Below are 57,671 nucleotides of genomic sequence, written 5' to 3' on the forward strand. Positions count from 1 at the left end.
CCCCTTTCCCCTTTCCCCTTTCCCCTTTCCCCGAACCGTATTGGCCAGAGACTGTAGAGATGTTTCATCAAAAGTCTCTAAAATATCCCCTATTAGAATCCAAAATCGGATAAATTCTGTAAAATTGAAATCTAAATTACAAAATCAAAAAACTAATATGACTCGTTGGCTAAGCTTGCTCTCGATGTTATTAGGTATTTTGCTGATGGGTTGTTCTGCACCGACAACAGCCATACCTTCTACCCCCACATCCAATTCTCCAACTCAAGCGCCAGAAAACTTAGGTCAAAAACTACCAATTTCCGCTAAAGCTATTGTTCCCAATGGCACAACTATTCAATTAGAAGTAGCAAAGACGCCGCAACAGCAAGCGATGGGCTTGATGTATCGGCCTGCTTTACCAAATGACCGAGGAATGCTATTTCCCTTTGCTTCACCACAACCAGTTAGCTTTTGGATGAAGAATGTACCGGTATCCTTGGATATGGTATTTCTACAAAATGGTGTGGTTAAATATATACAATCATCTGCACCTCCTTGTGCCAGCGAGCCTTGTCCTACCTATGGCCCGAATACACTAATTGACAAAGTAATTGAACTCAGATCTGGACGAGCTACGGAATTAAATTTAAAAGTCGGGGATGTTATCAAAATTGAGTTTTGAACCTCTGGTGCCCTATTTTGACCTCAAGCTATCAAAATCTATGTTGTTTTTGTAAAAAATGTCACTTTATATGGTAAAACAGTCAGTTGTGAGGCTACTATTTAAAAACTGTGGTAATGATGTAAAATCCTACTGTCTTTAAGCTGAAATCGCAGTTTTCAGTTTCGATTGTAAAAATATTCCCTTAGACGTAAGTGTAAATAGTCGTCAATAGGGGAGTATAGGCTATGGAATCTTTGTTACTACATGTGTAATTAACTTAGAGTACACAGTAGACGAGACGAACTCAATTTAACTAAGTAAAAATACTGCTTGAAATTCGAGCAGATAATTTGTCAAAAATTTTTATTTCCAGACTTTCTGTGAGAAGCCTGCTTTTAGGTAGACCAAGAAAATTGGGTCTGGATGTCTGGTCGATAGCGACACAGTGACAGATGAAATATTGGCTACTAGCTAGCAATTAATGATGAACTGATATATGACAATACACTCTGCACAAGGAGGTGAGACACAAATGTCACCATCAAAATATTCTCGACTTATTAATTTTTTGCAGGAAGATTTGGCAATTTCCGCAGCTTCACTAGCGGTGGCACTTCGTCATCGCGAGCAAGACCCAGGCCCTTTGCCAATGATTCTTTGGCAGTATGGATTGATTACTCTAGAGCAGTTAGAGCAAATTTATGATTGGCTGGAGACAGCATAATTAAGCAATTTAAAATCCAAAAGGAGGAAAAGCCATCGTGTTAGTTTGCTTGTTATTAACTGGATGCCAATTGAAGTCAGGGTAGTTTATGAATAGCTTATTCAAAATAATTGAGGCATATCATATCCACTCTAACTTATGCAAAGGTTGACATATGGAGAAATTGTCTCTAGCGGTTTTTACTAATTTGCATACAAATCACAAGAGCGAGCTGATGATTCTACTCGCTCTTTTGATTTGTCATTAGTCATTAGTCATTAGTGAGTTAAAAATAACCAATGCCCCATGCCCTATGCCCTATGCCCCATACCCCACTAATCTGTAAACACCTTAGCGGCTGCTGCTACACCAGATCCTGGGGTGAAGTCTTCATAGCCAAGTTCTCTTAAGGTAACTTCTAAGGATGCTATGCAGCTGAGGATATCGCGATCGCTCACAAAACCCAAATGACCAATACGGAAAATTTTATTGCTCAGATGGTCTTGACCGCCTGCTAAAGCAATATCAAAGCGCTTTTTCATAAATGACCGAATCTTATCCGGTTCAATTCCCTGTGGCGCTACAGCTGTAATCGCTGGACTAGCGTAACTATCTGCTGCAAACAGTGGTAAGTTTAATCCTTTAACGGCGGCGCGGGTGGCATTTTTCAGGCGTTCGTGTCGAGTAAATATTGACTCTAAGCCTTCTTCTTTCATGATTCGCAATGTGGTATGCAGTGCGACAATCATGTTTACAGGAGGAGTAAATGGGGTGGTATTTTTAGCTGCGGCTTTGCGATATTTGCCTAAATCTAGATAATATTTCGGTAATTTTGCGGTTTTGTAAGCTTCCCAGGCTTTGGGGCTAACGGAGACAAAACCCAATCCCGGCGGAATCATATAACCTTTTTGGGAACCAGAGGCGACTACATCCAAACCCCAAGTATCTACAGGTAGATTGAACGCGCCCAAGCTAGTCACAGCATCAACAATAATTAATGCTTCACCGTGTTCTTTAACGTGGCGATTGATAGTTTCTAGATCGTTCAATACACCCGTTGAAGTTTCACTATGGGTGATGATGACAGCCTTGATTTCCTTTTGGGTATCTGCTTGGAGTTTTTGGGCAAAAACTTCTGGATCTAGAGGTTTTCCCCATTCAACCTTCACTTCTTCTACATTTAAACCGTAGGCTTGACTGATTTCTACCCAGCGTTCGCCAAATTTACCGTTAGAACCAACTAAAACGCGATCGCCTGGAGACAGGAAATTAATTATACCGGCTTCCACTGCACCAGTACCGCTGACATTCAACATCAGCACATCACTTTGGGTTTGGTGCAGCCACTTGAGGTTTTCCGTTACCTCTGCCAAGATGTTGCTAAATTCACCTGTCCGGTGTCCAATCGGATGCTTGGCTAATGCCAGTAAGGCCGCTTCTGGCACTGGCGTGGGGCCAGGAATCATCAGCATCAGCTTATCGTTCATGTGTCTATCCTAAAGTCAAATAAAAGTCAAAATTCTGGGAAGTTGGCTAAGCCTGGTAGCAAATTCTAGATATTTCTCTACAAGTTACACTCAGTTAGTCACCAGTCTCGTTGTGTATTTTCCAAGTTTATAGTCAAACTATCACCGCAGTTAATCAAGGGTCAGTTTATTATTTAATACCTCTGTTCCAGGAAATCAATCTTACCACATACTTAGAACGTCGATTCGGTATTCAAAAATTGTTGATATCCCGTACTAGGAACTGGATATTCGCTATTTTCCCATCCTCCCAGTTGCCAATCACCAATCCTCAACTCAGGCGATCGCCAATAAATTATCAATTTTTATAGTATATTCATCAATTCGTTACATCATCAATCAGTATTTTTAGCTACTCTTGACAGTGAGTCGTTTTTAACTAGTGTCAGTTTAAAAACTGTCACTCATCAGAACCTTGGTTCGATCGCAGAAGGGATATTCTTAATTAGTGCAAGGAGTGATACCATTTCACAACATGTTTGTCACAAGTTATCCCTGCAATGCTCCTTACTGAGGGAGTATTGTAGATTACAGATGTTGCATCAAACTAGTGAGTTGGTACAAAGTTATACGGGGAAGCGCTTGGGTGAGCAAAACTCTCAAGTGCTTTTTCGTGTATAAATAAAACACTAGAATTCTCTGTTTCTAACCCTCGTAATCTTACTACCAAAAGCTTTGCTTTTGATTCCGAGCATTCTACCTTTGACGTTAGGAAACTCTAAAAAATCAATTATTGTGGTTGAATTTGTTGACTGTTGACGGTTAACTGTCAACAGTCAACAGCAAACAATATTTTTTACTTGAAAGCCCCTTACTCAACTACTCCTGACTCTGGTTTTCGGACTACTAAATCAGACATTAAATCGGGCAAAAATTGTTGTTGCTCATCTTTTGATGTCTGAATTTTCTCTTCAGCAGCAGGTAACCAGCCGATAAATGGTAGAGGTAAGAGGCGGCTGAGATTAGTAATTAATACCAACAGCCAAAGTAAATCGAAGTTTGTGGCTGTGATTCCCAGCCAATGGGTGATTAATGCCCCAAGTGCGTGGGAAACGCTTCCTCCTAAATTGAAAATTGACATTATCAAGGCAAATAATGTTGCTTCTACCCCATCAGGACAGACCCTTGCTGCTAGCACCATCACTTGCATAAAGGCAATTTTCCCCATCACAGAGAGAATAAGGCTATCACCCAAACTAAACCAGTGGTCATCTATACCCAACAACCGATTAGTGTGAGTGATTAATAAAATCATTGTCATCCCTAAAATTGAGGAAAAAACAGCACTCCAAGCAAAAACTACACGAAAAGGAATGCTTTTGAGAAAACGTTGAAAAATCCAAACACCAGCCAAAGAAGCAAAACTTGTCACCAAATGCACCCGTCCCAAGAATTCTGGTTCAAAGTGTAATTCGTTGGTGGTGAAGTAGAAAAAGGCTGAATCAGCACTTGGGGTAGCTTGCCAAATGAAGATAAATGCTGTTGGTAGCCAAATGTTTTTTTGGCTGATGACTTGGCGTAGCTGTGCCAGTTGATGTTTGATTGGTGGGATGTTAGTGCGATCGCTATCTTTACCTTCTTTGTTAATGGGAGACTCAGCAATCAACCAAGCTGCTGCTGAAACAATCAAAGGAAATAAGGCAACGATCCAAAACAGAGTATGGGTACTAAAGTATTGCAGTAGAAAACCGCTCAAGTATGCTGTTATCAAACTTCCGATGGCAGAACTACCCCAACACAGTGATTGTAGTGAACCTGCTTTGGCTTGTGACTCGCCTCTGGCTCGTTCCACAACCAATGAGTCAACTATGACATCACTCATAGCAACGGAGAGAGAACTAAGACCGATGGCGATGGCAGCTGCCCAGCTAGTATGAACTATGGTTGCCATACTTACCCAGGAAACAGTCCCCAATATCCCCGATAAAATCAAATAAGGACGCCGACGATAACCAAATATCGGCAAGCCATCAGAGATAAAACCAAACACCGGCTTAATCATCCAAGGTAAAAAGGCAGCTCCCAATAAGGCCGACACTTGGACTGGACTTAATAGCAATTCATCTTTGAGGAAAAAGCTCACAGCTAAACGCGATAGCCCTAAAATTCCTTGGACGAAGTAAACTGCGAGGATTGCTATTAACTCAGCATTTGGTTGATTGCCCAAAAAGATTTTTTCTGTGACTGAATCTTTTACCTTGGACAAGCCAGATGATTGAATCAGCATTTGATAAATATTTTTTAAGTTTTATCTACTTTTCCATCATATCGACTTCTCCCCATGAAGCCCTCCGCTTTTCCATAAAAATTAACCAGCAGATGAATAGCAAGTAAAATCTTGAAATCAACATCAAGTCCTGACAAGTTGTTTTACATAAAAATTGCACATTTTTTGGAGATGCTATTAAGGGAACTCCAAAAAACAAATGATTCTGGTTTATGTCGTTGACTGTTGACTGTTGACCGTTGACAGTCAGCAGTCAAGAATCTCCTATGATATTTTTTTACTTGGAAGTCCTCGGTGGACTGAACACTAATAACTCTCATAGCAAGGGACTGGTGGCTGGGTCAAAAGTCTGTTAATGTCCTAACCACCTTGGCTGTTGCTATAACTGTTAAACTACCGTTCGTAATCTAAAATAAAAAATTTGTCAATGCATCCGAATGAAAAAGCTACTATCTCTACTCGTGTTATTGGTTTAATTAGTGGCACATCTGTAGATGGCATAGACGCAGCCTTGGTAGAGATTTCCGGCGAAGAATTAGATCTCAAAATTGAGTTGCTAGCTGGAGAAACGTACCCCTATCCGGCTGAACTGAGAGAAAGAATATTAGCCCTTTGTGCAGGTGCAGCCATATCAATGGCAGAATTAGCTCTCATAGATGATGCCATCGCCTTTACCTTTGCTCAAGCTGCCCAAAACATTCAAAATGGTCACCAGGCGGCTCATTTGATTGGCTCCCACGGTCAGACCGTTTATCATCGACCAGTTGGGAAATGGGAAATGGCAAAACAAAATACTTCCTATTTTCCACTCCCCACTCCCCATTCCCCACTAGGCTACAGCCTCCAACTAGGGCGCGGTGCCTTAATTGCCCATCTCACAGGCATTACAACTGTGAGTAATTTCCGTGCTGCTGATATCGCCATTGGTGGTCATGGTGCGCCTCTGGTTCCTAGAGTGGATGCCTATTTACTCAGCCATCCCGAAGAAGGACGTTGTATTCAAAACATTGGTGGTATTGGTAATGTTGCTTATATTCCGCCTCGGTATGGCGACTGGCTTTCAAAAATTCGTGGTTGGGATACTGGCCCTGGAAATAGCCTGTTGGATTTGGCGGTGCAGCATTTAAGTGCTGGTGCTAAAACTTACGACGAAAATGGCAATTGGGCAGCCAGTGGTACTCCTTGCTATCCATTGGTAGACCAATGGCTCAAACAAGAATATTTTCATCTACCACCGCCTAAATCTACTGGTCGAGAGTTATTCGGTTTGACATATTTAGAACAGTGTTTCAAAGATGCCCAAGCCTATCAACTCAATGCTGCTGACATATTGGCAACTCTCACAGAACTAACAGCTGCTTCAATTGTTCATAGTTACCAGACTTTTTTACCAGAAATGCCACAACGAGTACTGTTATGCGGTGGTGGTAGTCGTAATCTTTATTTGAAGCAAAGATTACAGTTATTATTAGCATCAGTACCAGTCTTAACTACAGATGAAGTCGGCTTAAGTGCAGATTTTAAAGAAGCGATCGCTTTTGCAGTTTTAGCTTACTGGCGAAATTTGGGTATTCCTGGCAACCTGCCTACTGCCACCGGGGCACCTGGTGAAGTTCTTTTAGGGGAAATTCATCAATACTGAGTAGGGAGTAGGGAGTAGGGAGTGTGGGGAAAAGGTGAGATTCAAAGACAAGGTAGACAAGGGAGATGACAGTTATCAGTTGACTGTTCACTGTCCAATGCCCAATGCCCAATGCCCAATGCCCCATTCAACACTTCTATAACTGTAGTCTTGGCGGCACTCCATCGCGACAGGAAATATAAAAGGTGGCTCATACTTTTTTATTGGAATCAGGACGCTGGACAATACAAGGGAATTGGCTAGAACGTAATGGTATGCCAATCAATGTCAAGGGTATGACCTTGGTAGCTTGGAATCGAGATAACTGGTTTACTATGGCCACAAAGCTGATATTCCCAGGCAGCGATCGCTCGGAAATTTCTCTACAATACAAGGGACGCTTGCATGAGGGAGAACGCCAGTATACTTTTTTGCTCCAACATAATATTCTAGGTCAGGTTGAAGGCGAAGGTTGGATTGGTTTGGATACTATTGTGCAGCATTACTGGGTGTTGGGCGATCGTCAGCGTCGTAGCGGCTTTGAAACCCTACACAGGATTTCTGAAGATACATACTACCTAAGTAGCGGCATCTTGACTGGTCATTTTTTAACTAACACAATGGAAGCTAGCCTAGAACGCCAGATACTCTAGTACTCACAACACTATAGTGGCTATAAATGTCCAAAATTCTAGGCTTGACGTGAAAAATTGACAGCTAATTTCATTAGTATATTGAAACGTGCATAGTAAAAAAGAAATAATTTAGTTAACATCTGGAATTTAGTATTTTTAGGTAATGGTGTAGTTAGGAGATCGATATTCGTGAATCCCAAAGTATCTGTCATTATTCCTGCTTACAATACTGAGGCTTATATTGGGGAAGCAATCAAGTCAGCCCTAGAGCAAACACTCCATGACATTGAAGTGATTGTAGTCGATGATGCTTCAAGCGATAAAACTGTAGAAATCGCTAAAAGTTTTATTGATCAACGTCTCAAAGTGATAGTTAATCAACAAAATGTTGGGGCTGCTGCTGCACGTAATCGTGCCCTCAGAGCAGCCCAAGGCGAATGGATTGCTGTATTGGATTCAGATGATTGGTATGCTCCTGAAAGATTAGAAAAGCTTGTATCCTTGGCAGATGAAAAAAATGCAGATATGATTGCAGACGATATTTATTTGATTAATGATGGTGAAACATCTCCTTGGAGTACATTGATTCAAGAAAGTGGAGAAGTTATAGAGAAAATTTTCCAAGTTGATATCGTTTATTTTGTAGAAACTGATATTTTTGGACAACCAGGCTTGCATCTTGGTTTAAGTAAGCCTTTATTTAAGCGAGAATTTCTACTTCAACATGGTATTGAGTACGATGAAGATATCAGGATGGGGCAAGATTATTGGCTTGATATGAAATGCCTAATCAAAGGTGCTCGCTTTTTTCTTGAGCCAAAACCCTATTATTTTTACCGCTCACGTCCCGGCTCCCTTGTACATCAAAGCCGATTACCACGTTTAAATCAAAGCTGCAAAGCCACTAATTCCTTCATGCAACAAGAAGCTGTCAAAAAAAATACGGCTTTAATGAGTGCCTTGTCTCACAGTCTAGCAGTGTATAAAAAAAATTTAGCTTACTTTCAAGTTGTAGAGCCTCTCAAACAAGGAAAATGGTTAACAGCATTGACACAAATGACCAAAAATCCTGAATTTTTTTCTTATTTTATTTCGCGAATTAATAATATCATTGAGCGTCGAGTTCAATACCTGATGACCAGAGATAAATCAGTTTTTCACATGTCTTATAACACACAGAAAAAAAGAAAAACTACCAATTAAGCCTCTAAAATTTATCAATTATTTACAAGGTGGTTAGTACATTAACTAATAATAAAATTTAGACACAAAGCAAAAAGTCGGAGTGGCTGCTTTTGTCGTACACCCTTCGGTAAAACCGTTACCGGAGGGTGGGGGTTGCTGTAGGCATCTGTTAGGGCAGCGTAAAGCCTTTCTATTTCAAAAGAAGGTAACACCAACGATACAGTAACTTTTAGAGACACTACGCGTAGCTTGCTTAAGAGCATGGGTACGTTTACAGCGACTTTGCGTAGCGTTACTTTTTAAGACAAAGACTTTTACCCAGTCCCTAGTCACCAGTATCCAGTCCTTTGCTATAAAAGCAGAGCTGTTATTTATTTAGTCAAAATTGGGCAAACTAAGACTACATCATAATTAAATCAGTATACATTTACCTTTTTTGCTTATTTGGTCTAGCATGTTGCACTAATTGTTAGTAACTGTATTTGTTGCCAACTTCCAGATTGTTTTACAAGACGGAAAAAAGCTAATCCACAAAAAAGCATAACTACTCATGTTGGTTGTTAACTGTTAACTGTTAACTGTCAACAGTCAGGGATGAGTAAACGTGCAAGTTAAATGCAAAACAGCTTACAGGGGTTAGTAACTGAGTCAAGTAGAGAATTTAAGTTTGCCAGCCAGAAATGAAAGCTGCTTGAATCCTGAATTCTCTATTCTAATTACAGTAATTATGATGTATGGTTTAAAACTCAATATCAAGCTAAATACTTACAATTTGCTTTTAGAGTCAAATTTTCTATGTCAGACCCTAACATTGGTCGCTTACTCAGCAAACGCTACCAACTTCAGGAGTTAATAGGTACTGGAGCGATGGGTCGAGTTTACCGCGCTAAGGATATTTTGTTGGGTGGTGTACCTGTTGCTGTAAAGTTCCTCGCTTTATCAATCCAAAATGAAAAGATGCGGTTGCAAGACCGCTTTGAGCGAGAAGCGAAAACTTGTGCTTTACTTGGGCAAAAAAGTATCCATATAGTCAGAGTGATGGACTATGGCGTAGATGACAGTAATATTCCGTTCTACGTCATGGAATACCTACAAGGACAAAGCTTAAACAACATTATTCGCAAGCAACGCCTTCCTTTGCCTAGATTTCTGAGTATGGCGCGTCAACTGAGCTTGGGTTTACAGTGCGCTCATGATGGTATTCCAGTTGACGGTACAATTTGCCCAATTATCCACCGTGATGTCAAGCCAAGTAATATGCTGGTGATTCAAGATCCGAGTTTTGGAGAATTGGTCAAAGTTTTAGATTTTGGTATTGCCAAGTTATTACAGTCAGACAGCGACCATACAAAATTTTATTTAGGAACGTTGGCTTATTCTTCTCCTGAACAGATGGAGGGTAAGGAATTAGACAACCGTTCTGATATTTATAGTTTGGGCGTAATGATGTTTGAGATGCTCACTGGTAAAATGCCGTTGGTAGCACCGACTCATTCTTTTGGAGCATGGTATAAAACACATCATTATCAAAAACCGCGTTCTTTTACTGAGGTTTCGCCGGGGTTAGAACTACCAAAAGAAATAGAAGATTTGGTGATGAGTTGTCTAGCTAAAGTACCACGCGATCGCCCCCAAAGCATCAGCGAAATATTGAAAGTTTTAGCATCCGTAGAACAACCAGACCACACACGCAAAATTAAACAGAATAATTACGCCCTAGTTCCTGCTACACTGACACTTAATGCTGAGGTTGAGCAGAAAACGAAAGTCGATTTGCGGATATCCTCGTCAAATGATGAAATTGCTAAGACCATTTCCTGGCCTCAAAATAAACCCATTGCTGATATTGTCTTTCCCCAACCCGTACATATCAATGGTGAGGTCTTACCAGCATTGTGGGTAATGCTACCCCAAATGGAAATTCAAAAACGCTTAGTTTGTACCCGCTACAATCAATTTCTTTTCATCTCGGTTCCCCATCCAATGCTGTTGTGGATTACCGTCATCTACAACCGCAAACACGGTGCTAAATGGTTACATTACTATTTAGACCTCAAAACCAGTCTTGGTCAAGAAATTGCCCGCTTGCTACACCAAACAGGTTACTACCGCCTGTTATTTTTCGCACGAGAAATGCCCAACCGTTGTACTCATATCTTACTTTCCAGTGTCGCCTCTGCCCAACGTCAACGACTGCAAGAGTGGGTCAAAATCAGTAATACCTTCATGTCTTCTGCTGACCCGCAAATTAGTAAAAACTTACTCAAAAGCGAATATGAAAAGATTAAGCCTCAAATCCTGGCAAAACTTGAAAGTATTGATACAGACTCTCCATACGATCTTTCCAACTAAGAATAATTTGTGAATGTTACATATTTACTATGTAAAAAAGAGTATCCAATCAAAAATTGTAAATTTTTATAAAAAAAATATATATAATGTTCTAACTTCTAGTTATATGTATAAATAGTGAAAGTGCTAGCTGCTAAAGTTAGTCACTCTAATTTTTCTGTAGATATTTTTGTGTACACGGTCTAATTTAGTGCAAATTTACGCAGGTATAATTTAACACAACAGTAAGATACAAAAATCTAAGTCTGACTAAAGTACACATTAGATTTGAAATCAAATCTCAAGTTAGCTTTAGAATTTAGCAGTCTGCCTCAAAAAGCTTGACATCACCCGTTGTTAATTAACTTCCGAAGTTTGACTTTTTTTGAAGCTTTGTAGAGTTTTTCATCGGAGTTGACGCCCCGGCATCCCCAGCTCTTTTCCTCTGTGGGAACCAAGCAAGAGAAGGAGGTCGCCCACTGCGACATCAGAACGACTCTATGCCATAGTGGAACCGGAATCTAAGCCCCACTGGTGCTTGAGAAGTTCTTGATAAGTTGCTTCCCGCACTACCATTTGTTCGTACAGCTTGACTAAAAAGTCTTTAGCCTGTTCGTGGCTCATATGCTGTACTTGAGTTGCAAATGAGCAGATACTGAATTGCTGTTCTAAGGATAATTTCATTGGTTCGTTCATAAGTTACTCCGAAAAAACAACGCGTAAATGGTGATATCGTTCACAGAAGTCCAAATGGGATAATACTTGGACTTGTATCTGTCCCGCATTTGTTCCTCCGTATTAAGAAAGATAACAAGTGTTTGACAGATTGCCCACATCCTAAGTGTGGAATTTTTCTGTTCTGATATCTTGCACCTAATCCCACTGATATACCACCCAAGTCGGCCGAGTCATATTCCAGAAAATATGCTCTAGTTTTTCTTAAGAAGGTGAATTTGCCTTCTTTACTCCCTTTTCCTTGGAAATAGATAGTTTTCCTAGTTGAGAAAAACGTCAGATAGCGTCTTTCTATATATGGAAAGACTTTCCAAGCCGGGGAGTTGGAGGAGGCTGGGGAATAAATGGTAATAAGCGTGAATTATAGTCGCTTTACCTCATTACGTGCAAGATGTCAATTTACTAATTTATAGAAATTTAGCCTCCTAAGGTAACTTTGGAGGCTAAAAGTATTAGTATCAAATTGTCAAAAGCAAAAATGCTCAGGCTGAACAAATTGATGGGTATATTTACCGGATTTGTCATTGATTGTTGAGCGTCGGGCATGGGGAGATGAGGAGGATGTAGCTTTAGCTTCTCTTGGGGAGACGCTAGCGCGAACCCGTAGGGAGAGAAAAGAGGAAGTCAAAAGGTAAAACGCAAAAGTAAAAAAAAAGAATACCAATGCCTTTTTATTTTTCAATGCCCAATGCCCTGTTTGCCCAATCATTGAGAATTATTTTCTTCCAGTGAGACAAGAACAACGGTAATGTTATCGTGCCCTCCTTGCTCCTTAGCAGCCTCAACCAGAGAGATGGCGGCTTTATCTAGCCAAGGGGTTTCTTGGAGACAGCTAGCAATCTTTTGTTCGACAAGTTCTTCTGTGAGACCATCGCTACATAAGAGTAAGCGATCGCCAGTTCTCACATCCAGTGGTTGCACGTCAACCTGATGCAGGTCTTCCCGTCCTAAACAGCGGGATAATACATGACGAAAAGGATGTAATCGAGCTTCGTCTTGGGTGATGTCACCGATTTTGATTGCTCGTGCTACCCAAGTGTGGTCTTCCGTGATTTGTTCTAATTGCGATTGTCGGAAGCGATACAGGCGGGAATCGCCAACATGACCGCACCAAGGCGGTTCTGGAGAGCGAAAAATTACTGCTACAACCGTTGTACCCATATCGGCACGTTCGGGATGATTGTGCTGATCTTGCAAAATGGCTTGATTGGCATCCCACAAAGCTTGCTCTAGCAATTCTTGAGAAGACTTTGGAGATTCCCAATTGGCCAGCAAATACGCTTGAATTTCTTTAGTGGCAATGCGACTTGCTTCTTCTCCTCCCGCATGACCACCCATACCATCAGCTACAACAAAAAATCGTCCTTGTGGGTCGATATAGTAAGCATCTTGATTATTAGAACGAATAAGTCCCGGATCGCTAAGACCCGTGAAATTAATTTTCATAAATTTTTTCAACAATTAATACATACGGTCATAACGGTCGAGGCGCAGAAGCAGTCTGATCAAAACCACTGAAATTCCTGCTGCGATTAAAGTAGGCAGCAGTGCCAGCCATACAAAATTCTTCACTACTAAAATAGTAGCTGAAAGGGTGAAACCACTAATTAACAGAGCATAGCTCATGGAAAGCTGAATATTACTCTGCCGTCGCAGCAAACGTTCAGTTTCTATAGACCGAACGCGCAGGCGCATGTCTCCCCGTTCTAACTTTTCTAGAGTGTCCTCTAATCTACGTGGTAAACCCAACGCAGTACTACTTACTTGAGCTGCTTGACGACTCAATTCGTTAAGAAAGCTATTACCCTCAGAACCATTCATATCGGTCATAAGCTGCATTGCATATGGTTTGGCAACTTCCATAAAGTTAAACTCTGGATCTAAGCCCTTGCCTACCCCCTCTAGGGTGGAAAACGCTCGCATCACAAAAGTGAAAGTTGCTGGAAATCTAAATGGTTGATTATAAGCTATTTCGTAAAGATCATCACTAATTGCGGCCACAGATTGATTTTCAAAGGGCTTATCCATGAAATTGTCCAACATATACTGGACAGAACGCCGCACTGGCCCCATGTCATCTACTGGGGCGATCGCACCTAAATCGATGAGAGATCGGACTACGCGATCGCCATCTTTTTGGGCAATACCAAACAATGTTTCCATCAGTCCTTCACGGATGTTGGACTTGATTTGCCCCATCATCCCAAAGTCGTAGAATATCAAAGAGCCATCGGGACTGATAGCAATATTGCCTGGGTGGGGATCGGCATGAAAAAAGCCATTATTGAGTAACTGTAGCAAATACGCTTGAGCGCCTTGACGAGCGATGGTTTTTCTATCTAAACCTGCTGCTTCCAAAGCTTCGTATTGGCTGATTTTTATTCCCGGAACATATTCCAAGGTCAGCACGCGGGAAGTGGTGTAACGCCAGTAAACTTTTGGCACTTTTACCCAATCGTAGCCACGAAAGTTACGCCGAAAAGTATCAGCATTACGACCTTCATTGAGATAATCAATTTCTTCCCACAGAATGCGACAACATTCTTCATAAATACCCAGCCAATCTCGTCCTTTTCCCCATTTGGGATGGTTTTGAAAGTAGCGGGTAATTCCTTTAAGAATTTGTAAATCTATTTCAAATAACTTTTTTAATCCCGGACGTTGCACTTTCACTACTACTGCTTCGCCACTATGCAACACAGCTTTGTGTACTTGTCCCAAGCTAGCAGCAGCTAAAGGTATAGGTTCAAAATTTTGGAAGAGTTCAGGAATTTTCCTGCCTAATTCTTGCTCAATAATCGATTCTACTTGTTCATAGCTAAATGCTGGTACTTTGTCTTGTAACTTTGCTAGTTCTTCTACATATTCAACAGGGAATATATCAGCACGAGTAGAAAACAATTGCCCAACTTTGATAAACGTTGGGCCTAAGTCCAGCAGAGTATTACGAATCCAAACCGCTTGGGTTTTGCGTCTTGCGGTTTGCTTTATTTCAGTCACACCACCTGGATAACTCCAAGATTTGTTGTACAGCCAAAGTTTGAACAATAAGGTCAAGACGAAAGACCAAATGTCCACAAAACGCCGTCTGCTAGAGTATTTTTCCCGATTCCAACGGTATGCCTTATCTGAATAACCTTGTTCCATATGCTCCATTTACCGTTGGTTTGCAACCAATATTATTTGCAAGAAAAGACACTCTGATTCCTAAACTGTTTTTTATATTTGTTTTGTCATTTGTCCTCTCTTACAAAGTTCCGATCCAAGGAAGCCTTGGCTCAGACTTTGCGCTTTGTCAAACGACTAATGACCAATGACCAATGACCAAATTTATGCAGAAGTTCTGCGATGATGTTGTAGTTCTGTTCGCAATAGGGCAATTTCGGCTCGCAATTCATCAATTTCTGCTTGCACGTCTACTGGCTCGGAACCAGGTTGCCTAGTGCTTGTGCTAGCTTGGCCGGTATTAGCGGCTTCAGCGGCTCGATTTGCTCGCTCTAGAACTTCTTCTGTAAACTGGCGCAACTGCTCTCTAGCTTCAGCATCAAATTTGCCCAGTTCGCTCAAAGCATCGGTCAGGGCGACTTCTAAACGCTCGTTAACGACTTCAGCTACCGCTCTGCCTACAAAAAAGGCTTGTACAAGGGGGTTACTCATAAATTTTTGTTACGTTCATCCGCAAAAGAATTATAACTTGCCTGTATGCTTTGCGGCTTCTGTTGTAGAGCTTGATATTTAAGTTGCAGCTGACAGATAAGTGTCAGTGCAATCCGAAGATAAAAGTTGCAAGCAATACCAAAGCAAGCGGCAATTACTAAATTTCAAAGGTAATGACAGGTATTATAAAAGACTCAAGAACAAAAATATCACTGTTCGTGAAATGTCAGTAACTCCCGATAATACTCCTCAGGTGTACTGGGCAGATGGGTTGTCATTTGTAAAACTTCTTCTTTCAATTTGAAACTTTGACTAATACTAATCCGACTGAGAAAATCTAAATCATGGGAAATTACCCAAATAGCTCCTTGATAATCATTGATACCTACTACCATTTGTTCAACGGTTTCAATATCTAAGTTGTTTGTTGGTTCGTCGAGGATTAGTAGGTCAATTTCAGAGATACTAATCATAGCGATCGCCAATCTTGCCAACTCACCACCACTGAGTACAGACGCGCTTTTATTAACCTCATCATATTTAAATAGAAAATGTCCCAGTTGTTGCCGTAAAAGCTGATAGCCGAGATTGGGATTAGCTGCTTGCATATTTTCCAGAATTGTGTATTCGCGATTTACCAATTCATAGGTTTGATCGAGATACATAGCTTTCATGGTTGGTGCAAGTAAAACTTCGCCTGATTCCAAAACTGCTGTTTGATTTTTGCTTCCCAAAATAGCCTTCACCAAACTCGATTTACCGGAACCATTGGCACCAACAATGGCAAGGCGATCGCCAGAAGCAACATGCAACTGAATGTTGTGTAAAAGTATCCGTTCTGATACCCTTAGATTTGCACCTTGAATATCAATTAAATTTTTGCGCTTTTGGCTTTTTTCTTCTAGCTGGATACTTGTAACTTTTGTTGTTTTCACCTTTGTATCTGCAACTTTTTGATTAGCTTTTGCTACTGCTGCTTCATGTTTCTTTTTCGCATTTCCGGCTGATGTTTCGGCTTTAGTTTTAATCAATCCGGCTGCCATTCTGTCGATGCTACCATTGATCAACTTAGCACGACCATTGCGCTGAGCTTGGGCTGCACGCTGTTGTTCTTGCATCGCCGCAGCCTGGACGCGCTTGAATTCCTTCCTAGCAACTTCGTGCGATCGCAATGCTGCTTCTAGCTCAATTTTTTTCTGTTGTCGATAATCAGAGAAATTACCACCATACACTTTCAAACCAACAGGTGTTAGTTCCCAAGTAATATTTGTCGCTTGCTCTAGAAAAAAAGGCTTGTGGGAGACAATTACATAAGTACCAGTGAAATTTAAAAGAAATACTTTTAAGGTTTCTAAGGCTTGTAAATCCATGTGATTAGTTGGCTCATCTAGCAACAACAAGTTTGGTTTTTGAAGCAACCCAATGGCTAAAAATAGTTTTGTTAATTCTCCACCACTCAAATTTGCAATTGGCTGATAAAGGTCAAGATTTGTATTGAATTTTGTTTGCAAAATTTCCTCAATCTGCCACCATTCATCGGAAAAAGAAATCAAAAAATTCAATACTGTATCTGATTTAATTTCTTCTCTCAGAGTGCTGATTTGAGGCAAATAATAAACAACACCATGACGCCAAACTGAACCCGTGCTGGGTGTAATTTGACCTGCAAGAATCTTGAGGAAAGTTGATTTTCCTACACCATTTTTACCTACTAAAGCGATGCGACTTCCAGCTTCAATACTCACTTGAACTTTTTCAAACAAAGTTTTGTCCAAGCTGAGTTCATAACTTAAATTTTCAGCTAATAATATTGATTTTTTCTGCATTCTTTTCAAACCTCAATTCGCAAACCTCCACCCGCGTGTTCGTAACGATTTTGGGTAGATTAGGCACAAAACAAACTCAGCCGTTACCAAACGGTCTGATAGAGATACGAGTAATGACAATATTGCTAGTACATGACTGTGTGAAGTAACCCTGTCAAACTAATTGCGTTTATTTTTCGTTGACATTTGTTGCTTCGGCGCAACAGCTGGTTGGTGCTACTTCATTTTTGATATCTCGTTTGAGTTGTGATGAGATTTGATATTGACTACAGTTTAGCACAAAGGAATTTCGTAAAGTAAGAGGCGATGAATGTATTGCGATCGCTTTCACAAAAAAATTACGATATATAAACAAATGAGTATAGGTCAATCTATGCCTAGCAAACAAATCACAGAGTATTTCAACTTCCTGTCTTCTGAAGACATTAGACTCAAAGACTCAAGAATTGGGATTGAAACAATTCTTTATGAATACATTGATTGTGGACGTTCTCCAGAAGAAATTGCCCAAATTTATCAAACAATATCTTTAGAGCAAGTATATGCAACAATTCTTTATTATCTGCAAAATAAAGAAACTGTCAGCGCTTACATGAAAAACTGGATAGAACACGGTCATAGAATGAGAGAGCAACAGAGACTTGATCCTCCACCAGTCTCTGAAAAACTGCGGCAACTCCGAATTGAAAGACAAGCTACACAGCAAGGATGACACTGCAATATCTGATTGATGAAAAAAGTATTGGTGAAAATATAGAAGAACTTATAATACTTGCTTTGGCTTCAGAAGACGATGAATATCAAGACAGAATAATTTATTTACCCTTACCCTAAAAATAGGATATTGTTACAGTCGGCAATGTCCTGCACTGTTAGTAACTCCAGAACGCGGGTTAATATTCCATAACCATATTGCCTATTATCTCTTGCCTAACTACACAAATAATTTTACTCTTTTAGTCTCAAAGTTTTATCAACTGTTGACTAAAGTAAAGACGATACAATTCACACATCACACAAGCTTGATTGCCGTTGAGTTGCACTAAACCCATGCTTTCTAGTTTATAGGCAGCGATCGCATCTAATTCTACTTTCTCRTTRCTGGYGATTACYTKTTGCATYGCAGGCATTAATTCTGGTTCCTTTTGCAGTAAGTTCAACAGTTCTCGCAAATGCTGGGTGTAAATTCCCATCGGTGTTGATGCTGTTTCTAATAACATTTCTAAGGTGATTTCTTGYCTTGATAAATGATATAGTGCAAGGCTTACYAAATAAGGATGTCCCCCCACCATTGCTTGTAGASATTCCAGGCGTTTTTCTYCTTCRGGGGACACTGCCCATTCTAGCCCGTAACGCAATGCTAAATCCTGTACTTGTTTGGGGGTAAATGGTGGCAGAGTTATTGTTATTCCTACATTAAAAGGTGATTGATTGAGTTTYAGGGGAACGTAAATTTCTGTGGTGTGAACTACCACCATTCGTAGTTTTTGCCAAATGCAATCTTGCTTTGCTTGTTCGTGCCAAAATCGCAGCATTGGTAAAAAATCTTGGGCGATATTTGGATGTTCAAAAACTCGCTGCACTTCGTTCAAAGCCAAAATCACAGGATTGGATGAAATCTGCTGTAATAGATAAGCTTCAAAATAAATTTTGCAGCTGACTTTGCTGCCCATTTCTATATCCCAAAAATCATCAAGACAGGAAATTAAGTTTAACTGCCTAGTGACATAAATACAAAACCAACGCAAAAATTTATCCAAAGAAGCAAAAACTTCTTCGTCTGCTTCTTGAAAATCCAAGTAGATTACTTGATAATTTTGCTCTTTAGCATAAGCAATCATTCGGTTGAGCAAGGAACTTTTGCCCATTTTTTTGGGTGCTTTAATTCTGATTAAGCAACCAGGATGTAATATCTCTTTACAAATTAGTTCTTCTAATGCCGGACGGTTAATGTATAAAGGAGAATCTAGTGGCACAGGGCCGCTAGGATAATCTATCTCGCTAGCTGAGAACACGTCTGAAAAAACCATTTCTAAGCTATATTGTCTTTTGAAATTTTGTTGAATTTGATTTTCTTGATTAGTCTGACCTAGCGAAAAAAAGCTAGGAGGGATTTCTACGTTGGGGAAACAATGCTGTGGACTGATTTTTTGACTTGAAGAGTTCTCCGACTTCCAACAAATGTTAGTAGGGAGTGGGGAATGGGAAAGGAAACTTTGTTGATTGTTGGTTGTGAGTTTTCCACACGAAGAACTCTCTTGTAGATGTTTCCTTAAGACTATATGCAGATTTTTTTTTGTTACTCTTTTTCTCAGGGCTACAGAAAGGTCTTGCCACAACTGAGAGCCAATTTCCTTAATGTAGTGGTTGGCGTAGCCTGATGTCTTTGACATTTCATCGTAAGTTTTGCCCAACCAAGATTGATACAGCACATACGATTGAATGGAAGCAAGGGGCTTGTCTTGCAGAATTCTTTCTACAGTTTGCAGAAGATCTTCCACGGATATTAAAAATTTTAAATTTATTATGTAAATTTACTACATTTTATATAACAAATATCATATTACTAAATAAATATTTTTGACGAAAAAATTTTGTTATCAGTAGGTATATTTAAAGGAAGTGGGAAATCGGGGATACAGCATTGGTAGAGGCTTTTTTTTAGCGGCCATCAGCTTATACCAATTCTGTATGAAGATCTACAGAATATTAAACGTAGACGCACAGCGGCAAGACAGAGGCTACTGCCAAGTACGCCTTCTCTACGAGAGGCTTCCACCAACGCGCAGCGTCTCGTAGAGAAGAGCGCCAAGAATAGAGAGTTACTCATTTAGTGCAGCTTTACAAAGAAAGGCAGAGGGCAGTCCCAATGAAAAAATTTCATCACCATGAATGAAAATGCAATCTGGAACTACCTATATAGATACTCATCTAAGAAGCATTTTCAAGTCAGAAGGAAAGAAGTATTAATAAAAACTGTCTTTTGTGGATCTAAAGCTCACTAGTATAAAATATTTCTGTCGAGATGCGTAGTATGAGACACAAGGCATCCTTGCTTCAATCCCACGTTTTTAAACGTGGGTTCCATAAAAGCCTTCTGCCTTCTGAAATTAAATTGGTATTACCAAACTTTACTCATATTTAAGATAAAACCAGGCAATATTGGGTCGCCACTAACACTAGCAGGATTATCTAAACATTCCTCTGATAATCCAGGACGATAAATATAAACTTTGCCTTGCTTGCGGTCAATTAACCAGCCTAACTGTATTCCCGGCTCATTCATGTATTCCTCCATTTTTTCCTTCAAAGTTTGGAGGTTGTCGCTGGGAGATTTGAGTTCAACTACAAAATCTGGACAAATGGGGGCAAATTTTTGCTGTTGTTCTGGAGACAGAGAATTCCATCGTTCTAGTTTAATCCAGGAAGCATCTGGAGAGCGTTCTGCACCTGTTGAGAGCTTAAATCCAGTACTAGAGCTAAAAGTTATACCTGTGCCATCCTGCTCTGACCATACCCATAACTGTCCTGAGATGTTAATTTCTCGGTTTCCTGTCTCTGAACCAGTAGGAGGCATAATTACCAATTCTCCAAATTTATTGCGCTCAATGCGTAAATCGCGATTTACTTGACAGAACTCAAAAAATTGTTCGTCTGTCATTTGCATTGATGGCGGAATTTGCAAAACCAAAGGGGATGAAAACATGAGAATTTCCTCCAGGTTACGATGCCTAGCCCACTGACTTTATTTTCACCCAAAAACAAGGACAGTTGCGTGCTGGGGTTGCCCCCGCCCTCAATACGTTTCGGATAAGCAGTATGAACTTCCCTTGTGGTCTGGGAAAAGGTTAAGGGGTAAATGGTAAAGGATAGACTTCTAAGAGAAGTCGGGAAAAGGGGAAGGTGGCCCCTGAAGGGGATAAGGGGCAGGGGAAAGGGGGTGCATGTTTGGTATTTTCCCTTTCCCCAATAAAGATGTATCCCTTTGACCACAAGAGTGCTTTTTGCACTCTTGTGCAAGAGGTCTGATGTATTTGAAACCTTTCCCCTTTTCCCTTTCCCCTTTCCCCTTTAACCAAACCGTATTGCCCCCGCCCTTGCAAACTGTCCGTTGCAAAGATAAAGGCAGCCGCATAGGCCGGTTTTCCGACTTTAGCGGACTGCCTGTCGCCAAGATGTAGCTTGGCGGCTTTGCGTCTAATGCAGGAAATCATTTTCAGATTTACTTATTAGGCTGAGGAGTTAAGCGCAGATAAGGTTTAACTTCCTGATAGCCTTTGGGGAATTTCTCTTTGAGGACTTCTGGATCTTTGAGTGAGGGGACAATTACGACATCCTCTCCATCTTTCCAGTCAGCTGGGGTCGCCACACTGTACTTGTCAGTCAATTGTAGAGAATCGATAACCCGCAAAAGTTCATCAAAGTTGCGTCCCGTGCTGGGGGGATATGTGAAAGTGAGACGGAGTTTCTTGTTGGGGTCAATTACAAAAACCGATCGCACCGTTACAGCTGCATTGGCATTGGGGTGGATCATATCATAAAGGTCAGAAACCTGGCGATCGGCATCTGCCAAAATTGGGTAGTTAAGAGTCGTGCTTTGAGTTTCTTCGATATCTCCTATCCAGCCGTTATGTGATTCAACATTATCAACACTAAGTGCGATCGCTTTCACATTGCGCTTGTCAAATTCTGGTTTTAGCTTAGCAACTGTGCCCAGTTCCGTTGTACAAACAGGTGTAAAATCAGCAGGGTGAGAGAACAGCACAACCCAGCTGTCACCTGCCCATTCGTAAAAATCGATATCGCCGTGTGTTGAGGCTTGTTTAAAGTTGGGTACTGTATCACCTAAGTGGAGAGCCATGTGAGATTCCCTGTAGCTAGAGAAATATACGTGTTCTACTTTGTCATCATGACACAAAACCCCTATTCCCCAATCGGGCTTTAGCGGTTTTAAACAAAATTTTAGGTTGTCAAGACTTTCGTATACGGCATTGGGCATGGGGCATTGGGCATTGGGCATTGGGCATTGGGGATGGGAAGAGGACAAGGTAGACAAGGTAGACAAGGTAGCAATCTTTCTCTCCGAAGTTCTGATGGTCGGAAACCTCCGCTCAGACTTCTCTCCTTGTCTCCCTTGTCTCCCCCATCTCCCCATCTCCCCTACTCCCCATCCCCCCAACTCCCCATCTCCCTCATCTCCCGGTTGTTGAGCGTTCGCGTAACGTCTCGTAGAGAAGTCGAACCACATCTCCCTATCTCTGTACACCCCACTCCCTTGTACTAGCGATGATTGTACTTTTTTTGACTATCGGTGTTACCCTCAGCACAATTGCAAGCTTTGTTTTTGGAATTCCTTGGTTAATGCCGATTTTGGGTGCTGCTATCCCCTATCCTATTTTCTTTTTACAAGTGCGTCGTCAACAATATAAAAGTGCTTTTTGGTGGATGTTGCTGTGGGGAGTGTTGCAGAGTATTGGTGTAATTGTAGCAACAGCGATTGCCCCACAAACAGCAGCAAAAGTTATTCTTCGTGGAGAATCATACACTACGGAAATGTTCCACTGGATTCGCACAGGAGAAGGTATGGAAGGAACACTTCGTTTGTTTTTACCAAACCATTTATTGCACTATGGGATTTTTTGCATTCTCTGTATTGTCACCATCAGTAGCGCCGCATTAATCTTTGGCACTTGGATGCTAAATTATATGAATTTTTATGTTGCACAGTTGATAAAAGTCAGCGCTAAACCTTGGTTGGCAGCTATTTTAGGATGGTATCCTTGGTCACTGGTGCGGGTAATTGGCTTTATTGCAACTGGGGTGGCTTTAGCTGCATTAGGATTAAATTTATTCACTCGCATTAGAGGCGAAGTTCCTAAATCTACTTTTCCTAAAACTTATATGTTAATTGGAATTACTTTTGTGATTGCAGATATTATCATCAAAGGAATTCTAGCGCCCATTTGGCAAAAATTACTGTTGTCTGCGTTGGGTTAAATTAATTACATAGATATCTTCAAAATGAATGTAGAGACGTAGCAGTGCTACATCTGTGGATAACGTATATTTAATTTGTGAAGATGTCTATTTATTTGCCAAAATTTTCTCATAGGCTTGGATTGTTTGCTTAGCGATCGCATCCCAGCTAAAATTTACATCAGCATATTTGTGAGCATTTAATCCTCGTCGTTGGCGTTCTGCGGGATTGTCCAAAGCTGCTTTTACTAAATTTACCAACGCTTCCACATCCGTTGTACTTACCCAACCTGATTGACTATCAAGTATTTGTTGGTAAATATGCACTTGGTCAGAAATCACTACGGGTATTCCTGCTAGCATTGCTTCAGCCACAGCAATGCCAAAATTTTCATAGTAAGAAGGTAAGACGAATAAATCAGCAGCTTGTAGTAAACTAGCTTTTAATTCACCAGTAACAAAGCCAGTAATTGTAGTGTGCGATCGCAATGGTGAATTTTGAATTTGGGATTTTATCTTTTGCTCGTAATCTGGATCTTGAGGATTTGTACCAGCTAAAATAAAATGAAACTTATAACCAACTCCCAGCAATTTTTCTAGGGCTGGAATTAATAAATCTAACCCTTTTTTCGGGTCGATTCTTGACATAAATAATACCAACGGGATATCGTCAGCAATATTAAATTGCTCGCGCGTGATATTTCTCTTTTCTTTTTTTGTTACTTCCTCTTGTTTCACACCCAAGGGAATTACCAAATCTGGTGTGAAAACTCCAAACCGTTCTGATATTTTAGCTTCTTGTTCGCTAGTAAAATGAATTGCTGCCGCACCAGCTAAATTTTGACGTTCTATAATTGCTGTATAAATCTGCTTTAATTGCTTTTTTTTACGTAAATCAGCCGGATCGAGAGTACCCAAAGGGCGCAAAATATAAGGTAGCTTTTGTTGACGACACAAAATAGCAGCAGCACTACTTATAGGAGAAAATAAAGCATGAATATGTGCAATGTCAAACTCCTTGCCGTGACGTTTTAGCCACTTTAATAAATCTAAAGAAAATTTATAACGACGAAATGGCGCACAACGAAAATAAATGATTTCATAACCATCTTGTTTAATTGGGCGATTTAAAGGAACATCCAGAGGTATTTGACCTGTATCGCCATTACTATCAGTTGTGAGAATTGTAACTTCTACTCCCTCTTTTACCAATGCTGGAGCTAATCCCAGTACCATTTGACTAGGGCCACCATAAATCAGAGAAATTGAGGGAACAATTTGTAAAATCTTCATTTTTTTGTTATTAGTCATTAGTCATTAGTCATGAGTTATTAGTCATTGGTTTGGTATTTTCCCTTTCCCTAATAAAGATGTAGCCCTTTCTTTGACCACAACAGTGCAAAAAGCACTCTTATGCAAGAAGTTTGATGTATTTAAAACCTTTTCCCTTTCCCCTTTCCCCTTTCCCCAAACCGTATTACCCCATGCACAACTCTTGATAAAACTCTAATTGCTGTTTAGCCAAAGCTTTATTTGTGTATTTAATCATTGCTTTTTGATAACTCATTTCCCCAAGACTATGAGCAAAATATGGTTTATCCATTAATTCAAGTAAGCAATTAGCAAGGGCTTGGACATCACCTTCAGGAAAAATTAAACCAGCATCACCAATTACATGGGGAATTTCACCAGAATCAGAACCAATCACGGGCACTTGACAAGCCATTGCTTCAATTAATACATGACCAAATTGCTCTTTCCATCCAGCAGAAGTTAAGGTTTTAAATTTGTAAGTAGTTTCTGAAGGCAGTACTAAAGTACTCATTAAATTAATATAGTTAGCCACCTCATGATGAGGAACGCTTTCTACTAAAATTAATCTGTCTTGAATATTGTTTTCTACTGCCACCTTGATTAATTCATCTTTTAATTCTCCCCGTCCCAATAACAGGAATTTCCAGGATTTATTTTTTAAACTTATCAATGCTTGTAATAAGGTTAATAAACCCTTTTCTTGAACAAAACGCCCTACAAAACCTACTACAAAATCTTCTTTATCGATACCTAAACTAGCTGCTAATTCTGGTTGTTTTTTAGGAGTAAATAAACTTTCATCTACACCTAATTGTGGCATTACTTTAATTGGGCCTTGATATCCCCGTTGCCTCAGAATTTCTGCTCCATCTTGATTACCAGAAATAATTCCGTGGCTTTCATTTAGGTTATATTTTTCTAATAAAGCAATCGGTAATTTTAATTGATATGGTAGATTCCACCAGGTAAAAAATACATTTTTTGCTTTGAGTCCTAATAGCTTATTTAAAGTAATCATCTGAGTATAAGCTAGTCCTCTAGATCCTTGTTCTACTTGAATAATTTCGGGGCGAAATTGTTTGAACAAAGATATTAAATCCGCTCCAAAAGTCAAAAGTCCCTGATGATTTTGGCTGAAGTTAGAAACCGGAACTATTTTAAATGAACCTTCATCGCGATATTCAGTTTCAATAATTTTGTTTTGTACGCCACCAGGATTCCAACGCTTTGGAACTACAACTATTACTTCAATGCCAGGTTGTAGTTGAGATAAAGCGCGTAATTTTTCACAGTTGAGGTCTACAATATAAGTGTGACTAGCAACTAAAATCTTCATTTTTATTTATAATTTGTGAATTTTGATTCAGTAACTCCTAACTCCTAACTCTTGTACAGACGCGATTAATCGCGTCTCTAGCACTAACTAAATTTGTTGATCCAAACGAGTGTAAACTTGACCATCATTCCATACTGATTGGATGATAGTACCCAAGGCTTTGAAAAAACCCAAAGTGTAAAAAATACCGCGAGTGATAATTTTGATGGGGGAACCGCTTTTATGACAAGGTGGGCGTCCCAGTACGTGACAATCGAATAAACGTGCGTATAAACGTAAAGCTTGAGTAACTGTGAGGTTTTTCAGCCCCATCAAAAAATGGTTGTGGTAAAAGGTGAGTTGATATTTGAGCGATCGCATACTAATATCGTGACAACCACCAGTCTCTTCACCTAAATGCACCAAATGAGCTTCTGGGTCGTACCAAATCTTATATCCCGTCTTGCGTACCCGCAAACAAAAATCTGATTCTTCCCGCACTGCACTACCGCGAAACCTCTCATCAAAACTCAGTCCGTGCTTAGTAAAAATTTCGCGACGAAAGGACATATTGCAACCCCTTGCTGTGAGTACTTGTTGGGGTTTTGTCGTATGTACCAAATCAATATGATACCAAGCTATTCCTGGATCCATAGCTTCGGGAGGCAAATATTCAATCTCTAAATCTCCTCCAGAATCACCCAGTTTCATTCTGTCAAATACTCGCCCAGCAACAGCCCCCACTTCTGGGTTTTGCAAATAATTTTTCACATGGGCTGATAACAATCCAGGCGTTAACTGGACATCATCATCAATAAATAATATTATTTCACCAGCTGAGCGCCGTACAGCATAATTCCGCGCCCCTGGTAAACTTGCCCAATCTAACCGCAACCATTTAATTTTACCTGCTGCCGCCATTTCCTCTAGGTAGGCTTGAATTGCTGGTTGGTGTTTTGCGGTTTGATCTACCACTAAAACTTCAAAATTCGGATAGTCCTGTTTTAGGACATCTACAATACTATCCCGTAGCGGTTCCTCTCGACCGTATGTCGGAATTACCACCGTAATTAAAGGCAAATTATTCATAATTTTAGTTATTAGTCATTGGTCATTAGTCATTAGTCATTAGTCATTGGTCATTAGTCATTGGTCATTAGTCATTGATCATTAGTCATATCATGTCCGCCTAATTACCCATAATAAAAACCTCTCCGCGTCCCCTTGTCTCCGTGTCTCCGTGTCTCCGTGTCTCCGTGTCTCCTTGTCTCCTTGTCTCCTTGTCTCCTTGTCTCCTTGTCTCCGTGTCTCCTTGTCTCCTTGTCTCCTTGTCTCCTTGTCTCCTTGTCTCCTTGTCTCCGTGTCTCCTTGTCTCCTTGTCTCCTTGTCTCCTTGTCTCCTTGTCTCCGCATCCCCTTGTCTCCCTCATCTCATTTATCCCGCTGCTGTTGCATATAAATTATCAAATAACTCATTTTGTTTTTCGGAGTTATGTAAAATTTGTGCTTGAGCTAATGCTCCCGCACTTAAAAATTCATAATGTTCTCGTTTATCACTTCTATCAAGAAATTGTTTGACTTGTTGTAATGCTTGTTCTGCTAAATAGTCATAAGTACTATTGAGAACTTCCCAATATTCATCAGTTTTAGTTTTTTCTCCGTGAACCCAATTTGCCCAATGTCTAATGTCGTTAATTGGTAATTCTAAAATATAGCCATTTTCTTCATGACGAATAAATTCAGGCAACGCACACACATTTGTTGTAATAGCTGGAGTTGCAACGGAAAATCCTTCTATGATACTAAAGCCATAAGTATCATGTAATGTGGGCATTAATTGAAAATGACTTTGGGATAGTAATTCAATTACTTTGTCGTTAGGAATATTTTGATGAAAAACAACGTTATTTAAATCTAATAACTTCAAATCTTCTAGATATTTTTTCTTATCGGGGAAATCTGTCGGTACTCCTGAACCATGTTCTAATCCCGATATTATATGGATGATGAGAGGTAAACCTAACTGTTCAGCTTTCTTTGCTAGCCTTAAAGCAATAATTCCACCTTTTCTAGCAATGTGATTTCCTACAAAAACAAGTTGTAATTTTTGGTCTGATTGATAAGTTTTAGCACTGTTTACTCTGGTACGAAAATTTGGATGAATTACATCTAATTTTTGAGTTAACTTTGCTTCTATTTCCCAACCTTCAATTCGCTTAATAAATCTCATTTTAGCATAATCTGAAATTGCTATTAATTTTTGGCAATTATCTAGTGCTAAACGATTGTTTAATAATTCATAAATTACTGCCTCGCGTCTATTTTGAGGATTTCTATACAAAACTCTATGGTCTTCAAATGTGACAAACCAAGGTTTATGTGTATGTAAAACTCTATTAAAAGAATGAACAACCTGACATTTTTCACCCACAGGTTGCCAAGGGAAAAAACTTCCTAAAGGATACCAAAGTTTTTCTATAGGATATCTACCTGTGGGAAAAGATTTGGCATGAATTAGTTTATGCCTAGAATTACGTGGAAGGTTAGGAATTCTAATGTGCTTATTACCGCATATGATAACTTTTACCATTGTTCTCTGATTTAAATTGTTTTTATGGGTTTTCTCTTGTTTTTTGGGTTCGGGTCAGCATCTTCTTTTTCTTGTTTTTCCAGTTCTGGCAATTTAAAAAGAACTCCCGCAAAAAACCAATAATACACAGCAACCGGATCTACATCCAAGGGATAGTAGTAGGTGTTGTAACTAATAAACAATATAAACACCCATAAAGCTGCTCCGTAACTGCGGAAATTACGGTTTTTTATCGAACGATAGGTTTTGAAGGCAATAATTGTTAAAGACGTGACTAAAGCTAAAAATCCTAGTACTCCAACAATTCCAATTTCATAAAGTACTTTGGGGTAATAAGTTTCTACCAATTTAGTTTCACCCATTGTACGGGCTGAATTAGTAGCTCGACCCAAGCCACTACCTAAAGGGCCGTCTACGTTTTTCCAGTTTTCTTCAAATTGCTGGACAATAAAATCTTGGGGTGGTGAAGCTTCCCAACGACTGGTAAAACTCGCAGTTCTCTCTTGGACGACAGCAGGGTTAGTTATCATTGCTATTCCCAAAATAAAAGCCAGTCCTATTCCTATGGGGATAAACCGTTTGAGGTTGCCTATTTGACCAGTGAGTAATAGCAAAATTCCAAAGCAGGTTGGTACTAAAGCTAAAGCAATTCTCTGTCCAGAAATTACAGCATTAATAAATACTGAACCTAAAGCACCTAAACTAACTAATCGCCATATTATTGAGGGGTCAGTAAAGCCAGTAGCAAAGGTAAAAAAGGTACTGGAAATTAAAAACCATGCCCACTGCCAAGGGGCTACAAATGTCCCTGGAAGACGAATAACTCCTTCTTCTGGACTATATAAAAGCGCTCCACCAAAATAACACCTGGCTTCTAATGATGTGACAAATAGGGCATTTCCTTCAAGACCTCTAGTGCCTTTACATATACCAGTTAATAATAATAAATATTGAATGAATCCCAGCACACAACAAATAAGTATCAGGGAAACTTGCAGGCGCGATAACAATAGAAAATCTCGTTTATCCCGAATTAAATAATAAGCACAAGCAATCAAAGGCACATAGCCTAAAAGTACTTTTAGCCCCAGAATTCCCATACCTATAGGGAATTCTTTGGGTGCTTTTTGTAAAAGTCCGACGCTAGGGGGGTTAAACTGTTGTCCGCCATTGACAAACAACAGTGTTAAGACACAGCAACCTAAAGCAATATAAAGTGGAGTTTTAATTCCTGGGGGAATAATTATTGGTAGCCCTTGTTTGCGGCAAGTCTGCCAAAGTCCAATCAAGGCCGGAACGTAAAAAGCATCTTTAGCTAATTGCAGTACCGGACTATTGCCCAAGTAGTAAGTGATAGTACCGCCAGCAGGTACGTAAATAATGAAGGCGTATAGGGCTTGGCGGGGATATTTATAAGAAAGGGACATGACAATTATCCCCAAGACACCAGGAACTGCTGCTTTAATTCCAGCTACGAAAAAAAGTACGATACCTAAGAAGACACCGCCAAAGGTGGCGGTGGTAAGCAGGCTGGTGAGTTCTTTACGCGCTTGGGCTGCTTTGCGCTTTTGAGCTAACTGTTCTTTGAGGCTAAGGGTAGGAGCTTCTGGCTTTTTTGAGCGTTTGGATTTCTGTTTTTTGGGTTTTGCCATTTGAGGGGGAGTAGGGGAGTAGGGACTGGGGACTGGGGAGAGGGGGGAGACAAGGGAGAGGGGGGAGACAAGGAAGAAAGATTGCTACCTTGTCTACCTTTTCCACCATGCCCCATGCCCTATGCCCTATGCCCCATGCCCCATGCCCTACTTAGTTTATGCTATGTATTGCTGAACTTTTGAAACTAGTTCATTTGTCCAGTGGTTGGCAAGTTCGGCGTTGGCGGCTTCTACCATAACTCTGATTACTGGTTCTGTACCAGAGGCGCGGACTAGAATTCTACCAGAATCACCCATTGCAGATTCGGCAAGAGCGATCGCTTTTTGCAGAGGTTGGCAATCTTTCCATCCCAAACGGCGATCGCGGTCTATAACTCGCACGTTCCGCAATAATTGAGGATAGGTCTGGAAACTTTGCTCTACTAATTCTGCTAGGGAAACACCTGTTTGTTTTACTAAAGCTGCTATATGTAAGGCTGTTAATAAGCCATCCCCAGTTACGGCATAATGACGGCAAAGGATGTGACCTGATTGTTCCCCGCCTAGCATTCCCCCTGTTCGCAGCATTTCGGCTTGCACGTATTGGTCGCCCACTGCGGTACGAATTAAGTTACCACCAATTTCTTGCCAAGCTTTCTCAAAGCCCAAGTTAGCCATGACTGTAGACACAATCAAGTTGTCTGGGAGTTGTTGCTTTTGTTGGAGGTGGCGTCCCCAAAGGTAGAGAATGTAATCGCCGTTAACTTGTCTGCCAGTATTATCTACTGCTAAGACGCGATCGGCGTCGCCATCAAAGGCAAAGCCAATGTCAGCGTTGTGTTCTTGTACGGCTGCTGCCAAAATATCTAAGTGGGTGGAACCGCAATTGACGTTAATGCGATCGCCATCTGCTTCGTTATGCAAGCAAATTACTTCTGCACCCATCTGTGTAAATACTGTTGGTGCTAATCCTACTGCTGCTCCCCACGCTAAGTCTAAAACTATCTTCATTCCTTCAAGATTGAAGTCGCCATCCAATGGTTTTTTCAAGGCGTCGCCATAATGGTCGATTAACTCAAAACGTGAGTAATGCCTTCCGCAATTGCTATGAGTAGCAGCCGTTGATATCTTGCCACGCAGTCCTGCTTCAATTTCTGCTTGCAATAATTGTGGTAACTTCCCGCCATCAGCACCAAAAATCTTAATCCCGTTGTCTTCTGGAGGATTGTGACTAGCAGAAATCATCACTCCACCAATGGCATCACTGATACTCGTGAGATAGGCAACGCAAGGAGTAGGACACAATCCCAAATACCAAACCTCTAACCCAGCTGCTGTTAACCCCGCACTCAAAGCCATTGCCAACATATCGCTGGAGTTTCTGGAATCTTGTCCGAGAATCACCGGCCCGACGCTAGTGGCATGGTTACGCAAAACAATACCCGCCCAAAACCCAATTTGCAATGCTAGGGGCGCACTGAGTAGTTCTCCCACTCGTCCCCGAATACCATCTGTGCCAAATAATGGATTTGCTGGTAGCGGTAGTAAATTCACTGCAAAACTGCTTTCAATGCCTTTGCCTAATCCATTCGCTTCAGAGGCACAATTCCCAGCAATGCCTGATGTCCGAGTTACAGATGAAACCATATTTTTTTAACACTCCACACAACAAACAAAAAAAATAGCACTTGAAACCAGATTTAACAATTTCGGCATTCTTTATTTTTTTGATAAATTTGCTTCAGACAAACTTAATTTTAAGTAAAATTACTTAAAGAAATGGGATAGAATTGTAAATATTTCATGAAATCAGTATTGGTTTTTACGTTGGTAAGTAAAGTTTACTTATTTTAACTAATTCTTTTTCTTATGCCCTCTATCTTAAATCTGGACTCTCATAGGGAACTTCCAACTAAAAAAATATTCGATCGCATTTTGCATAGGGAGCAGCAAACCAAGCAGGAGATACAGTCATGTTGAGTCCGTAAATTGGAATAATTGATTTTTGGGTGTTCCTGATGTGTTAGTTCATACTTAATGTCTTTTTAAAGCATGAGTTAGAAATATCACCTGAAATTATTAAGTAATATCTAATTAAGATGACAGTTTTATCAAACAGAATTCAGGAGTCAGGAGTCTGAATTCAGAATGAATTGTGTACGAGTGGCGGATGAATAATCGGGTTGAAGACCACTAAATCTTCTCTTTGAGAGACGCTGCGCGAACGATTTAGTGGTCTTCTCCCAAGGGGAAACGCTACGCGAAGAATTAGTGGCGGATCTGAATCCCCCACTAATTGATTCTGACGCCTTGGCGGAGCGTCTTTGGCTTTGCTCCTGAATTCTGACTCCTGAATTCTTCTTCAATTATTTTTGAATTTGTTGTGTAAAATACTACAAAAATTAATTAGCTTAAAGAATTTTAATATAAATTCTCATCAAATAGTTTTAAGGTAACGTTTTAATGGCCTTTTTAGCTTTTGGTCAGTTAAAACTCCGGCAGTTGACTTTTAAAGTTGAGAAATTTAGTATGAGCAGCAATTTAGCAACCAAATTACGTGTAGGTACGAAAAAAGCCCACACGATGGCAGAAAATGTTGGTTTTGTCAAGTGCTTTTTAAAAGGAGTAGTGGAGAAAAACTCTTACCGGAAACTAGTTGCTAACTTCTACTTCATCTACTCAGCGATGGAAGAGGAGATGGAAAAGCACCGCCAGCATCCAATTGTTTCTAAAATTTATTTTCCCCAGTTAAACCGCAAGCATACCCTAGAGCAAGACCTGAGTTTTTACTTTGGTGCAAACTGGAGAGAGCAAATCCAACTATCTCCCGCAGGTGAAGCTTATGTAAAGCGGATTCGGGAAATATCTGCAACAGAACCAGAACTGTTAATCGCTCATTCATATACTCGTTACCTGGGTGACTTATCTGGGGGACAAATTCTCAAAAATATTGCTGTAACGGCAATGAATTTGTCTGATGGGCAAGGAACTGCCTTCTATGAATTTGCAGATATTTCTGATGAAAAGGCATTCAAAGCCAAATATCGCCAGAATTTGGATGAATTACCCTTGGATGATGCTACAGGCGATCGCATTGTTGATGAAGCTAACGCCGCCTTTGGGATGAACATGAAGATGTTCAATGAATTGGAAGGCAATTTGATCAAAGCGATCGGTGTAATGTTGTACAACAGCCTCACACGGCGTCGTACACGCGGTAGCACTGAACTCGCTACTGCTGAGTAATACCATTTTGAATTTTGGATTTTAGATTTTGGATTGTGAAATAGTCAGTAAATCGGCTTTTTGGCTATCCATACTGTGGCAATCATTTTTCAAATTGGTATAATCAACGCTGAGTAATAGATGCGGAGTGTGGAGTGTGGAGTCATAAGTCCAGATAACTTGATGAAAAATAATTCACAACTTTTTCTGGGAAAATACTAAGCGCCAAAAACGCTCAAAATATTTAGGGGCAATAGCCCTGTGACTGCTTTTTATTCGTGAAAGCAAGCATGGGGAAATTGCCCCTCAATTATGTTGGGTATGGGGCATGGGGCATTGGGTATGGGGCATGGGGAGGTGTGGGAGGCGTGGGAAGAGAGGGGAGCATAAATTCTCTTTCTCCCCACACTCCCCACACTCCCCCATCTCCCCAGTCCCCAGTCCCCACAACCTAATAAGCAATTAAATCCTTGAGGGCTTCTTTAGCCTCAGCATTTTCTGGATCTATTTTTAATGCTTCCCGAAAAATCTTTGTCGCTTCTTGTTTTGAGCGATCGCCAGATTCATCATAGGCGATATCTTTGCCTAGCTTGATGTAAAGTTCAGCCATTTTGCGGCGTGGGATGGCATTTGATAAGGGCTGATAAAATTTCATCACGCCACTAAACCCTTTTTGTTTGTAAAGTAGCATATTCACACTTGAGCAGGTGTCATAACTGCCTTCTCCAATGTTGACTACCTTTTGACAAATTGCCAGGGCTTCATCTAAATTTTCTTGTTCAACTAGTGCTTGAGTAAGTTTATTGTAGTAATAATCACTACCATCTTGGACAGCGGCTTGGCGATAAAAACCGATCGCTTCTTCGGATTTTTCTCGGATCGCCAGCACATCAGCTAAGTCTATATATGTTGAAGGTTCAGGTTTGATTTTAATTAGTTGGCGGTAAGCTGCGATCGCTTCATCGACAAAGCCACGCTGTAATGATAATTCAGCTAACTTTTGATAATAAACTTCATCTTCAGGGTTATTTTTACTCCCTTGACGATAGATCGCTACTGCTTCTGGATATTCAAGGATTTCACCTAGCTTATTGTAAGCGTAAGGAGACCAATAACCACTTTCATCAACTTTTAAGACTTGGCGATAAGCTGCGATTGCTTCTTCTCGTTTGCCTGCTTTGAATAGGGCTTCAGCTAAAGTATTGTAATTATATGCTTCAGGTTTGAGTTTAACTGCTTGGCGGTAAGCGGCTAGCGCTTCCTCTGTCTTGCCGATTGCTATCAACTGGTTGCCTAAATTTGTATACGCAGTATCATTTTTCCCGTCTAATTTGATAGATTCCCGTAAAGCCGCGATCGCTTCTGCGATTTGTCCCTTTTCTGCCAAGAAATTTCCTAATTTTAGGTAAACTTCAGCATCGGGAGCTAATTGTAAAGCTTGGCGATAAGCTGCGATCGTGTCTGCAATCTTGCCTTGGTAAGATAATACATCTGCTAGTTTGACATAGGCAGAGGTGTTCTTAGAATCGCGTTTAATCAAACTCCGCCAAATATTAGCGGCTTCTTCATAATTTTTTACTTCCTCAGCAGATGAGGCTTGTTGCTCCAACTCTTCCACCGTTTGTGCCGCGCTAATTTGAGGAGCCAACACCAAACCTAAACCCAACAGCAAAGGCAATATTTTCCAGCTTGCCATAGAATTTTAGCTTCAAATAACTTAAGTCAATCTTCAAACTAAGCTTAGTACCAGTATTTAAGATTGTAATCAGTGAAACTTCCAATACTGAGGAAATTAGGCAAAAATATAATAATCCGCTTGAATTGTTAAACTCACTTACGTAAGCAATAATGTGATTAATTGTTCTCTATTTATCTCTGTATTTCCTCAGAAGTCCTTGAGCATCAGTAAACATCTGTATTTTATCCTTTAAGGTTTACCCATCAAGGGGCTAGAATTGTTACGATAGTTTCAGATTAGACGTTGAAACCTTGATCCAATCTGAAACCTTAGAATTATTAGAATGGCATCGTCTGTGCCAACACCTTTCCACCTTTGCGGCAACGAAACTGGGGGTTATAGCTGCGCGTCATCTGAAAATACCTGATTTTCGGGCAGAAAGCGAACAGTTGTTACAGCAAACGAAAGAAGTGTATCAACTGGAAAGTCGCCTGACTACAGGGCTGTCATTTGAGGGAATTCAAGATATTGGTGATTCCCTAGAACGGGCAGAACGCAGCGGAATTTTGGCAGGAGATGAACTTTTAGCGATCGCCACTACCCTAGCTGGTGCTAGAAATTTACGCCGTGTCATTGACAATCAGGAAGATTTGCCAATACTCGCTGATTTGGTTGCCGATTTGCGGACTTATCCAGAACTAGAACAGGAAATTCACCGTTGTATTGATGAACGCGGACAGGTAACCGATCGCGCCAGTCAAAAACTCGGCGACATTCGCACAGATCTGCGGCGAGTACGCACGCAAATTACCCAAAAGCTACAAAATATAATACAAGCTAAATCTGGAGCAGTCCAAGAACAGATTATTACCCAACGGGGCGATCGCTATGTAATCCCCGTCAAAGCACCCCAAAAAGACGCTATCCCCGGTATCGTTCACGACACCTCCACCAGTGGTGCGACACTCTACATCGAACCGAATTCCATCGTACCTCTGGGCAACCAACTGCGGCAAATTATCAGAAGAGAGCAAGCGGAAGAAGAAGCAATTCGCCGGACTTTGACAGAACAAGTAGCCGCAGTTAAACCGGATTTGGAAAGGTTGCTAGCAATTGTCACCACTTTGGATTTAGCAACCGCTAGATCTCGATATAGTTACTGGTTAGGAGCCAACCCGCCGCGATTCATCCAGCCGCAAGACAATGAAATGATTACTTTGCGGAACTTGCGGCATCCCCTTTTGGTGTGGCAGCAACACCACGAACAAGGACAGCCAGTAATTCCCGTGGATTTACTTATTAGTCCTCACATTCGGGTAGTGACAATTACCGGGCCAAATACAGGCGGTAAAACTGTCACCTTAAAAACTCTGGGGTTAGCAGCATTGATGGCTAAAGTGGGTTTATTTGTCCCCGCCCGCGAACCAGTGGAAATTCCTTGGTTTGAAAAAGTGCTGGCAGATATTGGTGACGAACAATCTTTACAACAAAGTTTATCTACATTCTCCGGGCACATCCGGCGGATTAGTCGGATTTTAGAAGCTTTGGGAGAAGACACGGAGACAGAAAGACACAAAGACGCAGAGAATGATAACATCACCGCGTCCCCACGTAAGAGCGTCCCCGCGTCTTCTTCCCTAGTTTTACTCGATGAAGTTGGTGCAGGAACCGATCCAGTAGAGGGTAGTGCCTTGGCGATCGCTTTGTTGCAATATCTCGCCAACCACGGCCAGCTAACCATCGCTACCACTCACTTCGGCGAACTCAAAGCCCTGAAATATGAAGATGAGCGCTTTGAAAATGCCTCTGTAGAATTTGACGAAAGTACTCTCTCGCCTACTTACCGTTTGTTGTGGGGCATACCTGGGCGTTCTAATGCCTTAACAATTGCCCTGCGCTTGGGATTAAAACCAGAAGTGGTAGAACAAGCGAAAACCCAAGTGGGAGAAGCAACAGATGAAGTTAATCAAGTAATTGCTGGCTTGGAAGCCCAACGCCGTCGCCAGGAAACTAAAGCTGCGGAGGCTCAAAATTTATTGCAGGAAGCGGAACGTTTATATAAACAAGTTTCTGCTAAAGCTGCGGCTTTGGAAGAAAGGGAGGGCGCTTTGCGGGCTTCACAGGAAGTAGCAGTGCAACAAGCCATCGCCCAAGCAAAACATGAAATTGCCCAAGTGATTCGCCGCCTGCAACAAGGTACACCCACAGCCCAAGACGCCCAGCAAGCAACCAACGCCTTGAATCAAATTGCCCAGCAATATCAGCCAGCAACCCCAGCAAAACCAAAACCTGGGTTTATGCCGAAAGTAGGCGATCGCATCCGCGTTCCCAAGTTGGGACAAACAGCAGAAGTGTTAACCGCACCTGACGCAGATGGCGAGTTAAGCGTCCGCTTTGGGCTGATGAAAATGACTGTGAAGCTGGAAGATGTGGAATCTTTAGATGGGCAAAAAGCTGAACCAATCGTCAAACCCAAACCAGCCCCAGCCACAGTTACACCACCACCGCAAAACGTCCCAGCAATTCGTACCTCGCGAAACACCGTTGATTTGCGTGGTAAGCGCGTAGCTGATGCCGAATTTATTCTTGATAAAGCCATCTCAGAAGCCACAGGCCCGATATGGATTATTCACGGACATGGAACTGGTAAATTGCGACAAGGCGTCCACGCCTTTTTGCACCAGCATCCCAGAGTTAACAGCTACGAAGCCGCAGAACAAGCAGATGGCGGGAGTGGTGTTACCATCGCACATATAAATTAGACCTCTTACAAAAGTGCTTTTTGGACTCTTTTGGGAAAAGGGAAAAGGTGAGCCAGCGCGGTCTTGGGGGTTTCTCCCATGAGCGACTGGCGAACCCCGAAGGGGTTAATGGTTCGACAAGCTCACCAACCGGGTAAAGGGAAAATACCAAACCTTTCCCCCTTTCCCCTTACCCTTTTCCCGACTTCTACAAGAAGTCTACGGTCTAGTTGGTGGTGAATTGGTGGGATTTGGAACTGGGATAATTGGCACAATTAAAGGCTTTGATTTTTCGCTTTGCAGCTGGATTTGGGCTTGGTCGCGGGCGTTGATTGCTTGTTGGTAATCAGGTTTATATTTTATGGCTCGGTTGTACGCAAGAATGGCATCTTGATAGCGTTGTAGATTTAATAAAGCATTGCCTTTGCTATACCAGCTTTGATAATGGTCTGGTTTATAGCGAACTGCGCGATCGTAAGAGACAATGGCGTCTTCGTATTTTTGTAAACTATATTGTGAATTTCCCAGATTATACCAAAGTTGATAATCGTTTTTCTTAAAATTTGCTGCTTTATTATATGATTCTATTGCGGCGTCATAACGTTGGCTTTGATGCATTGACCAGCCTATATTGTACCATGCTTGATAATTGCTGGGGTTATATTTAATGACTTGGTTAAAAGATTCAATTGCTTCGGGATAACGTTGTAAATTCATGAGGATATTACCTCTAGATAACCAAGCTTGATAAAAATTTGGCTTGTATTGTACTGCTTTGTCATATGCTGTAAACGCATCTCGGTAGCGTTGTAAATTGACTAAAGCATTTCCCCAATTGTACCAAGCTGAAACGTAATCTGGTTTAAACTCAACGACTTTTTCATAAGCGGCGATCGCTTCACTATATCGTTTGAGATTTTGCAAGGCTAAGCCTTTTTTGTACCATGCTTCAAAATCATCTGATTTCAATTCCAGGGCTTTTTCATAGGATTCAATTGCCTGGTCATATTGTTTTAAATTACTTAAAACGTCTCCTTTGGCATTCCAGACTTGGGTATTTTGATTATTTAGTTCTAAGGCTTTGTTAAAAGAAGCGATCGCTTCTTGATATCGCTGTAAATTTTCCAACACTAAACCTCTTCCAACCCAAGCTTCTAAGTAATCTGGCTTGATTTGAATTGCTTTGTCATAGGCTGCTAAGGCATCTTGATATTTTTTTAATTGCGATAGCGTTTTGCCTTGACCATTCCATGCTTGGGCGTAATCTGGTCTAATATTAACTGCTTTTCCATATACTGCTAATGCTTCTTGATAACGTTGCAAATCAAAAAGCGTATTTCCTTGTTTAGATAATTCTATGGCATTTTTAGAATTAACATGATTCAAGATAAATACTGATGCAACTCCAGTCACACTCAACAAAAATATTGCTAATAGCAATTTAGAAAATAAACCTTTTTTCGGTTGAGGTTTTATTATCTTATTTGCTGGCAAAATCGGGGTCAATGCTATTGTTTCAGCCGGTGGTTGTGACAATTCTTTTAGTGCTTTTAATGCTATTGTTGCTGAAGAATAGCGCTGTCGAAAATCATAGCGCACCATTTTATCCAAAAATTGAGCAAATTCTGGCGTTACCGTGGTTTTATCCTGCCAGACAATTTCATTAGTATCGGGATCTTTGACTATTTCTTCAGGAGATAATCCAGTCAGGGCTTGAATAGCAATTATCCCTGTGGCATAGATATCACTGCTTAATTTTGGCGTACCGTGAGCTTGTTCGCTAGGAATATATCCAGGCGTTCCAATAGCAACAGTACATTTAGTTGAATCTTGGGAAGCAATAATTTGGGTAGCAATTTGTTTCACTGCACCAAAATCAATTAAGATGAGCTTGCCATCAGCAACCCGTCTGAGAATATTTCGCGGATTCACATCGCGGTGAATTACGTTCTGTTGATGGACAAATTCTAAAATGGTCAAAATTTCTTCTAGAAGTGAAATCACCTCCTCTTGACTCCAGGTTTTTCCTGGTATTATTTCTTGACTGAGGTCGCGGCCTTCAATTAATTCCTGTACCAGATAAAATTGGGCATTTTCTTCAAAATAAGCTAAAAGTTGGGGAATGCGATCGTGAGTACCTAATTTGTACAGAACTTGAGCTTCTGTATCAAATAAACGCCTCGCTGTTTCCAAAGTTACTGGGTCATCTGCTTGAGGCTTGAGTTTCTTAACCACACATTGAGGCGAACCAGGTAATTGAGTATCATAAGCAACAAAAGTTTCACCAAAACCCCCACCTCCCAAGTTGCTAATAATTTGGTATCTTCCAACAAGTGTGTTTCCCAACATCTCGTTTGCCTAGTATAAGTGCCATGCGATCTGATTTTGATTCTGCCACAGGTTAAGGGGATGAGGGGGATGAGGGAGAGGGGGGAGATGGGGAGACAAGGGAGACAAGGGAGACAAGGGAGATGGGGAGATGGGGAGATGGGGAGATGGGGAGATGGGGAGATGGGGAGAATAATAACTTTCCAGTCTCTAGTCAAGAGTCAAGAGTCAACAATCAACAGTCAACAGTCAACAATCAACAGTCAACATACCCCATACCCAATGACTAATTTATGATTCCTATTTGTGATAATGTGCGTTGTTGGAATAAGCCGATTGTTAATTATTGGCTGATTGGCATTAATATTGCTGTATTTTTATGGGAACTGAAACTAGAATTTGGCGATGAATTGGGCTATTTTGTCAATAGTTGGGGCTTGATTCCATACCAGATTACTGGGGCAATTCAAACTGCTATTTTTTGGAATTTTGCGGCCTGGATAGTTGTGATTTGGCGCCTATTTTCGCTAATTTTTAACATATTTTTGCACGGAAGTTTTAGCCAAATCTTGGGAAATCTGCTATTTTTATGGGTTTTTGGTAAAACTGTAGAGAATATCCTTGGACACAGGCGTTATCTGGGATTTTATTTAGGGGCTGGCGTTGTCACGAGTGTGGCACAAATTTTAGCTGAACCGAGTTTGAAAGTACCATTGATTGGTGCTAATGGGGCGATCGCAGCTGTTTTAGGAGCGTATATCATCAAGTTCCCTCAAGGGAAAATCTACTCTGTTTTACCACTAATAATTTTATATATTCCCCTGGAACTACCAGCGTTTTTATACATATTCTGGTGGTTTGTTCAACAGTTATTTTATGGTATTGGTAGTTTAAATATTCCCCCTCTGGGTGTTAATCAATCTGGTGTTATTTTTTGGGGTCAATTCGTAGGATTGCTTTTTGGTGCAGGTTTCATGCGATTTAAGAAGTTTATCAGGTGATTAAATAGTTGTGGGATGAAGTTTTCCGTTGCTTTCATCCAAATCTGAGGTTTGCCCATTGCATAAATTGAATAAAATTGCCATATATCTTGCGAGTGAAATTTTTTAATTACCATAGCGAAACAATGCATATAAGCAGCGACTAGAACCAAGATTTTAGCAATGTTTCACAGTTTTTAATATCAAGTTATTTATGTGCCTTTTGATAGATTGTATTTTTTAGCTGAAAAATCGATACTCATCACACTAGCGGATGCCAACTTTTCAAGTTGGTATTGTTTAGTTATGAAATGTGTATGAGATGCTAAATTTTAATATTATTTACGGGGAAAAACTTCCAGCCGAAAGTTCAAAAGAAAAATCCAATCCTAATTTCACTGCCAACTTAGCGGCTTTAGTCACAAATGAACAGGTCGGGTACGAAGAAGATGAATCTTTAATTTTTGAGTCTGATACTTCATTTCCCAGTGAGACTAAAATTTTGGTGGTGGATGACGAACCAGATATTCGCGACTTAGTAACCTTTATTCTCCAAGATTACGGTGTAGAAGTTACTGCGGTTGCATCAGCACAAGAAGCATTGCAAGCACTGTCTGAGTCGATACCAGATGTTTTGATCAGTGATATCGCAATGCCAAAGACAGATGGTTATATGCTGATGCGTGAAGTCAGAAAGCGATCGCCTCAACAAGGAGGACATGTACCAGCGATCGCTCTTACGGCTTATGCAGGGGAAATCAACCAACAGCAAGCACTACAAGCAGGATTTCAGATGCATATTGCCAAACCAATCGATCCAGATGAATTAGTTAAGGCGATCCTTGGTTTAATGATGGAAGTTGGTGCTAAGTAACCTTTTGAAACACTGTCCATAAATGACAGCTGAAATTTCTCTTTTATCTCAGTACTAAATACTTTTGATCGAAAAATTAACTACGTAAGATTTACTTAAGTAAATCCACTTGAAATTTGGGTTTGGGAAAAATCTTCTCGTGATTTTAAGTGTTTTTACAGAAGATATTATTCAGCAAAACCATAATTATCTAAATAGTTAGATGACTCATTGATTAATTATCTAACTTTTTTAAAAAATCTTTTGATAAATTTAAAAAACAATGAATAACTGTCCTTGCTGTTCTCATCAGCTTTTACGCCATATCCGGCATCATGAAATTTACTTTTTTTGTCGGACATGTTGGCAAGAAATGCCAATTTTAAAACAAACATACTATCCGAAAACTCAAGCCAATTTCATCGAAAAAAACAAAGTTCTAAATTAATCTGGGAATTTGATTGGAATTGAGTAGTAAACAATATCAGTGCTGGCTGTTGACTGTTGACTGTTGACTGTGAACCGTCAAGAGTCAACAGTTAACGACTTCAATTTAACGTTAGGATAGATATCAACAGGATTTAATTGTATCTACCGTTTTCATGGGAATGACTGAGCAACACGATCCTAACTCTCAGCAATTCAGTGAACTCACCGATAGTGTAAACAACAAATCCCTCGGTGGTTCCTGGAAAAATCGCGTTGCTGGTGTCTGGAACAAAGCAACAACAAATTTGACACAATTCTTACCCGTAGAACAAGTAGCACAAACAGTTATTCAATGGTTTAGTGTCAGTGAGGCTCAAGTTGCAGAAATTTTAGAGAAAGTTCGAGCCGAACTACCAACTACACAAGCTCTGTTAGTTGGTAAACCCCAAGCCGGAAAAAGCTCAATTGTGCGTGGACTGACGGGAGTTTCTGCGGAAATTGTCGGTCAAGGATTTCGCCCTCACACCCAACACACCCAGCGCTATGCCTATCCTTCTAATGACCTACCGTTACTGATTTTTACTGATACTGTGGGCTTGGGGGATGTAAATCAGGATACTCAAACAATCATTCAAGAGTTACTTGGCGATTTGGAACAAGAGACTCGTTCCGCCAGAATCCTAATCTTGACTGTTAAAATCAATGATTTTGCAACTGATAGCCTACGACAAATTGCTCAACAGCTACGCCAGCAGTATCCAGATATTCCCTGTTTGTTAGCCGTTACGTGCTTACACGAAGTTTATCCCCCTGATACGGTCGATCATCCTGCTTATCCTCCAGACTTTGAGGAAGTCAATCGCGCATTTACTCTCATACAAGAAACTTTTGCTGGATTGTACGATCGCTGTGTACTCATTGACTTTACTTTAGAGGAAGATGGCTATAATCCCGTGTTTTATGGATTAGAAGCCCTGAGAGATACTCTGGCAGAACTACTCCCCCAAGCAGAAGCCCAAGCAATTCATCAGTTGTTGAATCGGGAAGAAGCTGGTAACCAAATTGGCAACCTCTATCGCGATACAGCACGGCGTTACATTTTGCCTTTTGCAATTATGTCTGCAACCCTAGCAGCTGTGCCATTACCATTTGCCACAATGCCAGTGTTAACTGCCTTACAAGTTTCGATGGTGGGGCTTTTAGGAAAATTATACGGACAAACACTGACGCCATCCCAAGCCGGAGGCGTTGTGAGTGCCATCGCCGGTGGTTTCCTCGCACAAGCCATCGGACGGGAATTAGTGAAATTTATACCACTTTTCGGTAGTGCGATCGCCGCATCTTGGGCAGCCGCCTACACCTGGGCATTAGGAGAAGCAGCCTGCGTTTACTTTGGGGATTTAATGGGAGGTAAAAAACCAGATCCCCAGAGAATTCAGTCGGTGATGCAAGAAGCTTTTAAGGCAGCACAAGAACGTTTTAAAGGAATTAAACGTTGAACTAAGCGATCGCTATGGGGCTGGTTACCAATCCCTTCAGGATAGGGAACGGGGAACAGGGAATAGGGAACAGTAAAATAAATAACTTTAGTTGGGGGTCATTGCCCACTTTAAACTGCATATTTGTTTTGAGAGGCGTAGCCCAAAAAACAAGGCGTCCTTATTTCAATCCCATTCTTTTAAGGATGGGTTCACTGTTGCCTGTTCCCTATTCCCTGTTCCCTTTGAATAGAGAAAATTTCTCAATCCTCATCAAGTTTGAATTACAAAGTCTGATGCAGTTAGTGATGGGTTGCCGGTGAAATTGGCAAACAGCGATCCGGTTCCCAAGCCAGCCGCAACTCCATTTTGATTGTAGAAGAGAGATCCGCTACTTTGGTTGTAAACAATTTTGGCTGCACTGATGGCCGCTGCGGCGTCGCTAGTAACGATCGCAAATTCATTATTCAGGCTAAATCCATTACCAGCTGAGCTTTGTAAGGCTGTGAATGTGGTTTTATCTAGGATGATTTTATCGCTTCCTTTGACGAAATCTGTAATGCGATCGCTGCCGATCGCTGTACTGCTAAAAGCAGCATTGGTGTTGTAAAGGAAGAAATCGCTGCCACTACCACCAGTTAGGATGTCATCACCAGCCCCCCCAATCAAGATATCATTACCACTTCCCCCAATTAGGGTATCCTTGCCGCCTCCTCCGTTGAGAGTATTATTTCTGGTGTTGCCCGTCAGAATGTTGTCGAGAGAGTTGCCAGTCCCATCAGTTCCTCCTTCTAGCAAAATCAGGTTTTCTAAATTAGCACCCAAGGTGTATCCCTGGGCGGAAGTATAGGGGGCTTGAACGGTATCGATTCCTTCGCCTGCATTCTCGATAATTATGTCATCATTTAAACCACCCACGATGTAAGTGTCGTTGCCAGCGCCGCCCCTCATTACATCATTCCCTATACTGGCAATCAGGGTGTCATTACCAGCGCCGCCATCCAGGGTATCATTACCTGTGTCGCCATCAAGGGTGTCATTGCCCGCGCCGGCATTCAAAATATTGTCACCCCGGTTGCCAGTCAGCTTATTGTTTAGGCTATTGCCAGTCCCATTAATTGCTGCAAACCCTCTCAGAGTCAAGTTTTCTAGGTTTGCTCCCAGGATGTAAGTAATGGAGGCTTTAACCGTGTCAATTTCGGTACTGAGTGTAGAGGTTTCGGTGACAATATCTCCGGTACTATCAACAATGTAAGTATCGTTACCAGTGCCGCCAGTCATGCGATCGTTGCCAGCACCCCCATCAATGGCGTCGTTTCCGGTACCACCGTTGATAGTATCGTTTCCACCAACAGTATTGATAATGTCGTTTCCAGCGCCACCATTGATGGAGTCGTTTCCAGCAACAGTATTGATGGTGTCATCTTTGCTAGTACCTATGACCGTAAACTGTTCAATATTATGGAAACCAATGAAATCCAAGCGGGTGCTGTCTGTATTGCTGACTTCTCGTATGGCATAGCCATAAGTGCTACTACCAACAAAACGCATACCAGTGCCCGTATCGCCAACGGAATAGTCCACAATCAGACGGTCAATACCATCACCACCATAGACGGTATCACCATCGTTAATACTTCCACCACCCAGTCCGGCGTTAATGGTGTCGTTGCCAGCACCAGTTTGAATTAAGTCATTAGTCCGCAGAACAGCACCGTTAACAATTCCAGTGTGAGTAACAATGTCGTTGCCACTGCCTGTAGCGATCGAAAATCCCTCAAAATTGATGGCAGTGACAATACCAGAAACATTAATATTTCCGAGATTAGAAAGATTTAGGTTAGATGTTTGTGTGGAGAGGTCAAGGGTAAGGTAGTCTAAGCCTGAACCACCATCCAAAGTGCCAGCAACAGCAGTTACATTATCATTGCCAGCACCAGCTTTAATGACGTTGTTTCCAAAATAAGTTGTGATGGTGTCATTTTTGCTAGTACCTGTGACAGTGAACTTCTCGATATTTGTGAATTGGAGATCATCTAATGATAGGGTGTTTGGAACACCGCTGGATCGATAAGCAGAGCCTGTGCCTGAACTGGCGTAGTTGCTATAAAAATCCATACCGCCGCCTGTATCAGCAACGGAGTAATCTAAAATCAGGTGGTCAAAGCCTTCACCACCATCAACATACTCATACTTACCTAGTCCAGGGTTAATGGTGTCGTTACCAGCACCAGTTAAAATGGTGTCGTTGCTGCGAAATACTGAACCGTTGACAAAAACTGGTCTGATAACAGTGTCGTTGCCGCTACCTGTAATAATTTCCATGTGTCTTGAATGTGGGTAAACTTGATAACTCTAGTAGGTATTTCGCAGTCAAATCTCATAAATTACGCAAACTACCGAATTTTTTGTTGAAGAAAGCGATCGCGCCAATAATTCCACACTAAACTTTTTGAAAAATTTGCGTAAATTCACGAATTTTCAGGAGAAATATTGATAAATTAACAAACTAGAGTAGTTAATTACCGTGAAAAAAGCAAAACCATTCTTCAGTGCGACCTTACCCAGCCTCATACTGAATACTGCATCACAATCTTCATTCATTCCATTTCGAGCTATGAATCAAAAATTTTCCCAAATCGCACTTGTGGTAATTGTCCTAGCAAATATAAATCCTGTCATGGCTGCATCTAAAGAAGCGAATGCAGATTTATCAACTCAAAAATTAGACTATCATCAAAACCCAAATAACATCTTAGTTGCTGGTTTTTTTGATGATATCCGAACGATAAAAGATACTATTGAGGGAATAGATCAAACACGGCATAATATCGAGCAGCGTGAACTGCAACGAAAACAGCAGGAGCAAGCAATAAAAGAACGTCAAGCACGTGAAGAAGAAAGGAAAAGACGACAAGCAGAACTCGATGCAGCTCGCAAAGCAGCTACAGAAAAGCAAATTCAGGAAGCTGAAAGAAGAAGACAGTATTTTGAGAGTCTATCTCCAGAACAAAAACAAGCTTATCTCCAAGAACAGCAGGCACTTAGACAAAAGCAAGCAGAAGCAAGTTTGTTTATGGCAGACTTCTTCCTCAGAGCCTTAATGAGTGGCGATGGTGGCTCTAAACAAAACGAAGAGCCTAATTTCTGGTGTCTCAACTCTTCATACTACGATCCTAATTGTAATGTGCGGCCTGGATACTAGTACTGGTAGCTCGAAATCCTAGATACGTAGTATTGTGTCAAGGCTAAAATGTTGTAATAGATTTTATTGTGGGATGGGTGTCCTCACCCGTCCGGGCGGGCAGGATGCCCACCCCACAAGAGTTTACTAATGCACTATTTTAGCTGTGTCAGTCCAATAGTATTGTGTCAAGCTTTAAATGTTGTAATAAATTTTCTTGTGGTGTGGACATCTTGTCCGCACCGGACGGGCGAGAAGCCCATCCCACAAGAGTTTGTTAATGCACTATTTTAGCTTTGATACGCTACTACTAATAGTTTCTGTAAACACCTCTGAACATCGAAACTCCCCAATTGACTACAAAATCACCCGTACATCCATAACCAAATTGATTCCTCATTGCGTTAGTGAATTCATTAATTAAAAGGTCTTGAGTTACACCCGCCAAATCATTGCCTTGAAGTATTGAAGAAAGCCCTGTAACTACTCTAGAAGATGTTTCATTGGGAATATTTTCTTGTTCGAGACTACATATTAAAGAAGTTTCAGCCAATGCAATAGCAAACCTATTAGCAGGACTGACATAATTTGCATACAAATGATATTCAGATGGTTGTGAACCATCATTAACTATCGTGATATACGCATATTTATCTTCCGAAAACATTGGCGTGACAACTAACTCTGTTTCCGTCCCCTGGTTCTTTCCTTTAGCCAATAGCTTCCAGTCTCCAGAATAGTCATGTACGTAAATATCGAAATTTGAACTGCGACTGTGATTTTTGAGTGTAAAAATTCCAAAAGTATAAGCAGGAACTTTATATCTATAGTAAGCAAGACCTTGAGACTTTAGTGTTTCATAGTAATATTTATTATCTTGATGCTCAAAATTAGTAAACTCCTGTGCATTGGCAATACCTGGAGAAGTAATCGATAAACTTAATGCTGAGATTCCTGCGAGTAATTTTTTCATTTTGCTATTTCCTCTTGCAACTCTGATATCATCAATTTGTGAAAGCCCGGAAAGTAAAATCAAGGTTTTCATAAGATTTGCTGTGCAGTCATTTAAAGAGTTTGCTGCAATTAAATTTGCAGCAATTTTCTATGAAGATGCGCCTAATTATTATGGGAAAAACCTGTGCCTCACCTTTGCATTGAAAAAAACGGTATTACTTCTTATTGTGTAGGCTGATTTTTTCCGGCAATAGCAAGACCAACGCCCAAAGAACCAGATATTCCAGCAATCACAAGAAAGGTAAATACTAAATTTTGCTTACGTTCTAATTCTTGTTTATTGAACTCTTCCCAGCCCGACAATTTACTAATTGTTGTATTAAACTGACCTCGATTTCCTAATTCATTTTCAAATTTAATTTTTTCCCAAAAACTCCAACCTCCCAAAAGTAGAAACATGATTCCAACAGAAAAGAATACCCCTCCAGCAACAGTTATCATTTGCTTCATGGTTTAGCTCCTTGAACTGCAAATACAGCAAAATATATTGGTTGGCTGATTTATTAATATTTCGCATCTAAATCTAAAAAATTACGCAAACCACCAAAATTGTTTTGTAGTTTTTCGCCAAAAAAATTATCTATGAAGCACAACTCTTCCGGATATGTGTACACCAGCATTCCAAAAAGATCCCCGACTTCTTTGAAAAATCGGGGATCTGAAGACTAGTACTAGATGTATGGTTATTTCACAGCTTGATAGGTAATGGACATGGCTGCTAATTGACGAGCATCGCTCAAAAGAGCTTTTTCTCTAGAAGTAATTTCAGAAAGATTAGAATTATTTCTACTACGGTTTTCTGGAAGTGTGCTACTATCAATATCTTCTAATAAGAGGTCGATAATATTGGTGGAATTATCTCCTATGGAGACAGGTACATCTCCTCTTCCTTGTGTTTGAGCAATAGTTTGTAAACTCTGCAAACTCTTTCTTAAAGGTGATTTACTAGCAACGACTAATATTTCTGTGAATCCCAGAGGTTCAATAACTCCTAATACCCAATTATCCTGTGCCTTGGGTATTGCCAGAATTTCTCCGGCTTTAACTAAGGTGGCATCCTCGGCAGACGACCAAATATTAGGAAAGATAACATCAATCTTGCCTTCGGGGTTAATCACTAATACTGTAATGTAGAGGTCGCTATTTTCTTTATTTTTAACTTCAAATTGAATTTGTGTTTTTAAAGGAATTTGAGGAATGCCATTTTGATAATTAATATTAGTATTTGTGGGGGGTATGAATGAATTTTGATCGACTTTACTGACTGAACGAGAAGTATAGGTTTGAGCAACAACGGTTATATCTAATTCTTTTGGACGTAAAATATTTAAGGAAGCCAATACATTGAGACGTGATGAGTTGGCATTTAAAGTTAATTTGATGATTCTCGCTGCCAAAAGAGAACGAAATTTAGGTTTGAGTCGAGTTAAGGCATTATCTATGGTTTCTTTCGCATCACTAAAAGAACCAGGAATTAAATCGATTCCTTCTGTATATAAACCAAAACTATGGAGAGGAGGAATATAGGTAGCTTGTTTGTTTCTTAATTCTGTTTGTTGTACTTCTGTTAGCCGACCAAAAATATAATGAACTTCCCCTGTTTGTAAAGCAACTGGCTGGACTCGCTCAATTTTAGCAATTTCATTTCTTGCTATAGCGATATCTTTACCTAAAGAATCGTCTAATCCAATTCGCAATTTATAATCAGAGGGAATCACTCTAACTCCTTCTTGTAATAACGCTCCCGGTTTTAACAATTCTGGTTTTTGCAGTTCTAAAATTTTGCCTTCACCCGTCAAACCCTTGCGAGATTGTAATTGTATTCTGCCTCGTTTAACTCCTTGGTTGTCTACTAGCTCAAAGATGGGATTTTGGTTGAAAGCTGCAAGTGCTTGAGGTGCTATTCCTCCTAACCAAAGATTAACATTATTCCCCTGAACTTGAGTAATTACTGCTTCCGCAGTGGGAATTGGTCTAGAAATAAAATACGTGGGTTTTGTTTCGTTAGTACTATTATTTTTGGCTTCAATTTCTGGTATCTGATTAGAGGTAAAAGTACTGTTGATGCTGCGAGAAATATTAGTAATGACATTCTCAACTGGAGTGTTACTATTTTCTTGCCACAGGTATTGAGTCATCAAATAAGTAAATGCTCCTGTAACAAAATTATCTAAATATGCTTCGGAAGCAACTTGGTTTTTTCTGGCTGAAGCAATTACTACTCCTTTAGCAATACCCTGTTTTCGGCGTTGTTCTAGTTCTTGGGGAGATATACCTAAATCAGACAGCAATTTTTGTTGATATTCTCGTTCGATGTCGCTAGAAATGTATCCTTTTCCGCCTTCAATTGACCTAATAGTTAGATTCCCCCGTTTCCCTCCTCCTGAATAACAACTATCTAAAACAACGGTGATATTTTCAGTGTTTATTTTTGACATTAATAAGAAAAGAGTCTTACCTGTAATATCAGAAACTTGTTTTTGATTATCTACTAGAGAAGTAGTGCGATCGCTAGGTACAAAAGTACTATTAAGTTTGTCTTCTAAACCACTCTCTTGGTCAAATACTTGAGAACCGTGTCCTGAAAAGTGATAAACTACAATGTCACCTGGTTTTGCCTGTTGAATTAGATGTTCTTCAAAGGCTTGTAAAATTCCTTGGCGAGTCGGCTTAATTTCACTTTCATCGCTAACTACTAATATATCTTGAGGATTAAAGCCAAAACGATGCATTAATAGTTCTCTTTGCAAATAAGTATCAGTAATTGCACCTTTGAGATTATCAACATTTTGATAATTGTTGATTCCTACTAATAACGCTAATTTGCGAGGACTAGAAGAAGCAACAGCTTGAGCATAGCGTAAACTTTGATTTTTGATATCTAACTGACTTAATCCCAAAGTTGTTAAAGCAGAAGTAGCGAATTGCAGAAATTGGCGGCGTTTAAAACGAGACATAGTTAACTAATAATTAATTCGTAGTTTAAAAAATAATTTATTAAGTTTGTAGTAAGCACTTCAGTGCTTACTACAAACTCATCAAAATTGATGCGATGAATTACCAGTCTATTTTGATTGTCCAATTAAAGTAAAACCAGCCCAATCAACAGGGTTGGGATGAGTTTTCATTGTCTCCAACATCGCCTGACGCAACGCTTGAGCTTTATCTAATTTACGCTCTTGGAAATTACGGTAAAATTCCCCCATTAATTCGGCTGTTGGAGCATCAGGAACAGACCATAAAGAAACCACAATACTAGGAACTCCAGCAACGATTAAGGCTCTAGATAAACCGACAACTCCATCTCCGGTAATATCGCCTCCGCCTGTATCGCAAGCACTGAGAACTGCTAATTCGGCTTGTAAATTCAACTCTTGAATTTCACTAGAAGTTAATAAGCCATTATCTTGATTAGAAGGTGCTAGAGCAACTGCTCCTGGGATACCAAAACTCGCAAAATCTTCTAATAGTCCATGAGTTGCTAAATGAATATAGCGTGCATTGGGTAATTGTTTTAACACCTCGGCTTTAGTTGCTTGATTTCCTGTCAAAAACTCAGCATTCAGCAGTTGAGCAACTGCTTTTCCTTCTCGTTCTGCACCAGGTAAATTATTTAGTTGTGTAGGAGATTGGTTATTAGGTAGCTTAATTGTAGGCATTGTGGGATTGCCTACTACTACTGCAAGTTTGCTCTTTCCAGTTTGTTTTTGTCGTTTTTGTCGGGTTACATCTAGGGCTTGAATTGAAGGTGCGGTGATGATGGTATGTTGTTCGATGAGATATTTATCTTTCGAGTCGATTAAAGCTGCAAAAGGAACAAGAAATAGTTCTTTGTGAGGAACAAAAACTACTTTGGCTTCTGGGTTGCTTGGTAGTAAATCAGCAATGGGTTCTATGAGTAATTCATGGAGTTGTTTAAGTTTTTCTTTGGCTTGAACTTCAGAAGCATTGCGAGTAGAACCATCCGGTAATTCTGCATCTGGTTTGAGGAATACTCCAATGCTGCGATCTAAACCCATAGTTTGACGGGTATTAGTTACTAAGTTTTTGAGAGGAATCTTTTGTTTTTTCAAATCGATTTCGCGGGATTTGATTTCTCCTGTGGGTTTGATTACCCAAATCACTAATTTTTGTTCTTCTCCAGGAAATGCATTCCAATGGGCATTATGATGATCGTAAGGAAGAATGGCTGGATGGAAAAATGTAGTTTCAGAAATAATTGAGTATTGTACAATTATTGCCTGATGAAAATGTGCAATTTGTTTTAGTTGTTCTATAATTGGAGGTTGAATATTTGATGGAGCTTTACTAGCAAGAGTTACTAGTTCATCTAGGTTTGCTGGATTTTGTGCTGCACTTTTTAACCAGCTTTCTTTTAATTCCCGGATTTTTTCTTCTGATTCTTTATTACAATCAAATTTTGCTAAATCTGACAACAAGAATGCTTTCCCCTCGCTATTATATATACGGTCAACTCCTACTCTCCGATATGAATCTAGAGAATATTGAATATCTTGAGAAATTTGCTTACAAATAATTTCAGGAGTGTAGACAATATCTACTAAAGCATCCACTTTTTCTTTTAAAGTCAGATTGCTAGGTGCAGTTGCAGCTTCTACAGATAATCGCGCACGTCCCCATTCGGAAGCAGCTAAAGCTTCTTCTGGTTTGTTTTGAGCTAAGAGAACTCGTTCTAAGAAAGAAGTAGCACGAACTTGATTGTTAAATAGTTTAAAAATGTGTCGAGTATATCCTTGGAATCTAGATTTTTTCCTAAAATATTCAAATAATTGAGTAGCTTTTCGTAATTCTTGCTCTGCCTGTTCTAGCTGTCCCAATTTTTCTAAAGCAATTCCAGCTAAAACATGGGCGTGTCCATTACCTAAGTCACCTTCATGCTCAATCCTGGGTATGTCGCTATTGCCATTGCCATGTATCTCATAATAATTTTGAAAAATTTTACCTCTTTCTATAGCTTTTTGAGCATAAGTTAGAGCTTCATTGTAATTTCCTAAACTATAGTATACTCGACTGAAGTAAAGCGAAGGATCTCTAAAATCTATGAAATTGAAAAGATAGCGAAGTGAGATGTCGTTCCAATTGTCTGGTGTGGGTGTTATTGCATCAACTTCTTTAATATACGGTAATGCTTGATTAGGCTGTTGTTTCTGTAAATAAGTTTCAGCTATTAGTAATAAAATAGGAATGCGATTTCTTAATATTTCTTGGTCATAATCAGAATCGCCTGGTTTTCTAGCTCTATATCTAGCTGCTGATAATCGCTCAGCTGGCTGTAAATTAGCTAGAGCATTAACGTAATCTTCTTCGTAGAGGTAAAATGCTCCTAGTGTTGCGAAAGCTGTAACTTTGTCTTGTTCTCTCCCATTCGTTTTAGCTTGAGATAATGCTTGCTGAAAATATTCTTTTGCTCTAACAGAATCTTGTTGGTTTTGCCGAGTTAAGCCTTGAGAAATTAATTTTCTGACTTGGGGACTTAATTGAAATTCATATTTAGGTTTTTGTTCTCCTTCTTCAAGATTTTCTTCAGCTTTCTCAGCAGTTAACTGCTCATATTTATCATATACTCCTCGTAAACCGTAAATACGAATAAGTCTATCTCTAACCTCATTGGCAATTTTTTTATCTCCAATTTGCTGATAAATTCTCATTGCCTGTTCGAGAGTATTTGTACCTATTACATATTGTCCTGCTGCTAATTGCTGTTCTCCTTGCTGCCTTAATCTATCGGCTTCTGCTTTAGTATTATTTTGAGCGATCGCCACAGGTAATTGAAAAGATAACAAACTCAAGCTAGAGGTAAAAATCACACTAAATGATGCCAAAAATGTCAAGAACAATTTAGCATTTTTATATTGTTTTTTCATGTTTTTATGTCAATTATTCAGGAATAGGATTACAACATTCAACTAAAGGCTCGGAAATGAATTCTGCTAATTCTACATGGGGATTGGATAATAAATCTGACCAATCTTGTTTGAGTTCTTGTTCTGTTGGTTTAGAGCGACGGGATTGAATTAATGCAGTAATAGTTTCATGCCATAAACCTTGACTAGCATATAAATTAATTCGTCCTTGGATAGTAGTAGTTGATGTCAATTTAGTTTTCAAAACTTCGTTTGTAGCTACTCGCTCTACTACTCCCTGTACTCCTGTAAATGAAGGTTCAATATTGGGTTCGCAACTAAAGGAAACTTGCCAACGATAAGCACGATTTACTTCTAAAGCAGGCGCAGTTTCAGGTATCGGGAAACCCATGATACCTCCACCTTTATTAATTTCATAATTCACGTGAGCTACTATAGTACTTTTGCGTTCATCTTTAAGAATTAGCTTTAAACGACCCCGTTCGTAAGGGATGTAAAACCAAAAAATAGGACGTTCGGCAAGGGTATTTGCCCAATTTGTTTTCGGTATTAAAGCAGTGATATCTTTTTCTACAGTAGGACAAATAGGACGACTACCTGTATCAGCAGAAGATCCAGAGCGATTTCCTCCCGGTGCGCCATTGTTAGGAGGTTTAAATTCAAGCGGTTCTTTGGTGGGAAGATTTTGACCAGCTACTGGGTGAATCAAATAGCGATCGCCTAATAATAAAGTTAAAGTTAAAAGGTAAATATAAGCTATTTTTTTGATCATGACTTTATATTTTTGTTGAATAGACTTATTGCATAAATTTTTTTCTCACGCAGAGGCGTAGAGGCGCAGAGAAGAGAACGGAGAGGAGGCTTTTGCAAGGGGTCTAATATTTAACTAATATTTACACTTGTAAATAAGTCTTTAATGAATGGTGTTAGTTAATTAACATATCAACTATGACTCGTTTTTTTGTTACTTACGTATAACTTTATCACTAATCTTAAGTATTATTTCTACTTTGTAAAATCTTTAAAGTAAGTATTTGACTCCAATGTTTTATTAAAAGCCATCCACTCAGGCTACTGATAGATAAAGAGATTGCAGATGGTACTAATGGTATCCATATGCCTTGAAGTAAAAATACAAAGCAAATTAGAGACAGAATCGAGATACAAATTACAGTATATAAAAATAGTAAAAAAGAATTAATATTTTTTAGAAAAATGATGGCAATTCCACTTCCTGTTAAAGACCAAATTACAATCCAAAATCCTTCTCCTGTTTCCGACCAACTCCACAATAAAGGTCGTTTATCTAAAACTACGCTGAGTATTTGACTGGTCATTTGCGCCTGAATATCAACTCCAGACATTTGAGGCAATACACCTTTACTATAAGGAGTAGAAAAGTAATCTGTGGGATTAGATATGGGAGCAACTACACCAATGATGACAATGCGTTCCTTTATTAATTCTGGATTAAACTTATTTTCCAGCACATCATTAAAAGAAACAGTTGCAGCAATCTTTTCAGAATTTCGATAATTAAGTAGAAGTTGAAACCCACGATTATCTAGTTGATTGTATGCACCAGTATTTGATTGTAAACGTTGAATTATCGTCTCACCAATTTTGATGCGATCGCTATCTATTTCTTCAGGCTTGATTCCTTTGGAATTTAAGTATTTCGATGCTAATTGAAAGCTAAAGGAAAAGCTGGTGGGACAGGGATTATTCAAGTCGGGATTGATGAATAATAGATGACGACGAACAACTCCATTGTCTAACTCTATATTGCTAAATCCTAAACGACTTTCAGGAACTCTCGAATGTGATGAAATACCGGGTTGATTTGGGTTATCATCAGTCAATTTTATGCTACATAAAGCAATTAAACGGTCATCATTTTGTAAAAGATTAAGTAATTTTTGATGACCTGGTTCTACAGGGCGATCGCGGAATATTAATAAACCGATTATGCTAGGTTTATACTGTTTTATACGCTCGATAGTTTCAGCTAATTTACCATCAGATATGGGATAACCCAAGCGGTTGATATCCTTTTCTGTAGCTTCAACTATTAACAAGCGAGAATCTACCCCTTCATTGGGACGCATTCTCATCAACCAGTCGAAAGCTTGAAATTCTAAGGATTGCAATAAACCAAAAGACCGCAGTCCTATTACTACCATCGCTACCAATAAACCAGATAAAATTACTCCTCCTTTACGAAATAGTAAATTTGAAGTAGATGCTAACGGAGGGTCACGTAATTCTTCCCAAGTAGGTGGTTTAACAGACCAATGTTGACAAACTACAGGTAGCCAACTTGCACAGTAATATTTATCTTCTATATCTTTAAGTCTACTTCTGGCTTCTCGTATCGCTAAATAGAAAGATTTTCCACTAGAAAAACTAGTAATAAACTCTGCTAAAAACTCTTGAGCTACTTGATTTTGAACTTGCTCCCGCATCACAATAATCTGAGGAATTCCTAACTCTTCAAGTTGAGGTACTAATCCTAAACCTTGACAGGAATTGAATATGGCTAGTTGTAACCCATTCTCTATCGCTACTTCTAATGCTGAATTTAATTCGGATATTTCTAGCTTGGTTTTCGCGTTGATACTAATCCATCCTTTCTGAGCATTAGACTTACTATGTCCAGCATAAAATAAGATATCCCAACCTGATTTTTCTCTGAGGCGATCGCAAATTTGTTTACGAGAAGGCTGAGAGACAATTTCTAACTCTATTTCTCGATTATTTCTTAAAGTATTCAAATCTATTTCTGGATCGATATTCGTACAATCTCCAATAATTGCTAATATTCGGACTTTTCCAGCAGTTAACGACTTGTGTTTGAGTTTTAAAGAAAATTTAGGCGCACTTAAAACAACTTCTGCTTTTGTGTACTTCTTAAAAAAATTCCATTCATGCCAAGGTAATTTTCTTAATATATCATTATCAGTTTGAATTACTAAAACAACTTCATCTTTCGTATTTATGTTAGTGCGTAAAGCTTGATCTATTGATTGAAATTCTGGCGAGTTCAGCCATTGATTAATTATTTCAATCATATAAGCAGTTAATTCTGCTGCACTTTCTTGACTTCCTCGCTCTATATTATCTTCTGCAAATTCTAATATTCTCGGTTTAAAACCGATACTTGCACTGTCAAAATCTCCATCCAAGAAACCACCTCCAGTACCAATAAAAGCCTCATATAGACACTGCCATTTCTGATAAGTTTTTTCAATTTCTTCGTTAGGTGGTAGGCTCCCAGTATCTATTTCTTCCAGTAATTCTTCTCCTGCATATAGCTTCAATAAAATCTGAGAAAACCCGCTTTGAAAATTTCCTTGTCCCAACCGCAAAGAAATAATTTTCTTCATTATTGTTCGTCAAGCTCTAAAAATTAAACGATAAATTCTTCAGTTATGTTAGCATCACCAAGAGTTATTCTCAGCTTAAATTTATCTCCTGATTCACTAGTAAATTCTGGTAACTGAATAAAATAATCTCTCAATTCAGATTTGACTTCTTTTAGACTTTCTTCTAATTGAGAAAGTATCTCTAATTTCAGACCTGATGGCAAATATTTTTCTCCAGAAACTGGACATAAACGAGCGCGAATTTTTAGCTTTTGTTCTGATTGTGGTGTGACAGTCATCAGCAACATTACTGCTTGACTAGCTAAATTCATTTTTAAGTCAATCAATTTAGCTTTATTGATAGCTTCAGAACTATTTCTAGTCATATAACTAAGATTTTGTGGTTGTCTCATCAACAACTCTTCCGCATTTTGCCATTCTCGTCCAATATTTTCTTTAGTTTCTTTAAACCAATGTCTGATTATTACGACTCCTTCTTTGATTGATTCGCTAAGAGTTTGTCTGACAATTTCAGATTGTTCTTTTTGGCTCAGATATTCAGGAAAATCTTCTAAAGAACGCAATTGATTCAAA

General features: G+C 39.9%; 43 protein-coding genes (1 of these 43 running past the window's edge). 15 read left to right on the forward strand and 28 right to left on the reverse strand.

Annotated features, from left to right (window positions below; translation table 11 throughout):
• The first annotated feature begins 157 nt into the window (after positions 1–157).
• Positions 158–664 carry a DUF192 domain-containing protein gene (locus VF06_RS21710; protein WP_099072572.1) on the forward strand — a complete coding sequence of 169 codons (507 nt, stop codon included), beginning with the start codon at positions 158–160 and terminating at the stop codon, positions 662–664.
• 478 nt (positions 665–1,142) lie between these two features.
• Positions 1,143–1,370, forward strand: coding sequence for a DUF2949 domain-containing protein (locus VF06_RS21715; RefSeq protein WP_099072571.1), 228 nt, complete (start codon positions 1,143–1,145; stop codon positions 1,368–1,370).
• Positions 1,371–1,684: 314 nt separating this feature from the next.
• On the opposite strand, the gene VF06_RS21720 is transcribed toward VF06_RS21715, so the two are convergent.
• Positions 1,685–2,836 (reverse strand): pyridoxal-phosphate-dependent aminotransferase family protein, encoded by a 1,152-nt coding sequence (locus tag VF06_RS21720; RefSeq protein WP_099072570.1) that lies wholly within the window; start codon positions 2,834–2,836, stop codon positions 1,685–1,687.
• Positions 2,837–3,686: 850 nt separating this feature from the next.
• On the reverse strand, positions 3,687–5,102 hold the full coding sequence (locus tag VF06_RS21725) for a folate/biopterin family MFS transporter (protein ID WP_099072569.1): 1,416 nt from the start codon (positions 5,100–5,102) through the stop codon (positions 3,687–3,689).
• Between the two features lie 427 nt (positions 5,103–5,529).
• Here VF06_RS21725 and VF06_RS21730 point away from each other — a divergent pair, with 427 nt between their 5' ends.
• The 4 genes from VF06_RS21730 (at position 5,530) to VF06_RS21745 (ending at position 10,895) form a co-directional block, all read left to right on the forward strand.
• A complete protein-coding gene (locus VF06_RS21730; RefSeq protein WP_099072568.1) occupies positions 5,530–6,744 on the forward strand; it encodes an anhydro-N-acetylmuramic acid kinase in 1,215 nt (404 codons plus the stop codon).
• Positions 6,745–6,929: 185 nt separating this feature from the next.
• The gene (locus tag VF06_RS21735) at positions 6,930–7,376 is read left to right on the forward strand and encodes a hypothetical protein (RefSeq protein ID WP_099072567.1); all 447 of its coding nucleotides are present in this window, start codon (positions 6,930–6,932) and stop codon (positions 7,374–7,376) included.
• A 171-nt stretch (positions 7,377–7,547) separates the two neighbouring features.
• Entirely contained in the window at positions 7,548–8,561 is a 1,014-nt protein-coding gene (locus VF06_RS21740) for a glycosyltransferase family 2 protein (RefSeq protein WP_099072566.1), read from the forward strand.
• A 777-nt stretch (positions 8,562–9,338) separates the two neighbouring features.
• Complete coding sequence (locus VF06_RS21745) at positions 9,339–10,895, forward strand: serine/threonine protein kinase (protein WP_099072565.1); 1,557 nt, start codon at positions 9,339–9,341, stop codon at positions 10,893–10,895.
• A gap of 477 nt (positions 10,896–11,372) precedes the next feature.
• Here the strand turns inward: VF06_RS21745 and VF06_RS21750 are convergent, their stop codons facing one another.
• The 5 genes from VF06_RS21750 to abc-f all read right to left on the reverse strand — a co-directional run bounded on the left by VF06_RS21750 (position 11,373) and on the right by abc-f (position 17,092).
• Positions 11,373–11,570 carry an NblA/ycf18 family protein gene (locus VF06_RS21750; RefSeq protein ID WP_096537979.1) on the reverse strand — a complete coding sequence of 66 codons (198 nt, stop codon included), beginning with the start codon at positions 11,568–11,570 and terminating at the stop codon, positions 11,373–11,375.
• 744 nt (positions 11,571–12,314) lie between these two features.
• Complete coding sequence (locus VF06_RS21760) at positions 12,315–13,055, reverse strand: Stp1/IreP family PP2C-type Ser/Thr phosphatase (RefSeq protein WP_099072815.1); 741 nt, start codon at positions 13,053–13,055, stop codon at positions 12,315–12,317.
• 15 nt (positions 13,056–13,070) lie between these two features.
• The gene (locus tag VF06_RS21765; protein WP_099072814.1) at positions 13,071–14,756 is read right to left on the reverse strand and encodes an ABC1 kinase family protein; all 1,686 of its coding nucleotides are present in this window, start codon (positions 14,754–14,756) and stop codon (positions 13,071–13,073) included.
• Positions 14,757–14,939: 183 nt separating this feature from the next.
• The gene (locus VF06_RS21770) at positions 14,940–15,266 is read right to left on the reverse strand and encodes a DUF6825 family protein (protein ID WP_099072813.1); all 327 of its coding nucleotides are present in this window, start codon (positions 15,264–15,266) and stop codon (positions 14,940–14,942) included.
• A gap of 209 nt (positions 15,267–15,475) precedes the next feature.
• Positions 15,476–17,092: a ribosomal protection-like ABC-F family protein gene (abc-f, locus tag VF06_RS21775; RefSeq protein ID WP_099072812.1), complete on the reverse strand. Its 1,617-nt coding sequence runs from the start codon at positions 17,090–17,092 to the stop codon at positions 15,476–15,478.
• A 373-nt stretch (positions 17,093–17,465) separates the two neighbouring features.
• On the opposite strand from abc-f, the gene VF06_RS21780 reads away from it, so the two are divergent.
• The gene (locus VF06_RS21780; RefSeq protein WP_099072811.1) at positions 17,466–17,804 is read left to right on the forward strand and encodes a DUF433 domain-containing protein; all 339 of its coding nucleotides are present in this window, start codon (positions 17,466–17,468) and stop codon (positions 17,802–17,804) included.
• 250 nt (positions 17,805–18,054) lie between these two features.
• Here VF06_RS21780 and VF06_RS21785 read toward each other — a convergent pair whose 3' ends face one another.
• The 3 genes from VF06_RS21785 to VF06_RS21800 all read right to left on the reverse strand — a co-directional run bounded on the left by VF06_RS21785 (position 18,055) and on the right by VF06_RS21800 (position 21,953).
• Positions 18,055–19,593, reverse strand: a complete 1,539-nt coding sequence (locus VF06_RS21785; RefSeq protein ID WP_306419449.1) for an AAA-like domain-containing protein — start codon at positions 19,591–19,593, stop codon at positions 18,055–18,057.
• A gap of 620 nt (positions 19,594–20,213) precedes the next feature.
• Complete coding sequence (locus VF06_RS21790; protein WP_099068691.1) at positions 20,214–20,798, reverse strand: Uma2 family endonuclease; 585 nt, start codon at positions 20,796–20,798, stop codon at positions 20,214–20,216.
• 516 nt (positions 20,799–21,314) lie between these two features.
• The gene (locus VF06_RS21800; protein WP_099068728.1) at positions 21,315–21,953 is read right to left on the reverse strand and encodes a peroxiredoxin; all 639 of its coding nucleotides are present in this window, start codon (positions 21,951–21,953) and stop codon (positions 21,315–21,317) included.
• A gap of 425 nt (positions 21,954–22,378) precedes the next feature.
• Between VF06_RS21800 and VF06_RS21805 the strand changes: the two genes are divergently transcribed.
• On the forward strand, positions 22,379–23,089 hold the full coding sequence (locus VF06_RS21805) for a hypothetical protein (protein WP_099068689.1): 711 nt from the start codon (positions 22,379–22,381) through the stop codon (positions 23,087–23,089).
• An 87-nt stretch (positions 23,090–23,176) separates the two neighbouring features.
• Here the strand turns inward: VF06_RS21805 and hpsP are convergent, their stop codons facing one another.
• From hpsP to glmM, 7 genes are all read right to left on the reverse strand, one after another.
• Positions 23,177–24,361, reverse strand: coding sequence for a hormogonium polysaccharide biosynthesis glycosyltransferase HpsP (gene hpsP / locus VF06_RS21810; RefSeq protein ID WP_099068727.1), 1,185 nt, complete (start codon positions 24,359–24,361; stop codon positions 23,177–23,179).
• Positions 24,362–24,545: 184 nt separating this feature from the next.
• On the reverse strand, positions 24,546–25,718 hold the full coding sequence (hpsO, locus tag VF06_RS21815; RefSeq protein WP_099068688.1) for a hormogonium polysaccharide biosynthesis glycosyltransferase HpsO: 1,173 nt from the start codon (positions 25,716–25,718) through the stop codon (positions 24,546–24,548).
• An 87-nt stretch (positions 25,719–25,805) separates the two neighbouring features.
• Entirely contained in the window at positions 25,806–26,786 is a 981-nt protein-coding gene (hpsN, locus tag VF06_RS21820; protein WP_099068687.1) for a hormogonium polysaccharide biosynthesis glycosyltransferase HpsN, read from the reverse strand.
• Between the two features lie 100 nt (positions 26,787–26,886).
• Positions 26,887–27,126, reverse strand: a complete 240-nt coding sequence (locus VF06_RS41075) for a hypothetical protein (RefSeq protein ID WP_257208134.1) — start codon at positions 27,124–27,126, stop codon at positions 26,887–26,889.
• A 5-nt stretch (positions 27,127–27,131) separates the two neighbouring features.
• Positions 27,132–28,286: a glycosyltransferase family 4 protein gene (locus VF06_RS21830; RefSeq protein ID WP_099068686.1), complete on the reverse strand. Its 1,155-nt coding sequence runs from the start codon at positions 28,284–28,286 to the stop codon at positions 27,132–27,134.
• A gap of 11 nt (positions 28,287–28,297) precedes the next feature.
• The gene (gene hpsL, locus VF06_RS21835; RefSeq protein WP_099068685.1) at positions 28,298–29,938 is read right to left on the reverse strand and encodes a hormogonium polysaccharide biosynthesis protein HpsL; all 1,641 of its coding nucleotides are present in this window, start codon (positions 29,936–29,938) and stop codon (positions 28,298–28,300) included.
• A 156-nt stretch (positions 29,939–30,094) separates the two neighbouring features.
• On the reverse strand, positions 30,095–31,564 hold the full coding sequence (gene glmM / locus VF06_RS21840) for a phosphoglucosamine mutase (protein ID WP_099068684.1): 1,470 nt from the start codon (positions 31,562–31,564) through the stop codon (positions 30,095–30,097).
• Between the two features lie 882 nt (positions 31,565–32,446).
• Between glmM and VF06_RS21845 the strand changes: the two genes are divergently transcribed.
• Positions 32,447–33,163, forward strand: a complete 717-nt coding sequence (locus VF06_RS21845) for a biliverdin-producing heme oxygenase (protein WP_099068726.1) — start codon at positions 32,447–32,449, stop codon at positions 33,161–33,163.
• Between the two features lie 251 nt (positions 33,164–33,414).
• On the opposite strand, the gene VF06_RS42835 is transcribed toward VF06_RS21845, so the two are convergent.
• Together VF06_RS42835 and VF06_RS21850 are read right to left on the reverse strand one after the other, a co-directional pair.
• Positions 33,415–33,549, reverse strand: a complete 135-nt coding sequence (locus VF06_RS42835; RefSeq protein ID WP_257207606.1) for a hypothetical protein — start codon at positions 33,547–33,549, stop codon at positions 33,415–33,417.
• A 44-nt stretch (positions 33,550–33,593) separates the two neighbouring features.
• Positions 33,594–34,838 carry a tetratricopeptide repeat protein gene (locus VF06_RS21850; RefSeq protein WP_099068683.1) on the reverse strand — a complete coding sequence of 415 codons (1,245 nt, stop codon included), beginning with the start codon at positions 34,836–34,838 and terminating at the stop codon, positions 33,594–33,596.
• A 293-nt stretch (positions 34,839–35,131) separates the two neighbouring features.
• Between VF06_RS21850 and VF06_RS21855 the strand changes: the two genes are divergently transcribed.
• Complete coding sequence (locus tag VF06_RS21855; protein ID WP_099068682.1) at positions 35,132–37,582, forward strand: endonuclease MutS2; 2,451 nt, start codon at positions 35,132–35,134, stop codon at positions 37,580–37,582.
• 198 nt (positions 37,583–37,780) lie between these two features.
• Here the strand turns inward: VF06_RS21855 and VF06_RS21860 are convergent, their stop codons facing one another.
• Complete coding sequence (locus tag VF06_RS21860) at positions 37,781–39,910, reverse strand: serine/threonine-protein kinase (protein WP_099068681.1); 2,130 nt, start codon at positions 39,908–39,910, stop codon at positions 37,781–37,783.
• Between the two features lie 122 nt (positions 39,911–40,032).
• Here VF06_RS21860 and VF06_RS21865 point away from each other — a divergent pair, with 122 nt between their 5' ends.
• From VF06_RS21865 to VF06_RS21880, 4 genes are all read left to right on the forward strand, one after another.
• Entirely contained in the window at positions 40,033–40,179 is a 147-nt protein-coding gene (locus tag VF06_RS21865) for a hypothetical protein (protein ID WP_180267422.1), read from the forward strand.
• A gap of 3 nt (positions 40,180–40,182) precedes the next feature.
• On the forward strand, positions 40,183–40,890 hold the full coding sequence (locus tag VF06_RS21870; protein WP_099068679.1) for a rhomboid family intramembrane serine protease: 708 nt from the start codon (positions 40,183–40,185) through the stop codon (positions 40,888–40,890).
• A gap of 301 nt (positions 40,891–41,191) precedes the next feature.
• The gene (locus VF06_RS21875; RefSeq protein WP_099068678.1) at positions 41,192–41,743 is read left to right on the forward strand and encodes a response regulator; all 552 of its coding nucleotides are present in this window, start codon (positions 41,192–41,194) and stop codon (positions 41,741–41,743) included.
• A 587-nt stretch (positions 41,744–42,330) separates the two neighbouring features.
• A complete protein-coding gene (locus VF06_RS21880) occupies positions 42,331–43,650 on the forward strand; it encodes a GTPase family protein (RefSeq protein ID WP_099068725.1) in 1,320 nt (439 codons plus the stop codon).
• Between the two features lie 252 nt (positions 43,651–43,902).
• On the opposite strand, the gene VF06_RS39400 is transcribed toward VF06_RS21880, so the two are convergent.
• The gene (locus VF06_RS39400; RefSeq protein WP_143861763.1) at positions 43,903–45,954 is read right to left on the reverse strand and encodes a calcium-binding protein; all 2,052 of its coding nucleotides are present in this window, start codon (positions 45,952–45,954) and stop codon (positions 43,903–43,905) included.
• Positions 45,955–46,246: 292 nt separating this feature from the next.
• Between VF06_RS39400 and VF06_RS21905 the strand changes: the two genes are divergently transcribed.
• Positions 46,247–46,834: a hypothetical protein gene (locus VF06_RS21905; RefSeq protein WP_099068674.1), complete on the forward strand. Its 588-nt coding sequence runs from the start codon at positions 46,247–46,249 to the stop codon at positions 46,832–46,834.
• A 289-nt stretch (positions 46,835–47,123) separates the two neighbouring features.
• Here the strand turns inward: VF06_RS21905 and VF06_RS21910 are convergent, their stop codons facing one another.
• The 7 genes from VF06_RS21910 to VF06_RS21940 form a co-directional block, all read right to left on the reverse strand.
• A complete protein-coding gene (locus VF06_RS21910; RefSeq protein WP_099068673.1) occupies positions 47,124–47,858 on the reverse strand; it encodes a hypothetical protein in 735 nt (244 codons plus the stop codon).
• A 131-nt stretch (positions 47,859–47,989) separates the two neighbouring features.
• On the reverse strand, positions 47,990–48,277 hold the full coding sequence (locus tag VF06_RS21915; RefSeq protein ID WP_099068672.1) for a hypothetical protein: 288 nt from the start codon (positions 48,275–48,277) through the stop codon (positions 47,990–47,992).
• Positions 48,278–48,510: 233 nt separating this feature from the next.
• Positions 48,511–50,784: a caspase family protein gene (locus VF06_RS21920; protein WP_099068671.1), complete on the reverse strand. Its 2,274-nt coding sequence runs from the start codon at positions 50,782–50,784 to the stop codon at positions 48,511–48,513.
• Between the two features lie 108 nt (positions 50,785–50,892).
• On the reverse strand, positions 50,893–53,712 hold the full coding sequence (locus tag VF06_RS21925) for a CHAT domain-containing protein (protein WP_099068670.1): 2,820 nt from the start codon (positions 53,710–53,712) through the stop codon (positions 50,893–50,895).
• 13 nt (positions 53,713–53,725) lie between these two features.
• Positions 53,726–54,484: a DUF928 domain-containing protein gene (locus VF06_RS21930; protein ID WP_099068669.1), complete on the reverse strand. Its 759-nt coding sequence runs from the start codon at positions 54,482–54,484 to the stop codon at positions 53,726–53,728.
• 220 nt (positions 54,485–54,704) lie between these two features.
• A complete protein-coding gene (locus tag VF06_RS21935) occupies positions 54,705–57,098 on the reverse strand; it encodes a CHASE2 domain-containing protein (RefSeq protein WP_099068668.1) in 2,394 nt (797 codons plus the stop codon).
• Positions 57,099–57,121: 23 nt separating this feature from the next.
• Positions 57,122–57,671, reverse strand: partial view of a DUF1822 family protein gene (locus VF06_RS21940; RefSeq protein ID WP_099068667.1) — the 3' portion only. 428 nt of this gene lie beyond the right edge of the window; only the last 550 of its 978 coding nucleotides appear in the window; its start codon lies beyond the right edge, outside the window; its stop codon occupies positions 57,122–57,124.

This window comes from Nostoc linckia z4, assembly GCF_002608075.1.
GTDB classification, from domain to species: Bacteria; Cyanobacteriota; Cyanobacteriia; order Cyanobacteriales; family Nostocaceae; genus Nostoc; species Nostoc linckia.

Excerpts from the sequence above, each read along its gene's own strand:
- VF06_RS21710 (WP_099072572.1), top strand. The coding sequence starts at position 158 with ATGACTCGTTGGCTAAGCTTGCTCTCGATGTTATTAGGTATTTTGCTG.
- VF06_RS21715 (WP_099072571.1), top strand. The coding sequence starts at position 1,143 with ATGACAATACACTCTGCACAAGGAGGTGAGACACAAATGTCACCATCA.
- VF06_RS21720 (WP_099072570.1), bottom strand. The coding sequence starts at position 2,836 with ATGAACGATAAGCTGATGCTGATGATTCCTGGCCCCACGCCAGTGCCA.
- VF06_RS21725 (WP_099072569.1), bottom strand. The coding sequence starts at position 5,102 with ATGCTGATTCAATCATCTGGCTTGTCCAAGGTAAAAGATTCAGTCACA.
- VF06_RS21730 (WP_099072568.1), top strand. The coding sequence starts at position 5,530 with ATGCATCCGAATGAAAAAGCTACTATCTCTACTCGTGTTATTGGTTTA.
- VF06_RS21745 (WP_099072565.1), top strand. The coding sequence starts at position 9,339 with ATGTCAGACCCTAACATTGGTCGCTTACTCAGCAAACGCTACCAACTT.
- VF06_RS21750 (WP_096537979.1), bottom strand. The coding sequence starts at position 11,570 with ATGAACGAACCAATGAAATTATCCTTAGAACAGCAATTCAGTATCTGC.
- VF06_RS21760 (WP_099072815.1), bottom strand. The coding sequence starts at position 13,055 with ATGAAAATTAATTTCACGGGTCTTAGCGATCCGGGACTTATTCGTTCT.
- VF06_RS21765 (WP_099072814.1), bottom strand. The coding sequence starts at position 14,756 with ATGGAACAAGGTTATTCAGATAAGGCATACCGTTGGAATCGGGAAAAA.
- VF06_RS21770 (WP_099072813.1), bottom strand. The coding sequence starts at position 15,266 with ATGAGTAACCCCCTTGTACAAGCCTTTTTTGTAGGCAGAGCGGTAGCT.
- abc-f (WP_099072812.1), bottom strand. The coding sequence starts at position 17,092 with ATGCAGAAAAAATCAATATTATTAGCTGAAAATTTAAGTTATGAACTC.
- VF06_RS21780 (WP_099072811.1), top strand. The coding sequence starts at position 17,466 with ATGCCTAGCAAACAAATCACAGAGTATTTCAACTTCCTGTCTTCTGAA.
- VF06_RS21790 (WP_099068691.1), bottom strand. The coding sequence starts at position 20,798 with ATGTTTTCATCCCCTTTGGTTTTGCAAATTCCGCCATCAATGCAAATG.
- VF06_RS21800 (WP_099068728.1), bottom strand. The coding sequence starts at position 21,953 with ATGGCTCTCCACTTAGGTGATACAGTACCCAACTTTAAACAAGCCTCA.
- VF06_RS21805 (WP_099068689.1), top strand. The coding sequence starts at position 22,379 with ATGATTGTACTTTTTTTGACTATCGGTGTTACCCTCAGCACAATTGCA.
- hpsP (WP_099068727.1), bottom strand. The coding sequence starts at position 24,361 with ATGAAGATTTTACAAATTGTTCCCTCAATTTCTCTGATTTATGGTGGC.
- hpsO (WP_099068688.1), bottom strand. The coding sequence starts at position 25,718 with ATGAAGATTTTAGTTGCTAGTCACACTTATATTGTAGACCTCAACTGT.
- hpsN (WP_099068687.1), bottom strand. The coding sequence starts at position 26,786 with ATGAATAATTTGCCTTTAATTACGGTGGTAATTCCGACATACGGTCGA.
- VF06_RS41075 (WP_257208134.1), bottom strand. The coding sequence starts at position 27,126 with ATGAGGGAGACAAGGGGATGCGGAGACAAGGAGACAAGGAGACAAGGA.
- VF06_RS21830 (WP_099068686.1), bottom strand. The coding sequence starts at position 28,286 with ATGGTAAAAGTTATCATATGCGGTAATAAGCACATTAGAATTCCTAAC.
- hpsL (WP_099068685.1), bottom strand. The coding sequence starts at position 29,938 with ATGGCAAAACCCAAAAAACAGAAATCCAAACGCTCAAAAAAGCCAGAA.
- glmM (WP_099068684.1), bottom strand. The coding sequence starts at position 31,564 with ATGGTTTCATCTGTAACTCGGACATCAGGCATTGCTGGGAATTGTGCC.
- VF06_RS21845 (WP_099068726.1), top strand. The coding sequence starts at position 32,447 with ATGAGCAGCAATTTAGCAACCAAATTACGTGTAGGTACGAAAAAAGCC.
- VF06_RS21850 (WP_099068683.1), bottom strand. The coding sequence starts at position 34,838 with ATGGCAAGCTGGAAAATATTGCCTTTGCTGTTGGGTTTAGGTTTGGTG.
- VF06_RS21860 (WP_099068681.1), bottom strand. The coding sequence starts at position 39,910 with ATGTTGGGAAACACACTTGTTGGAAGATACCAAATTATTAGCAACTTG.
- VF06_RS21865 (WP_180267422.1), top strand. The coding sequence starts at position 40,033 with ATGGGGAGATGGGGAGATGGGGAGATGGGGAGATGGGGAGATGGGGAG.
- VF06_RS21870 (WP_099068679.1), top strand. The coding sequence starts at position 40,183 with ATGATTCCTATTTGTGATAATGTGCGTTGTTGGAATAAGCCGATTGTT.
- VF06_RS21875 (WP_099068678.1), top strand. The coding sequence starts at position 41,192 with ATGCTAAATTTTAATATTATTTACGGGGAAAAACTTCCAGCCGAAAGT.
- VF06_RS21880 (WP_099068725.1), top strand. The coding sequence starts at position 42,331 with ATGACTGAGCAACACGATCCTAACTCTCAGCAATTCAGTGAACTCACC.
- VF06_RS39400 (WP_143861763.1), bottom strand. The coding sequence starts at position 45,954 with ATGGAAATTATTACAGGTAGCGGCAACGACACTGTTATCAGACCAGTT.
- VF06_RS21905 (WP_099068674.1), top strand. The coding sequence starts at position 46,247 with ATGAATCAAAAATTTTCCCAAATCGCACTTGTGGTAATTGTCCTAGCA.
- VF06_RS21910 (WP_099068673.1), bottom strand. The coding sequence starts at position 47,858 with ATGAAAACCTTGATTTTACTTTCCGGGCTTTCACAAATTGATGATATC.
- VF06_RS21915 (WP_099068672.1), bottom strand. The coding sequence starts at position 48,277 with ATGAAGCAAATGATAACTGTTGCTGGAGGGGTATTCTTTTCTGTTGGA.
- VF06_RS21920 (WP_099068671.1), bottom strand. The coding sequence starts at position 50,784 with ATGTCTCGTTTTAAACGCCGCCAATTTCTGCAATTCGCTACTTCTGCT.
- VF06_RS21925 (WP_099068670.1), bottom strand. The coding sequence starts at position 53,712 with ATGAAAAAACAATATAAAAATGCTAAATTGTTCTTGACATTTTTGGCA.
- VF06_RS21930 (WP_099068669.1), bottom strand. The coding sequence starts at position 54,484 with ATGATCAAAAAAATAGCTTATATTTACCTTTTAACTTTAACTTTATTA.
- VF06_RS21935 (WP_099068668.1), bottom strand. The coding sequence starts at position 57,098 with ATGAAGAAAATTATTTCTTTGCGGTTGGGACAAGGAAATTTTCAAAGC.